This is a genomic window from Anaerococcus sp. AGMB09787, assembly GCF_022808955.1.
Lineage (GTDB): Bacteria > Bacillota > Clostridia > Tissierellales > Peptoniphilaceae > Anaerococcus.
This window is the reverse complement of sequence record NZ_JAKZEY010000052.1, coordinates 1-57,671: the sequence shown is the minus strand read 5'-3', so window position 1 is coordinate 57,671 and position 57,671 is coordinate 1. Positions and strand designations below refer to the sequence as shown.

Annotated in this window: 60 protein-coding genes, 1 riboswitch and 1 other annotated feature (1 of these 62 running past the window's edge); of the genes, 43 read left to right on the top strand and 17 right to left on the bottom strand. The window is 34.2% G+C overall.

Translation table 11 applies throughout. The features are described from left to right. The 7 genes from nagA to MUN42_RS09205 form a co-directional block, all read left to right on the top strand. On the top strand, nt 1-268 hold the end of the coding sequence (nagA, locus tag MUN42_RS09235) for an N-acetylglucosamine-6-phosphate deacetylase (RefSeq protein WP_243344561.1). It extends 860 nt beyond the left edge of the window; the window shows 268 of its 1,128 coding nt (coding positions 861-1,128); its start codon lies off the left edge, out of view; the stop codon is at nt 266-268. Further along, on the top strand, nt 265-1,191 hold the full coding sequence (locus MUN42_RS09230) for a hexose kinase (protein WP_243344560.1): 927 nt from the start codon (nt 265-267) through the stop codon (nt 1,189-1,191). The genes nagA and MUN42_RS09230 overlap by 4 nt, the downstream gene beginning before the upstream one ends. A 1-nt stretch (nt 1,192) precedes the next feature. Next, nucleotides 1,193-2,176, top strand: a complete 984-nt coding sequence (locus MUN42_RS09225) for a tagatose 1,6-diphosphate aldolase (RefSeq protein WP_243344559.1) — start codon at nt 1,193-1,195, stop codon at nt 2,174-2,176. 466 nt (nt 2,177-2,642) lie between these two features. Continuing rightward, on the top strand, nt 2,643-2,831 hold the full coding sequence (locus MUN42_RS09220) for a hypothetical protein (protein ID WP_243344558.1): 189 nt from the start codon (nt 2,643-2,645) through the stop codon (nt 2,829-2,831). Between the two features lie 117 nt (nt 2,832-2,948). Continuing rightward, nucleotides 2,949-3,206, top strand: coding sequence for a hypothetical protein (locus MUN42_RS09215; RefSeq protein WP_243344557.1), 258 nt, complete (start codon nt 2,949-2,951; stop codon nt 3,204-3,206). Nucleotides 3,207-3,252: 46 nt separating this feature from the next. After that, complete coding sequence (locus tag MUN42_RS09210) at nt 3,253-3,720, top strand: poly(R)-hydroxyalkanoic acid synthase subunit PhaE (RefSeq protein ID WP_243344556.1); 468 nt, start codon at nt 3,253-3,255, stop codon at nt 3,718-3,720. Nucleotides 3,721-3,858: 138 nt separating this feature from the next. After that, nucleotides 3,859-5,400 carry an ABC transporter ATP-binding protein gene (locus MUN42_RS09205; RefSeq protein WP_243344555.1) on the top strand — a complete coding sequence of 514 codons (1,542 nt, stop codon included), beginning with the start codon at nt 3,859-3,861 and terminating at the stop codon, nt 5,398-5,400. Between the two features lie 195 nt (nt 5,401-5,595). On the opposite strand, the gene MUN42_RS09200 is transcribed toward MUN42_RS09205, so the two are convergent. Continuing rightward, complete coding sequence (locus MUN42_RS09200) at nt 5,596-6,144, bottom strand: folate family ECF transporter S component (protein WP_243344554.1); 549 nt, start codon at nt 6,142-6,144, stop codon at nt 5,596-5,598. A 45-nt stretch (nt 6,145-6,189) separates the two neighbouring features. After that, a riboswitch (THF riboswitch) is annotated at nt 6,190-6,269 on the bottom strand. A 333-nt stretch (nt 6,270-6,602) separates the two neighbouring features. On the opposite strand from MUN42_RS09200, the gene MUN42_RS09195 reads away from it, so the two are divergent. The 3 genes from MUN42_RS09195 (at nt 6,603) to MUN42_RS09185 (ending at nt 10,741) form a co-directional block, all read left to right on the top strand. Then, on the top strand, nt 6,603-8,528 hold the full coding sequence (locus MUN42_RS09195) for an acyl-CoA dehydrogenase family protein (protein WP_243344553.1): 1,926 nt from the start codon (nt 6,603-6,605) through the stop codon (nt 8,526-8,528). 9 nt (nt 8,529-8,537) lie between these two features. Then, on the top strand, nt 8,538-9,794 hold the full coding sequence (locus MUN42_RS09190; RefSeq protein ID WP_243344551.1) for an FprA family A-type flavoprotein: 1,257 nt from the start codon (nt 8,538-8,540) through the stop codon (nt 9,792-9,794). Between the two features lie 320 nt (nt 9,795-10,114). Next, nucleotides 10,115-10,741, top strand: coding sequence for an MBL fold metallo-hydrolase (locus MUN42_RS09185; protein ID WP_243344550.1), 627 nt, complete (start codon nt 10,115-10,117; stop codon nt 10,739-10,741). Between the two features lie 114 nt (nt 10,742-10,855). On the opposite strand, the gene brnQ is transcribed toward MUN42_RS09185, so the two are convergent. After that, complete coding sequence (gene brnQ, locus MUN42_RS09180) at nt 10,856-12,202, bottom strand: branched-chain amino acid transport system II carrier protein (protein ID WP_243344549.1); 1,347 nt, start codon at nt 12,200-12,202, stop codon at nt 10,856-10,858. Nucleotides 12,203-12,262: 60 nt separating this feature from the next. Then, nucleotides 12,263-12,494, bottom strand: a binding site (T-box leader). 129 nt (nt 12,495-12,623) lie between these two features. On the opposite strand from brnQ, the gene MUN42_RS09175 reads away from it, so the two are divergent. From MUN42_RS09175 to MUN42_RS09155, 5 genes are all read left to right on the top strand, one after another. After that, nucleotides 12,624-13,061, top strand: a complete 438-nt coding sequence (locus MUN42_RS09175; protein ID WP_243344548.1) for a MaoC/PaaZ C-terminal domain-containing protein — start codon at nt 12,624-12,626, stop codon at nt 13,059-13,061. 235 nt (nt 13,062-13,296) lie between these two features. Further along, complete coding sequence (locus MUN42_RS09170; protein ID WP_243344547.1) at nt 13,297-14,523, top strand: dicarboxylate/amino acid:cation symporter; 1,227 nt, start codon at nt 13,297-13,299, stop codon at nt 14,521-14,523. A 21-nt stretch (nt 14,524-14,544) separates the two neighbouring features. Next, complete coding sequence (gene sdaAB, locus MUN42_RS09165; protein WP_243344546.1) at nt 14,545-15,207, top strand: L-serine ammonia-lyase, iron-sulfur-dependent subunit beta; 663 nt, start codon at nt 14,545-14,547, stop codon at nt 15,205-15,207. Nucleotide 15,208: 1 nt separating this feature from the next. After that, entirely contained in the window at nt 15,209-16,087 is an 879-nt protein-coding gene (gene sdaAA / locus MUN42_RS09160; protein WP_243344545.1) for an L-serine ammonia-lyase, iron-sulfur-dependent, subunit alpha, read from the top strand. Nucleotides 16,088-16,157: 70 nt separating this feature from the next. Continuing rightward, on the top strand, nt 16,158-16,703 hold the full coding sequence (locus MUN42_RS09155; RefSeq protein ID WP_243344544.1) for an isochorismatase family cysteine hydrolase: 546 nt from the start codon (nt 16,158-16,160) through the stop codon (nt 16,701-16,703). 46 nt (nt 16,704-16,749) lie between these two features. Here the strand turns inward: MUN42_RS09155 and MUN42_RS09150 are convergent, their stop codons facing one another. The 5 genes from MUN42_RS09150 to MUN42_RS09130 form a co-directional block, all read right to left on the bottom strand. Next, nucleotides 16,750-17,067, bottom strand: a complete 318-nt coding sequence (locus tag MUN42_RS09150; RefSeq protein ID WP_243344543.1) for a hypothetical protein — start codon at nt 17,065-17,067, stop codon at nt 16,750-16,752. Nucleotides 17,068-17,123: 56 nt separating this feature from the next. Beyond that, entirely contained in the window at nt 17,124-17,381 is a 258-nt protein-coding gene (locus MUN42_RS09145; protein ID WP_243344542.1) for a hypothetical protein, read from the bottom strand. A 128-nt stretch (nt 17,382-17,509) separates the two neighbouring features. Beyond that, a complete protein-coding gene (locus MUN42_RS09140) occupies nt 17,510-17,779 on the bottom strand; it encodes a hypothetical protein (protein WP_243344540.1) in 270 nt (89 codons plus the stop codon). A gap of 247 nt (nt 17,780-18,026) precedes the next feature. Further along, a complete protein-coding gene (locus MUN42_RS09135; RefSeq protein ID WP_243344538.1) occupies nt 18,027-18,368 on the bottom strand; it encodes a hypothetical protein in 342 nt (113 codons plus the stop codon). 2 nt (nt 18,369-18,370) lie between these two features. Then, nucleotides 18,371-18,928 carry a hypothetical protein gene (locus MUN42_RS09130; RefSeq protein ID WP_243344537.1) on the bottom strand — a complete coding sequence of 186 codons (558 nt, stop codon included), beginning with the start codon at nt 18,926-18,928 and terminating at the stop codon, nt 18,371-18,373. A 162-nt stretch (nt 18,929-19,090) separates the two neighbouring features. Here MUN42_RS09130 and MUN42_RS09125 point away from each other — a divergent pair, with 162 nt between their 5' ends. Continuing rightward, nucleotides 19,091-20,431: an MATE family efflux transporter gene (locus MUN42_RS09125; RefSeq protein WP_243344536.1), complete on the top strand. Its 1,341-nt coding sequence runs from the start codon at nt 19,091-19,093 to the stop codon at nt 20,429-20,431. Nucleotides 20,432-20,553: 122 nt separating this feature from the next. Beyond that, the gene (locus MUN42_RS09120; RefSeq protein ID WP_243344535.1) at nt 20,554-21,189 is read left to right on the top strand and encodes a hypothetical protein; all 636 of its coding nucleotides are present in this window, start codon (nt 20,554-20,556) and stop codon (nt 21,187-21,189) included. A 495-nt stretch (nt 21,190-21,684) separates the two neighbouring features. On the opposite strand, the gene folK is transcribed toward MUN42_RS09120, so the two are convergent. The 5 genes from folK to MUN42_RS09095 are packed head-to-tail and all read right to left on the bottom strand — an operon-like array spanning nt 21,685 to nt 24,485. Continuing rightward, on the bottom strand, nt 21,685-22,500 hold the full coding sequence (gene folK / locus MUN42_RS09115) for a 2-amino-4-hydroxy-6-hydroxymethyldihydropteridine diphosphokinase (RefSeq protein WP_243344534.1): 816 nt from the start codon (nt 22,498-22,500) through the stop codon (nt 21,685-21,687). Beyond that, nucleotides 22,493-23,329 (bottom strand): dihydropteroate synthase, encoded by an 837-nt coding sequence (folP, locus tag MUN42_RS09110; RefSeq protein WP_243344533.1) that lies wholly within the window; start codon nt 23,327-23,329, stop codon nt 22,493-22,495. Before folP ends, folK begins: the two co-directional genes overlap by 8 nt. Nucleotides 23,330-23,338: 9 nt before the next feature. Further along, the gene (locus tag MUN42_RS09105) at nt 23,339-23,815 is read right to left on the bottom strand and encodes an HD domain-containing protein (RefSeq protein WP_243344532.1); all 477 of its coding nucleotides are present in this window, start codon (nt 23,813-23,815) and stop codon (nt 23,339-23,341) included. Next, entirely contained in the window at nt 23,812-24,351 is a 540-nt protein-coding gene (gene folE, locus MUN42_RS09100; RefSeq protein ID WP_243344531.1) for a GTP cyclohydrolase I FolE, read from the bottom strand. The genes MUN42_RS09105 and folE overlap by 4 nt, the downstream gene beginning before the upstream one ends. After that, nucleotides 24,321-24,485 (bottom strand): hypothetical protein, encoded by a 165-nt coding sequence (locus MUN42_RS09095; protein WP_243344529.1) that lies wholly within the window; start codon nt 24,483-24,485, stop codon nt 24,321-24,323. The genes folE and MUN42_RS09095 overlap by 31 nt, the downstream gene beginning before the upstream one ends. 311 nt (nt 24,486-24,796) lie before the next feature. On the opposite strand from MUN42_RS09095, the gene MUN42_RS09090 reads away from it, so the two are divergent. The 12 genes from MUN42_RS09090 to MUN42_RS09035 all read left to right on the top strand — a co-directional run bounded on the left by MUN42_RS09090 (nt 24,797) and on the right by MUN42_RS09035 (nt 36,612). Then, nucleotides 24,797-25,609, top strand: a complete 813-nt coding sequence (locus MUN42_RS09090; RefSeq protein WP_243344526.1) for an amino acid ABC transporter substrate-binding protein — start codon at nt 24,797-24,799, stop codon at nt 25,607-25,609. 2 nt (nt 25,610-25,611) lie between these two features. Beyond that, nucleotides 25,612-26,256 (top strand): amino acid ABC transporter permease, encoded by a 645-nt coding sequence (locus MUN42_RS09085; RefSeq protein ID WP_243344525.1) that lies wholly within the window; start codon nt 25,612-25,614, stop codon nt 26,254-26,256. 8 nt (nt 26,257-26,264) lie between these two features. Beyond that, a complete protein-coding gene (locus tag MUN42_RS09080) occupies nt 26,265-26,921 on the top strand; it encodes an ATP-binding cassette domain-containing protein (protein ID WP_243344524.1) in 657 nt (218 codons plus the stop codon). Between the two features lie 115 nt (nt 26,922-27,036). Beyond that, the gene (locus MUN42_RS09075) at nt 27,037-27,306 is read left to right on the top strand and encodes a hypothetical protein (RefSeq protein WP_243344521.1); all 270 of its coding nucleotides are present in this window, start codon (nt 27,037-27,039) and stop codon (nt 27,304-27,306) included. A 13-nt stretch (nt 27,307-27,319) separates the two neighbouring features. Further along, on the top strand, nt 27,320-27,529 hold the full coding sequence (locus MUN42_RS09070) for a hypothetical protein (RefSeq protein ID WP_243344520.1): 210 nt from the start codon (nt 27,320-27,322) through the stop codon (nt 27,527-27,529). A gap of 6 nt (nt 27,530-27,535) precedes the next feature. Next, nucleotides 27,536-29,371, top strand: coding sequence for a radical SAM protein (locus tag MUN42_RS09065; RefSeq protein ID WP_243344518.1), 1,836 nt, complete (start codon nt 27,536-27,538; stop codon nt 29,369-29,371). Then, nucleotides 29,361-30,284, top strand: coding sequence for a radical SAM protein (locus MUN42_RS09060; RefSeq protein ID WP_243344516.1), 924 nt, complete (start codon nt 29,361-29,363; stop codon nt 30,282-30,284). The genes MUN42_RS09065 and MUN42_RS09060 overlap by 11 nt, the downstream gene beginning before the upstream one ends. After that, the gene (locus MUN42_RS09055) at nt 30,284-31,798 is read left to right on the top strand and encodes an ABC transporter ATP-binding protein (protein ID WP_243344514.1); all 1,515 of its coding nucleotides are present in this window, start codon (nt 30,284-30,286) and stop codon (nt 31,796-31,798) included. The genes MUN42_RS09060 and MUN42_RS09055 overlap by 1 nt, the downstream gene beginning before the upstream one ends. A gap of 36 nt (nt 31,799-31,834) precedes the next feature. Then, nucleotides 31,835-32,320 (top strand): hypothetical protein, encoded by a 486-nt coding sequence (locus MUN42_RS09050; RefSeq protein WP_243344513.1) that lies wholly within the window; start codon nt 31,835-31,837, stop codon nt 32,318-32,320. A 1,769-nt stretch (nt 32,321-34,089) separates the two neighbouring features. Continuing rightward, nucleotides 34,090-34,848: a site-specific DNA-methyltransferase gene (locus MUN42_RS09045; RefSeq protein ID WP_243344512.1), complete on the top strand. Its 759-nt coding sequence runs from the start codon at nt 34,090-34,092 to the stop codon at nt 34,846-34,848. A gap of 11 nt (nt 34,849-34,859) precedes the next feature. Beyond that, nucleotides 34,860-35,765, top strand: a complete 906-nt coding sequence (locus MUN42_RS09040; RefSeq protein WP_243344511.1) for a type II restriction endonuclease — start codon at nt 34,860-34,862, stop codon at nt 35,763-35,765. 7 nt (nt 35,766-35,772) lie between these two features. Beyond that, entirely contained in the window at nt 35,773-36,612 is an 840-nt protein-coding gene (locus tag MUN42_RS09035) for a DNA adenine methylase (protein ID WP_243344510.1), read from the top strand. Nucleotides 36,613-36,667: 55 nt separating this feature from the next. On the opposite strand, the gene MUN42_RS09030 is transcribed toward MUN42_RS09035, so the two are convergent. Beyond that, nucleotides 36,668-37,324 (bottom strand): HAD family phosphatase, encoded by a 657-nt coding sequence (locus MUN42_RS09030; protein ID WP_243344509.1) that lies wholly within the window; start codon nt 37,322-37,324, stop codon nt 36,668-36,670. 103 nt (nt 37,325-37,427) lie between these two features. On the opposite strand from MUN42_RS09030, the gene MUN42_RS09025 reads away from it, so the two are divergent. Continuing rightward, the gene (locus tag MUN42_RS09025; RefSeq protein WP_243344508.1) at nt 37,428-37,967 is read left to right on the top strand and encodes a chromate transporter; all 540 of its coding nucleotides are present in this window, start codon (nt 37,428-37,430) and stop codon (nt 37,965-37,967) included. Further along, nucleotides 37,960-38,520, top strand: coding sequence for a chromate transporter (locus MUN42_RS09020; RefSeq protein ID WP_243344507.1), 561 nt, complete (start codon nt 37,960-37,962; stop codon nt 38,518-38,520). Before MUN42_RS09025 ends, MUN42_RS09020 begins: the two co-directional genes overlap by 8 nt. Nucleotides 38,521-38,580: 60 nt before the next feature. On the opposite strand, the gene MUN42_RS09015 is transcribed toward MUN42_RS09020, so the two are convergent. From MUN42_RS09015 to MUN42_RS09005, 3 genes are all read right to left on the bottom strand, one after another. Continuing rightward, complete coding sequence (locus tag MUN42_RS09015; protein ID WP_243344506.1) at nt 38,581-41,262, bottom strand: cation-translocating P-type ATPase; 2,682 nt, start codon at nt 41,260-41,262, stop codon at nt 38,581-38,583. Between the two features lie 175 nt (nt 41,263-41,437). Further along, nucleotides 41,438-42,460 carry a M42 family metallopeptidase gene (locus MUN42_RS09010; protein ID WP_243344505.1) on the bottom strand — a complete coding sequence of 341 codons (1,023 nt, stop codon included), beginning with the start codon at nt 42,458-42,460 and terminating at the stop codon, nt 41,438-41,440. Nucleotides 42,461-42,469: 9 nt separating this feature from the next. Then, complete coding sequence (locus MUN42_RS09005; RefSeq protein ID WP_243344504.1) at nt 42,470-42,967, bottom strand: LURP-one-related family protein; 498 nt, start codon at nt 42,965-42,967, stop codon at nt 42,470-42,472. Between the two features lie 145 nt (nt 42,968-43,112). Here MUN42_RS09005 and MUN42_RS09000 point away from each other — a divergent pair, with 145 nt between their 5' ends. From MUN42_RS09000 to MUN42_RS08970, 7 genes are all read left to right on the top strand, one after another. Then, complete coding sequence (locus tag MUN42_RS09000) at nt 43,113-44,462, top strand: TrkH family potassium uptake protein (RefSeq protein WP_243344503.1); 1,350 nt, start codon at nt 43,113-43,115, stop codon at nt 44,460-44,462. A gap of 11 nt (nt 44,463-44,473) precedes the next feature. Next, nucleotides 44,474-45,121, top strand: coding sequence for a TrkA family potassium uptake protein (locus MUN42_RS08995; RefSeq protein WP_243344502.1), 648 nt, complete (start codon nt 44,474-44,476; stop codon nt 45,119-45,121). Between the two features lie 269 nt (nt 45,122-45,390). Continuing rightward, complete coding sequence (locus MUN42_RS08990) at nt 45,391-46,101, top strand: zinc metallopeptidase (RefSeq protein WP_243344501.1); 711 nt, start codon at nt 45,391-45,393, stop codon at nt 46,099-46,101. A 159-nt stretch (nt 46,102-46,260) separates the two neighbouring features. Continuing rightward, on the top strand, nt 46,261-46,734 hold the full coding sequence (locus tag MUN42_RS08985) for a CtsR family transcriptional regulator (RefSeq protein WP_243344500.1): 474 nt from the start codon (nt 46,261-46,263) through the stop codon (nt 46,732-46,734). Nucleotides 46,735-46,736: 2 nt separating this feature from the next. Then, nucleotides 46,737-47,318 carry a UvrB/UvrC motif-containing protein gene (locus tag MUN42_RS08980; RefSeq protein WP_243344499.1) on the top strand — a complete coding sequence of 194 codons (582 nt, stop codon included), beginning with the start codon at nt 46,737-46,739 and terminating at the stop codon, nt 47,316-47,318. Further along, complete coding sequence (locus MUN42_RS08975; RefSeq protein WP_243344498.1) at nt 47,315-48,283, top strand: ATP--guanido phosphotransferase; 969 nt, start codon at nt 47,315-47,317, stop codon at nt 48,281-48,283. The genes MUN42_RS08980 and MUN42_RS08975 overlap by 4 nt, the downstream gene beginning before the upstream one ends. Further along, complete coding sequence (locus MUN42_RS08970) at nt 48,283-50,727, top strand: ATP-dependent Clp protease ATP-binding subunit (protein WP_243344495.1); 2,445 nt, start codon at nt 48,283-48,285, stop codon at nt 50,725-50,727. Before MUN42_RS08975 ends, MUN42_RS08970 begins: the two co-directional genes overlap by 1 nt. Nucleotides 50,728-50,799: 72 nt before the next feature. On the opposite strand, the gene MUN42_RS08965 is transcribed toward MUN42_RS08970, so the two are convergent. Then, complete coding sequence (locus tag MUN42_RS08965; protein ID WP_243344494.1) at nt 50,800-51,060, bottom strand: hypothetical protein; 261 nt, start codon at nt 51,058-51,060, stop codon at nt 50,800-50,802. A 623-nt stretch (nt 51,061-51,683) separates the two neighbouring features. Between MUN42_RS08965 and MUN42_RS08960 the strand changes: the two genes are divergently transcribed. Genes MUN42_RS08960 through ugpC form a run of 5 tightly spaced genes read left to right on the top strand, consistent with a single transcriptional unit; the run spans nt 51,684 to nt 56,988 of the window. Then, nucleotides 51,684-52,946 (top strand): sugar ABC transporter substrate-binding protein, encoded by a 1,263-nt coding sequence (locus MUN42_RS08960; protein WP_243344492.1) that lies wholly within the window; start codon nt 51,684-51,686, stop codon nt 52,944-52,946. A 1-nt stretch (nt 52,947) separates the two neighbouring features. Beyond that, nucleotides 52,948-53,838, top strand: coding sequence for a sugar ABC transporter permease (locus tag MUN42_RS08955; RefSeq protein ID WP_243344490.1), 891 nt, complete (start codon nt 52,948-52,950; stop codon nt 53,836-53,838). Next, nucleotides 53,831-54,661: a carbohydrate ABC transporter permease gene (locus MUN42_RS08950; protein WP_243344487.1), complete on the top strand. Its 831-nt coding sequence runs from the start codon at nt 53,831-53,833 to the stop codon at nt 54,659-54,661. The genes MUN42_RS08955 and MUN42_RS08950 overlap by 8 nt, the downstream gene beginning before the upstream one ends. A gap of 4 nt (nt 54,662-54,665) precedes the next feature. Next, nucleotides 54,666-55,901: a Gfo/Idh/MocA family oxidoreductase gene (locus MUN42_RS08945; RefSeq protein ID WP_243344485.1), complete on the top strand. Its 1,236-nt coding sequence runs from the start codon at nt 54,666-54,668 to the stop codon at nt 55,899-55,901. 1 nt (nt 55,902) lies between these two features. Further along, nucleotides 55,903-56,988 carry a sn-glycerol-3-phosphate ABC transporter ATP-binding protein UgpC gene (gene ugpC, locus MUN42_RS08940; RefSeq protein WP_243344483.1) on the top strand — a complete coding sequence of 362 codons (1,086 nt, stop codon included), beginning with the start codon at nt 55,903-55,905 and terminating at the stop codon, nt 56,986-56,988. Nucleotides 56,989-57,671: the final 683 nt, after the last annotated feature.

The following is a 57,671-nucleotide window of genomic DNA, read 5'->3' as shown; positions in this document are numbered from 1 at the left end:
AAAAGATGGAACAGCTAGACTTAAAGATGGTGGCTCATTAGCAGGCTCAATCCTAAGACTAAAGGAAGCTGTAAAGAACGTAGTAGACTGGCAAATAGCAGATGTATTTGAAGCTATCCAAATGGCAAGCCTAGTACCTGCCAAATCAGTCGATATAGACGATGTATGTGGTAAACTACACGTAGGTTATGATGCAGACTTTATAATCCTAGATGAAAATCTAGACCTACAAGCAACCTACCTAAATGGTGAAAGGGTATATGGATGATTTTAACAATAACAGCCAATCCTTCAGTTGATATTTCCTATAGACTAGACAAATTCAACATAGACGATGTAACAAGGACTGAGCATGCATCAAAGGATGCAGGTGGTAAGGGAATCCACGTAGGCTTTGTCCTAAAAGAACTAGGAGCTGATGTAATCCACTCAGGTTTTGTCGGAGGAAAACTTGGAGAATATATAGAAGAAGAACTTGGCAAAAAAGGTCAAGATTCAAGATTTGTAAAAATATCCTCCCCTACCCGTAACTGTATAGCAATCCTCCACGAAGGAAACCAAACAGAAATCCTAGAACAAGGTCCAAGCATAAGCGAAGAGGAAGCCAAAAACTTCCTCGACAACATCGGAAAAATTGCTGAAGGATGCCAAGTAATAAATATGTCTGGCTCCCTACCAAAGGGACTAACAAGTGATTTTTATAAGGAAATTATAAAATATGCCAAGGCAAATAACATTTTTGTATCAGTTGATACATCAGGACAAACCCTAAAAGATATCATAGGTGCAGAAGTAAAACCTGACCTAATCAAGCCAAACGAAACAGAGATTGCCCAAGTCTTGGGTAGGGTAATAGGTAAAGAAGAGCTAAAAGATGTCCTAGTCCAAGAACCATTTAAAGATATAAAATATATAATAGTATCTATGGGCAAGGATGGAGCCTTGGTAAAGGCTGGAGATAAGATCTATAACGCAAGCGTTCCAAAGGTCTTGGCAATAAACCCTGTCGGCAGTGGGGACTCATCCCTCGCAGGAGCCCTATACGCAATAGAGCAAGGCAAAGACGACCAAGACATAATAAAAACATCTATGACATGTGGCCTACTCAATGTACTAACAGAAGAAATAGCCCATATAGAAATAGAAAAATTCGATGAATACTACCAACAAATACAAGTAAAGGAGCTATAATATGAAAATCTCACAAGAAAAACTAGAAAACCTAAAGAAGCTAATTAACGAAGACGGAGCAATCGCAGCACTAGCCATTGACCAAAGAGGGTCAATGGAAAAAATGATGACCAAGGCTAATCCTGACCTAAGTAACGTTGAAGGAATCTCAAGATACAAAGAACTAGTATCTAAAGAACTAACACCATTCGCATCATCTATCCTCCTTGACCCAATATACGGAAAAGAAGGAATAGGAGCAAGAGATGAGGGAGCTGGACTTATCCTATCATATGAACAAACAGGTTATGATGAATATGATGAAGGAAGACTACCTAGACTAATCAACTTTATGAGTGGACTTAAAGCTAAAGAAATGGGAGCTAATGCAATCAAGACCCTACTTTATTACGACTGCGATGATGAAGAAGAAATCAACGACATCAAAAAAAGCTGGGTAGAAAGAGTAAGCTACGAATGTGAAGCCCTAGGCCTACCACACTTCCTAGAACTTGTAACCTACGATAGAAACATCGATAGCGAAAAAGGTGCTGAATATGCAAAAGTTAGACCAAGAAAGGTAAACGAAGCAATTAGAGTATTCTCAGATCCAAGATACAAGGTAGACGTACTAAAGGTAGAAACACCAACCAACATGAACTTTGTAGAAGGAATTGGAACAGAAGAACCAGTTTACTCAAGAGAAGAAGCTAAAAAATACTTCAAAGAACAAGCAGAAGCAACCAACCTACCATTCATCTTCTTATCAGGTGGAGTAACAGCAGAAATCTTCCAAGAAACCCTAAAACTTGCCAAAGAAGCAGGATCAAACTTCAACGGCGTTCTATGTGGTAGAGCAACATGGAAAGATAGCGTAGATATCTACGGTAAGAGCGAAGAAGAAGCTATTGAATGGCTAAAGACACAAGGAAAAGAGAATATCGAAAACCTAAACGCTGTACTAAAAGAAACAGCTTGCTCAGTATTTGATAAAATCGAAGAATAATAAAAAAATGTTGCCGGGGAAAGATAAATCCCCGGTTTTTTTGTCCCCAAAAATTTATGGCACTTGAATAAATATAATAAAATCTTGTATGAGTTCTGAAAATTCAACTTTCCCAAAAGACTCCAATTACCTAAAAAAACCTTAAGCCAAAATAATTTAATATCAAGACACCATAGCAAAGAGACAAGGGATAAGTAGGTAAGGGAGCCTTAAGTTTAAAAAAATAAGACCTAGTTTGCCTTCGTAATCAAAATCGTTTTTATATCTTAAAAACTTATACACAGATAAGTGAATTTTTAAAGTCCGATACCAAACCTTAGCCAACAAAATACAACACATAAAAGGAAATGTTTGTAAAAATATCTATATAGAACTATCGACATAATCGTTTTCTTAAGTGTTATGAATATAAGAGGATACTCTAATATCTGGGCAATTATATTATGATTCTCAATTAGGAGGAAATATGAATATGAATTTTAAACCATTCGAAAATATGTTTAAGGCTAATCGAGAAATGATGGAGGCTTGGAAGAGTTTTATTCCAAATCCTGATAAGGGAAGTGATGCTAAGAAAGAAAATTCATACTCTGAAGATTTCGTAAATTATCAAAAGACTTTTTTTGAAAATTGGAATGAAATGGCCATTAAGTGAATGAATTTTGAAGGAAGTAAGAAGGGCACCTTTAATGGAGGAGATTATTTTGATACAATGAAGAACTCTTACGGTATCTGGACAAATTACTTTAATAATTTTAACCCTTACTAAGCTATGAACTTTATGGATCCAAGTAACTATCAGTTTTTTATGAAGATGTTTAATGGAGGTAATCTCTATAATTCCTTGTATCAGAACTGGGAGGCTTTTAATAAAAATATAGCTAAACCATTTACCGAGAATTATGAAGTAGAATTAAATAAGCATGTAGATTTTTATAATAAGATGTTCATGGAGAACTATATTCCTCTAATGACAGTAGAAGTTCAAGGATTCCTAAGATTACCAATTCTTGTTTTAATACTTACCTAAATACTATAAGCGACTTATTAGGTCTATGAGGCAAGGTTATCGTGATATGGAGGCTATACTAACTGACTCTATGAAGTTCTCTTATTCTATTAGGATCTGGAAGGATACCTATAACAAGACCTTCGCTCTCTTGGTAAAGAGTCCTGTAGTGGAAGCTTCTAAGGAGATTGTAGAGCAAAATAATAGGGCAGTAGATGCCATGGTCGATATGATGATAGCCATGTCAGATTTCTTGGCTGATAGTATGGGAGTTGCCTTCTCAAGGTCTCAAGAGATTTTTGAAGACTACTTTGAAAAGCTTAAAAATGGCGAAGTAGAGTCCATGTCCTTTAATGATTTCTACAAGATGTGGTCAAGCAATATAGAAGGAGCTATGGAAAAATATTTCTTTAGTGATGAGTTATCTGAACTAATAGCTAGGGCTACAGACAGCACTATGGTATTTAAGGTTGAGTTTGACAAAGTGGTAGAAAAGGTCTTGGAAGAATCACCAATTGTTACCAAAAATGATTAAATTGTATGATTGATGGGAGTATTGTTTTTTTAGAGTTTAGCTTATATTTCCCTTAAAGGTTGACATTGTTTGTAACTAATGTACGATAATAATAATTTATATTATTGCATAATATAAAAATGAATATGAGGAGTATTTATGGAAAATGAGAAAAAAGGACCTGGTAAGAGCAAAGTTATTATGAGCAATGCCGTCATTGTTCTCATGCTTATGGTTCACGCTTTTATTATGTCCATCATAAGTCTTTTGATGGGGATGGCAATTGATTCAGCTGAAAAGGGCTTGATTGATAAATTTTTTATGTTTATCCTTATAAGTCTTATTTTGGTTGTTGTTCGTTTTTTGGCCCAGACTTTAGCTTATAGGTTAATTTTTAGAATTTGTTGTGATAAGTTATTGGAAGTTAAGGATAAGTTATTTAGGAAAGACCTTATTAAAGACGGATGGAAGAATGTAGACTATAGTACTAATTTGGAAATAATTTATGCTAACCGTTATTTTACAATCTATACTTCTATTGATAATGTAATTACCTTATTTTTTGCAATATTTACTTTATTTAGTATTGATTGGAGAGCTGTTATTATCGGTGTTTTGGGAGCCTTAATCCCTATCTTATCACCTATCTTAACCCAAGGTAAGATCCGTAAGAATTCCTTGGACTATGCTGCTAAGTCCCAAATCTTCCAAAGATTTTCTTTTGATCATTTGAATATAAAGGATGAGATAAACCGTTATAATGTAGAAGATGAGGTGTATGATAAATACCGCAAGCACAGTGCAGTTCAAGAAGATGCTCGTTTTAAATTCGAGAATATCCTCTACTTTGCTACAATTTTAAGTTCTGGCTTGGGGACCTTGTCTATATTAATAGTGCTTTTATTTGCAGGCATCTTGGTATCACGTGGTATCTTGACAGTTGGTATGATAGTATCTGTTATGCAGTTAACATCAAGCCTAGTAGCGCCAATTGTTCAATTATCAAATATCAAGTCTACCTATGAGTCATCAAGACCTATCTTTAATTCCTTTAAGTTTGGTGAAGAGTATGAATTTAAGGACCCTGTTAAACTAGAAGATGGAGACTTGGAACTAAAGGATATTCATTTCTCATATCCTGATGGAGAAGAATTGTTTGATGGTTTCTCCAAGAAGTTTGAAAAGGGCAAGAAGTACCTAATCCAAGGTCAATCAGGTCGTGGTAAGTCAACCCTTGCATCTATCATAGCTGGAGAATTGAAGCCAAGCGAGGGTGCTATCTACTTTAATGGCCAAGATATTTATAATAAAGATATCAAGTCTTCAAACATAGGTTATCAAAACCAAGTAAATAAGATTTTTACTGGAAGCTTATTTGACAATATAGACTTCTACCGTAGCTATGACCCAGAAGCTGTTAAAAATATGCATGATAATGTTAATTTGAAGCCAGCCTTGGATAAGATAGTTGAGCCAAACTTAGGTCTATCTGGTGGAGAAAAAACCCTAGTAGCCTTATCAAGAGCCTTGCTGGAAGTTAGGGATGTCATGATATTCGATGAGCCAACAACTGGTCTTAATGATGAATTATCAGAAGCTATAACTGAGAAAATTTTGAGCCTACCATCAACTGTTATAGTTATATCTCATATTAGCGATATCAACTTCTCTAATAAGTTTGATGAGGTTATCACCCTATAAAATTAAATAAAATAGTTAATATCAAATATAAATGGAGCCTAGGCGAAAGTGCTAGTAGGCTCCGTTTTTTTCTTTGTTTGCAATTGTTAGCAAAATCCCCGTTACTTATAGCTTATTTATGGGATTCTTAAATAAGATATGAGTGGGTCTAATAAATATACCCTCCGATACTTAGAAGGGAGGACATACTTTTGATTAATATGGTGCATTTATTGGCTCTGCACCGAGTTTTTTGACTTGTTTTCTTAGTAGATCACTTAGCTTAGGAAGGATTATTACCAAGACTATGGTATGGAAAACTAAGTTAAAGGCCATAGTTGGTATCCTGAGTACAAATTGTGCCATAAAGGGATTGCCTGTAAGTTGGCTTGTCCACAAGGTGTTCAAAAATAGGCTCGTTATTAGCGAGTTGGATATAGTAGCCATAATTATATTTGGTCTGGTTATATCCTTCCTATACAAGAAGAATGTGTATATAAGGGCTGCTGATATCTTGGTTGTTACAAAGGGTAGGTAAAAACCTCCTGCTGTTGGGAATAGGCCGTTTGATACAAAGTCGATAATTATTGATGCAATAACCGATAATGATGGGCTAAAGATTGAGCACATAGCGGCTGTTACGATAAAGCCCAGGCCAATCTTTCTCGAAACTGTAGTGATAGAAAAAAATTTGGATACTACAATTGACAATGCTATAAAAAATGATAGCAAAATTAGGGTACGGGTGTTCTTTAAACTTTTCATATTATTTCCTCCTTATCCGGGTAGATGGCCATCAAAGGAAATTATGATAGCGGATGCGGGCTAAGATCTTCGTCTAGAAACAACATCCCATTTTCTAGCACTTAACGCCTTAGTCCTACTCTACCTGATAGTATTTATTATATTTCTAATTCTAAAATTATAAAGGGGAAAATTGATGGATTAAATATTTTCAAATTATTTGAGGTTTGGGTCTTTTATTTGTAAATTTAGCCTTTGACTAGGGTTAAATTCGGGTAAGATAGAATTAAGAAAAGCTTTTTTTCTGAGAAGATAATATTTGGTTTACGTAAATAAATTTTATTTCTGCTGAAAGCTATTTCATAAAAATTTTAGAAATACTTAGAAATTTTAATTATATTTACAAAATAAAATATTGTTGACAAAAATCTTTTTTTAATTTATAATTTAGTTAGTAGATAAGAATGAAGGAGGATTATATGCTTTTCAAAACTACAGAAGAACATGAAGCCTTACGTAAAAGAGTAAGAGCATTCGCAGAAGAAAAAGTTAAACCAAGAGCCTTTGATTTAGATCAAAATAATGAATTCCCTGATGATTTAGTTAAAGAAATGGGTGAACTAGGCTTTATGGGAATACCTTATCCTAAAGAATATGGTGGAGCAGGTCTAGACGTTATCTCTTATGCAATCGTTGTTGAAGAACTTTCAAGAGTTGATGGCGGTGTCGGAGTTATTTGTTCAGCCCACACTTCACTTGGTTCATGGCCAATATTTGCTTTTGGTACAGAAGAACAAAAACAAAAATACCTTGTTCCATTAGCAAAGGGAGAAAAGATTGGTGCATTTGGTCTTACAGAAGAAAATGCAGGATCTGATGCAGGTGGAACTGAAACAACAGCTGTCCTTGATGGCGACCACTACATCCTAAACGGCAAGAAGATATTTATAACAAACGCTCCTAAGGCTGATACATACGTTGTAATGGCAGTTACAACACCAGGTATTGGTACTCATGGTATATCAGCATTTATAGTTGAGAAGGATTTTGAGGGCTTTAGTTTTTCAGATCATTATGACAAATTAGGTATTAGGTCTTCATCAACAGCGGAACTTCATTTTGACAATGTTAAGGTTCCAAAGGAAAACCTACTTGGCAAGGAAGGTCAAGGATTTAAGATAGCTATGGCTACCCTTGATGGTGGTAGAATTGGTATAGCATCTCAAGCCCTAGGTATAGGTCAAGGTGCCTATGAATCAGCCCTCGCTTATGCAAAGGAGCGTGAGCAATTCGGTATGCCTATTGCCCATCTTCAAAGAAATACTTTCAAACTTGCAGATATGGCAACATATCTAAGAGGTGCTAGACTTATGATTTATTCAGCAGCAGAACTTAAAGAACACCACGAAAGATACAGTGCAGAGGCTGCTATGGCTAAGCAAGTTGCATCTGACCTTGCAATGAAGATCACCACAGAAGCTATCCAATTATACGGTGGTTCTGGTTATATCAAGGGTGTTGATGTTGAGAGATTCTTCAGAGATGCTAAGATTACACAAATATATGAAGGTACCAATGAAATCATGAGAGTTGTAGTTGGATCTAATACAGTAGGTAAGGCACCAAAGATGAAGGCTGTTGGATCAAAAAAGCAAGCAGGTCCTATAGCTGGAGTTCGTAAGGGAGAAATCTATACAGGAGATCCTAAAGAAGCTGTAAAAAAGTTGGTAGAAAACTTAAAAAAGGACGGATACGACTTCACAGTAGGTGTCGATCCAAACACTCCAATTCCTGATGCTCAAAGGGTAGTAGTAGCAGGTCGTGGTATTGGTGAAAAAGAAAATATGAAATATATCGAAGAGCTTGCTTATCAAGCAGGAGCTGCTATTTCATCATCAAGGCCAGTAGCTGAAACCCTAAAATACATTCCACTAGATAGGTATATTGGAATGAGTGGACAAAGCTTTAAGGGTAACCTCTACATCGGAGTCGGCGTATCAGGAGCAGGCCAACACTTAAAGGGCATGAAGGATGCATCAACTATAGTTGCCATCAACAACAATGCCAACGCTCCAATCTTTAACAATGCAGACTATGGTATAGTTGGAGACTTCAAGGAAGTCCTACCTCTACTAATAGAAGAACTTGACAATGGAGAGGAGAAAAAACCTGCTCCACCTATGAAAAAAATCAAAAGATCAAAACCAAGAAAAATGGCACCTAAAGAAGATGTTTATTTGGATTTGGGATCAGGTTATGAATATGACCCAGAAGTAGGAGATCCAAGCCAAGGAATCGAACCTGGAACACCATTTGATAAACTACCAGATGCTTGGGTAAGCCCTGTTTCAGGTGAAGCTAAAGAAGAATTCATCAAATTAGAATTCCCTGAAGATAGAAAGTAGGAGGATTATATGTATACAGTTAGAAATATAACAGAAGATTTATATTATGTAGGTGGGGACGACAGAAGACTTGCCCTATTTGAAAATATTTTTCCTATTCCTCAAGGGGTATCCTACAACTCATACCTATTGATGGATGAAAAAACAGTACTAATCGATACAGTTGACTGGTCTATAGCTAGAGAATATATGAGCAATGTAGAGTATGTCCTTGATGGAAGAGATCTAGACTACTTGCTTATTAACCACATGGAACCTGACCACTGTGCAGCTATAGGACTTATGCTAAGCAAGTATCCAAATGCTACCCTAATCGCATCAGAAAAGGCTATTCTCTTCATGAGACAATTTGGCTTTGATGTTGATGATAGGTATATAGAAGTCAAAGAAGGCGATACAATGAACTTTGGTAAACATACACTAGCCTTCGTTGAAGCACCTATGGTTCACTGGCCAGAAGTTCTTATGACCTATGATACAAAAGATAAGGTACTCTTCTCAGCTGATGCCTTCGGATCCTTTATAGCAAATAACGGAAGACTCTTTGCTGATGAAGTAAATTGGGACAGGGACTACCTAGACGAAGCTCGTAGATACTATACAAACATAGTTGGTAAGTATGGAACCTTTGTTCAAAAGGCCCTAGAAAAAGCTGGTGGACTTGATATTGCCTATATTTGCCCACTTCACGGACTTGTATGGAGAGAAGACATTGGTTATTTATTAGATAAATATATCCACTGGGCAACCTACGAACCTGAAGAAGAAGGGGTACTAATTGCCTATGCATCAATGTATGGTAATACAGAATATGCAGCTCAAACCCTAGCCAATAAACTATGCCAAGCTGGAATAACAAACATATCCCTTAGAGATGTATCTAGTACAGATGTATCAGTTCTAATTGCAGAAACTTTTAAATATTCAAATCTTGTGCTTGCATCAGTCACCTACAACCTAAACATCTATCCAAAGATGAAGGACTTCCTAAACGATATGGCTGCCCTAAATGTTCAAAATAGGGGAGTATCTATCATAGGAAATGGTACCTGGGCTCCACAAGCTGCAGAAAAAATGGAAAAATTCCTAGACGAAGAAATGAGACTTATGGATGTCCTTCCAGAAGGTCTTGACATAGTATCAAGCTTAAAACCAAGCAAGGAAGCAGATGTTGATGCTATAGTTGAAGGAATCAAAGACAATATGAAGAAACGTAGAGAAGAAAAAGCAAAAGCTAAATCTCAAAAATCTGGAACTAAAAAATAGAAGATATAGTTTTAAATATTAAAATAAAACTAATGGTTTACCAATAGAGTTTGAAATACAACCAGAGTTAGACTAAAACTAACTTTGGTGGTATTTTTTTAAAAATATCAGAGCTAATAAATTTTAATAATCACTGTAGTATAGGTATTTGGGTATAAGATTAATGAATATATTTGTTGGTGTTAAAAGCTTAGCGACTTAGGTGATAAATAGTATCGATAATGCCCTTTAGATTTCTATAGGAAAATATAGAGGAAAATTTTTCAGATAGAAATAATTTATCATCTTACTCTTGTTATTTTTTATTAGAAGGTGATTTTATGAAATTAATTCGTCATGTTCATGCTTGTGTAGAATTTGTAAAGGATGGAAAGCATATTTTTATAGATCCTGGAGAGTTTGGACTACCAGATAACTTACAAGAAGCATCTGCAATACTTATAACACATGATCATTTTGACCATGTAAGTATTTCAGATGTTAAGAAGTGTTATGAAAATAATAAAAATCTTAAAATATATGGGACTAAATCCTTTGCTAATAAGGTAGATTTCCCAGTAATAAGTCCTCAAAGTGGAGATATATTTGATCTAGATGGATTTAAAATACAGGCTATTAAAAATTATCAAGATATAGCAAATTTAAATGATCCTCCTATTGAAAATATAGGATATATTATAGACGATAAAGTGCTTCATCCAGGGGATTGTCTCCCAAAGATAAAAAATATTGACACGATCCTATTACCTTTGGCAGCTCCTTGGGCAAAAACTATCGATATTCAGAAATATTTAAGAGAATATAGGCCGAAAGTAGTTTTGCCAATACATGATTTAATATTAAATGAGCTTGGTGTAAATTTTAAATTAAAAAATATGGAAGAATTATCAAAAGAAGTTGAGGCTAGTTTCTATCCCTTAAAAGTTGGCGATAGTATTGATATCTAGATGATCTAAATAAAAGTTAATAAAGATTTAGTTATAATATCAAACTTAAATTAAACTTACCCCTAAGTTAGTTTTATCTAGCTTTGGGGTAAGTTTATGATTAATTAAATTTAATTATAGGGCTTTTTGCTTTGACTCTAGATTCTCACTTTCTTTTGTAGTATCTAAGATCTTTACACAAAGGATTGCTATAATTACAACTATTAGGCTTGGTAATAGCCAGTATAGACCTTCTTCATAAAGAGGAAGGGCTGATATAACTTTACTTATAAATCCTAAGTTAAAGCTTTTAGATAAAACTTGTAATATAGGTAGGACAACCGAAACAAATCCTGCTAATTTGTAGGCTAGAGGTGGATATTTAACATAATCATGACTTATACCCATCACTATTAAAACCAAGGCTACAGGATAGATTATACCTAATAATGGTACAGAAAATTCTAATAACTTATTTAGTCCGAAGTTTGCCATTAAAAATGAAAATAAAGTCCAAATAGATACCCAAGCCTCATAAGATAGTCTATGGTTAAATAAACTTTCAAAGTATTCTCCACCGCTAGTTATAAGGCCTACACAAGTTGTAAGACAAGCTAGAGTAAATATAGCCGCAAGTAATATTATTCCAAAATTACCAAAAACTGCATAGACTGACTTTGTTAAGATTTCTGCTCCATTTACTGCTCTAACAAATTTGCTAGACCCTATAGCACCTATACTTGTAAGCATAGCATATACTAAAAATAAGACAGAACCTGCGAGAGCACCTGCTTTTATACTGTATTTGGTAAGCTCGTTTTTATCTTTTATGCCAAATCTTTTTAATGCTTGAGCTATTACAAAACCAAAGTTTAAGGCTGCTACAGCATCCATAGTATCATATCCAGCTAAAAATCCCTTAAGTAGAGTATTTTGTTCATAGCCTTGGGTAGGTGCGGCTATATTTTTATCCATATTCATAACCTTTATAAACATTATAAGTATCATAACTAACAAGGTAGGTGTTAGATATTTTCCTACTCTCTTTACCAATTTATTAGGTTTAAAACATATAAGCAAGGCTAGGCTAAAAAATATAAGGGTATAAATAAATCTTGCCAAATTAATATTAAATCCTTCTGGCACATAAGGGGCAATAGCCATTTCAAAAGGCACTGAACCTGCTCTAGGTATTCCAAGTCCAGGGCCTATGGATAGGTAGATTGCTGTAGTAAATACTACAGAAAATATAGCTCCAACCCTATTAGATAAGTTGGTTAAACCTTCTGTTTTTCCTACAACTATAGATCCTAAAACAGGAAATATTACCGCTGTAATAGAAAAACCTAAAAGAGCGACTAAACTAGCAGATCCTGCTTGATTTCCCAAAAGTGGAGGGAAAATTAAATTTCCAGCTCCAAAAAACAATCCAAATAACATAACTGATATTTGCAAAAACTCACTTCTACTTAATTTTTTCATACTTCCTCCTAATAAATTTTCATAATTTTATATATAAAAAAGTCCCTTGCCTAAAAATAGACAAAGGACGAAAATTCCGCGGTACCACCTTTTATTCTTATTATAAAAATAAGCTCTCTAGCATCTAGCAATGCTGGGTTTTGATAACGCCAACCACGGCGACAGACCCTACTATAATTCAGGTTTGCAAAAGAAAAATGATCTTCAGTTTTATCCTAAAGATTGGCTCTCACCTACTCCCAACTCTCTGTGCTTATCAGATAAACCTACTGTTTTTTCATAAATTTTTATAAATAAAACTATTGTTAGCATAAGCATACATTAATTGTTATAATATGTCAAGTAATAATTTAAAATTAGTAAAAAGATTTTTAATAATTTTTATAAGCTGATAAGGGGTATCAATTAGTAAGGAGGATATATGTTTTATCAAGATTATAAAATAGGTCAAGTTTTTGATAAGGAAATAGAAGATGTAGTTTTAAGTGAAGAGGAAATTATAGCTAATGCAAGAGTATTTGATCCAAGACCAATTCATATTGATAGGAAAGCTGCAAAAAATAGCCGCTTTGGATCGATAATATCATCTGGCTTATATTCAGCCATGGCCTTTTGGGGATCTTGGGTTAGGACAGGTATAGATATGGATGGAATTATAGCAGGAGTTGAGGTTAAATCTTGTAAGTGGCTTAGTCCAGTTCTTCCAGATGTAAGCTATAAGATAAGTGTAGAAATAGTAGATAAAAAGTTAAGATCTTCTGGCAAAGATGGAATAGTTACTTTTAATATGAAGGCAAAGGATAAAGAGGGAAATCTTGTACTAGATTTTATAGTTGATGGACTGGTAGCCAAAAGCTAAGCAAATCTTTATTTAAATTTTGCAAATATATAAAAATTTGCACAAGTATTTACATTTTTAAAAACTAATAAATTTAAAGGCTTTAAATAATTCGGTACTCGTTGACAAAAAACTTTTTACATTATATAATAAAAGTCCCGAGAGATAGGATATGCTAGATAAAAAATCATTTGCTAGCTTATAAATCTGACCTACTCTCACGCCTTGAAAAAGGTTTACATGAAAAGGAGTACATATGAAAAGTATTAAGAAAATTGGTTTAATACCAAGAATGATTTTAGGTATTGTTGTAGGTATCTTAGTTGGCTTATATTTGCCAGAAGGTATAGTTAGGATACCTATAACATTTTCAGAGATTTTTGGTTCTTTCCTAAATTTCATAATTCCACTTATGATTTTAGCTTTTGTAACAAAGGGTATAGCAGATTTAGGAGAAGGAGCTGGTAGACTTTTAGCTATAACAGTATTTTTAGCCTACTTATCAACTTTAATAGGTGGATCCTTGTCTTATTTTATGGCAAGTGCTATATTCCCAAACTTTATTTCACCTGATCAAGTTGAAGCTATCAAAACCTCAGATGCTAATAAGTTAAGTGCGTATTTTGAAGTTCCAATAGAACCATTCTTTGATGTAACAAGTGCGATTATCTTTGCCTTTATGATGGGTATATGTATATCATGGCTTAGAAAAACAAGCCAAGGAGATATCCTTTATAAGGCTGTTACAGAATTTAATACAATTATAACTAAGGTTTTAGCCACAGCTATCGTACCTTTCCTTCCATTTTTTATTTTAGGAAACTTTGCTAATATGGCTTACCAAGGATCAGTATTTGCAGTTCTTTCAATATTCTGGAAGATTTTCATTTGCATTATCGGTCTACATTTATTGTATACATCAGCTTTATTTATAATAGCAGGTTCATATACTGGAAAAAATCCTTTAGCTATGCTTAAAAATCAAGTAAGAGGATATTTTACAGCGGTAGGAACTCAATCTTCTGCGGCTACAATTCCTGTAAATTTAGAGTGTGCAAAAAGTAATGGTGTAAGTAGAGAAATATCAGAATTTGTTATACCTTTGGGAGCAACAGTTCATATGCCTGGCTCTATGATTACAATTACAGCTTGTACATTTACAATCCTAACTATGTATAATATGGATCACTCTTTTAGTCTTATCCTAAGACTTATAATGATTTTAGGGGTAGCAATGGTTGCAGCACCAGGAGCTCCAGGAGGAGCTGTTATGTCTGCCCTACCTTTCTTACCAGTAGTAGGAATTTCTCCAGAATCAACTATGGCATCACTTTTGATAAGCCTATATCTAACCCAAGATTCATTTGGTACAGCTGCCAATATATCAGGAGATACAGCTCTTGCAGTTGCCGTTGATAAGATCTATAATAAAATAATCCTAGGCAAAAAAGACTGGACACCTGGCGAGGTTGTAAAGAAATAAGAGAATTAAAAAGGAGGAGTTATGACAGTAAATGTTTCTCTTTTTGACATAATAGGTCCTAATATGGTAGGACCATCGAGTTCCCATACAGCAGGAGCGTGTAAAATCGCCCATACAGCAAGAAGGATGGTCGATAGGAACTTTAATGAAGTAATATTCTACCTCCATGGCTCCTTTGCCAAGACCTACAAGGGTCATGGTACCAATAGGGCCTTGGTTGGAGGAGTCTTAGGATTTGATCCAGAAGACGAAAGAATAATAAATTCCTTTGACTACGCAGATGAAGCAGGAATAAAATATAGCTTTGTTGAAACAGACCTTGGAGATGTTCATCCAAATACTGTAAAAATTGTCTTCAAATATCCAAATAGGTCAGCCCTGTCCGTTCAAGGATCATCCATAGGTGGGGGATCCATAGTAATTACAAAGATAAATGGCAACTCTATAGAATTTAAGGCAAACAAACCAACCTTGTTTATGTCTTATGGAGAACAAAAGGGAGTTATAGCCTTTGTATCTGGAGTCCTACTAGACAATGGCTATAATATAAACACCATGAAAACCATCAAAGAAAATGACAATGTAATGCTAGTCTGTGAATTAGATGAACCATTGACAGATGAAGCCTTAGAAACAATTAGAAATGGTAAAGACTTTACCTTTATCAAATATATAGGAGTTTAATATGAAAACTACTATGAAACTACTAAAAGAAAGATGTCGAGAAGAGGGAATCGAACTTTGGGAGCTTGCCCTAAAAGACGAGCTTGCCATAGGCGATAGGAGTGAAGAAGAAATCTGGGATAGACTACAAAGAACCCTAGATGTAATGAGAAACTCAGCCAAGGCAGCACTCGAAACAGAAGTAAGATCGGTTACAGGCATGACTGGGGGCAATGCCAAGTCCATGCACGATTACTTCTTGAAGGGCGAATCAATACTTGGAGAAATTCCGTCAATAGCTATGGCTATGGCCCTATCAACATCAGAAATAAATGCTGCCATGGGAATAATAGCTGCAGCACCAACTGCAGGATCATCTGGTATCCTTCCAGCAAGCCTAATGACCATGGCCTACAAGTACCACTACAGCGACGAGGAACTCAAAAAAGCCCTCCTAGTAGCAAGTGCTATAGGTCAAGTAATCTTTGACAATGCGACCTTTGCAGGTGCTGAGGGAGGATGTCAGGCAGAAACAGGATCAGCAGCAGCTATGGCTGCGGCAGCAGTAGTCTACCTCAGGGGTTATGACATAGACATTCAAGAAAATGCTGCAACAGCAGCCATTCTCAACATCCTAGGACTTGTCTGTGACCCTATAGGGGGCATGGTAGAATTCCCTTGTAATATTAGAAATGCCAACGGAGTCATGAATGCCCTTGCCAGTGCCGATATGGCCATGGCCCATGTAAAAATGGTAGTAAGCTTTGATGAGGCGGTAGATGCTCTAAAGAGAGTAGGAGATTCTTTGCCGGAAAGACTTAGAGAAACAGGAGAAGGCGGCATAGCTGTTTGTCCTTCAGCCCTCAAACTAAAGGCAAAATATATAGACAAAGAAGACTAAAATATAGTCCATGGGTTTCCTGTGGACTATTTTTTAAATTCCCATATAATAAACAAAAAAGGGGAAAACAATGAAAGCACTAATAAACGTTGACTACACCTATGACTTTGTGGCAGAAGATGGGGCCTTGACAGCAGGAGAACCAGCCCAAGACATTGAAGAAGAAATCGTAAAAATCACAAAAGAAATGCACGATGAGGGAGACTATATAGTATTTGCCATAGACGATCACAAAGCGGGCGATGAGTTTCACCCAGAAACCAAACTATTTCCAGCTCACAACATCCACAAGACAGAGGGCCAAGACCTCTACGGAAGACTCCTTGACTACTACAAGGAAATAGAAAATGACGACAATGTCCACTATTACTACAAGACCAGATACTCAGCCTTTGCAGGGACTGACCTTGACCTAAGACTAAGGGAAAGAGATATAAAAGAAGTCCACCTAGTAGGAGTTTGCACAGATATATGCATCCTCCACACAGCAGTAGATGCCTACAACCTAGGCTATGACATAGTCATCCATGAGAAGGCCGTAGCATCCTTCAACCAGGCAGGCCATGATTTTGCCCTAGAGCATTTCAAAAACTCCCTAGGAGCAAGAATCGTATAAAAAATATACTCTCGCAAGCCACAAGGGATATTGCGAGAGTTTTTTCTTAGAAAGTAACTTCATCCAAGTTTTTATAAACATAAAAGGGTGCTACTAGCAAGCCAAGTATGTCATATGACCAAAACAAAAGCCAACTAGAGGAACTTTTCTTGTTATGGGCTATTATATAGGCTGGGTAGGAAAAAGGAATTGTTATTGTAGCCCAAATCCTTAAAAATAAAACTAGGTACTTGTTTATATTGAGTTCACCAACCACAATATTAAATCCTACTATTAGGAAAATAACAACTAGCCAAAGACCTATGATTACTATATAGTCAAGGACTGTTTTCGGCTTACCGAGTCCTTGGTATAATAAGGTCATAAGGAGTTTTTAAAATTTATTCATATATATTTCCTTTCTTTATATTATCCTATAATTTAATTTCCGAAAAGGTTTACAAAAAAGTCGGGTTTGGTTATTGTGATAATGTACAAAAAGCAAAATAACCATATAAGTACAACGGATATGCTAATCTTTTTATCTTTGTCAAGCCAAGTTACCAAAGCAAGGGCTAGCGTTGATACTATATTAAAAATATACGTTGCTGGTGATGGGCTATTGTAATGAAAATAGATTTCAAAAGGTATCAAAAGTACAAATAAAACCTGATAAACTTTTAAATCGGTATTTTTCATAAAACCCTCCTCAATACTTTATTTATTTCCCTGTTATTATTATATAATCATAGGAAAATGTTTTTGTCAGTGATTTTAACTGTAATAAAGGATTGTTTTGCTTATTAGATAAGCTGTAATTAAAATTCTTAGATTATAGGGTAATCTCTAAATAATAATATAATTGTCAAAATAATATTTAGAGAACAGATAATGCAGACTAAAGCAAAATCCAAATTTAATTTTTTGCCATCTTCCAGGTAGGCCATTACTATAAGTCCTAAGCTTGCAAGGATATTAAACACTTCTCCTACAAGGGACTGATGGTAGTGAAAGTAGATACCTAAAGGAAGCATTATTAGAAATATAATCTCATAAACCTTTAATTTTTTATATTTTTTTCTTCTATTATCATCCATAAGACCATCCCTCCATTAATTCTTCTTATTTTTATGCTTAGGGAAAATATTTAAATATAAATTTTCCCATCAAAACAAATTTTGTTTTCTATACTTTGACAAGTTGCACCTAGTGTTGTTAAATATCAAAGAGTAGAAAGTTCAACCCTACAGACCATGGATTCGCCATCGAGCATTTCAAAACTCCCTAGGAATTATATAAAAAGAAACTCTCGCAAGCCACAGGGAATATTGCGAGAGTTTTTTCTTAGAAAGTAACTTCATCCAAGTTTTTGTAAACATAAATAGGTGCTATAAACATACCTATTATACTTTTAAAACGAAATAAATACCATGTGCCAGGTAGTTTTTTATTTGTAGCTATACTCCAAGCTGGGAATACAAAAGGAATTGTTACTGTAGCCCAAATCCTTAAAAATAAAATTATATACTTGTTTATATTGAGTTCACCGAAGACAATATTAAATCCTACTATTAGGAAAATAACAACTGCCCAACCAATTAGGGTAGCGACATAACCAAAAGCATCATCAGGCTTTTCAGCTTTTTGATATATTAAGGTCATAAGTAGTTTTTTAAATTTATTCAAATCTAAAATTCACCTCTACAATTATATATACTAAGTGCGATAGATGCTCCCTTAACAATAAGATTTAAGTCATCAACGCTTTTTCCAAGAGCCTTTGCTGCAACAGATATTATCAAATCAGCAGCTTCTCCCCAAGCTTTGTCTGCTATAAAGTCTTGTAATGCTTGTAGTAAATCTCCGGTAAATAAGTCCGCAATCCAACCATATTGATCACTAACTACACAAACTATGCCGTCTTTTACACTTCTATCTTGTCTTGATAAGTATATTTCATAGATTTGCTCAGCGTCTTTATCGCCTTTGGCAATTTGCTCTTTAAGTAAGTCAACGTTTTTTATTATGTAATAGCCATTTTCATCCAAATAACCTATTTTATCGAAGTATAATTCTAATTCATCAGCTAATCTCTTTGTAGCTTTTTCTAATTCTTGCTCACTTATTGTTTCGTTATTCACATTTTCTTTTGATGCTAATACAGGTTGAGCCACAAAAGGGAAAACCATAGCAAAAGTCATCATCACTGCAAAAATTTTAATTTTAAATTGTTTTAAATTCTTCATAAAATCCTCCTAAATTATTTGATTTATTCCCTGTTAATAGTTATATACCCGTATGAAAATGTTTTAAACAATTGTTTGTGGTATAACCAAGATTCAAATATACTTTGACAAGTTGGCTTTTGTATTGTTAAATATTAAGGCGAATATAAATAGGAGATGTGTATGGATAAGAATATAGATTTAACTAAGGGACCTATATTTAAAACCCTTGTCAGACTTTCTATTCCCCTTGCTCTAACGGCATTTATTCAAATAGCCTATGGTTTTGTTGATACTATTTGGATAGCAAGGATTGGAACTGATGCTGTGGCAGGGGTCGGCATAGCAGGCTTTGTCTTTTGGATAGCAAATTCCCTAGGCCTTATCCCCAAGGTCGGTACAGGTGTCTTTGCTTCTCAGGCTTATGGTGAGGGTAATGAAGATGAAACGGTCAGGGTTATTAATAATGGAATGATCCAGGCAGTCTTTATAGGCCTTGTCTTTTCAGTCTTTGTCTTGCTAATCAGAAATAAGTTTATAGAGCTTTATAGCTTGGGAGGGCCAGCAGAGAGGGCAGCCAAGGAATATCTTTTTATAATAGGGCTTGGACTTATATTCTTTTTTATAAATCCGATGTTTTCTCAAGTTTATACAGCCCTAGGAGATAGTTTGACCCCCTTTAAGATTAATGCCCTGGGCCTTGTGGCAAATATGATCCTTGATCCCTTGATGATTTTTGGCTATGGACCCTTTGCCTACCTTGGAGTGAGGGGAGCGGCCCTTGCTACTGTTTTAAGTCAGGTCCTTGTAAGCCTTGCCTTTATAATTTCTATTATAAAAGATAAGGGACTTATAAGAAAGGCCTTAACTAGGGTTGATTTTAGGGACAATTGGCAGGTGGAGATTTTTAAACTAGGCCTTCCTGCAGGACTATTAAGTGGCTTCCATGCTTCTATTTCTATGATATTAAATAGGTTTATGGCAAACTTTGGGCCGACACCTGTGGCAGTTGCATCTATCGGCTCACAGATAGAGTCTATCTCATGGAATACAACCGAGGGTATCCAGGTCGGTATCCAGGCTCTGGTAGGGCAGAATTATGGCGCCGAGAACCTTGCTAGGGTAAGGGATTCTGTTAAGGTAAGCTTTAGCCTAGTAGCAGGGATTGGACTTGTGGGATCTCTCGTCCTATTTATCTTTAGGTACAGGCTCTTTGCCTTATTTACTCCAGGAGACTTGGAAGCTATAAGACTAGGGGCTGACTACCTCTTTATCTTATCATTTAGCCAGTTCTTTATGGCAGTTGAGATAGGTCTTGCAGGATGCTTCAATGGTCTATCCGACACTATGACCCCTGCCCTTATAGGCATAAGCATGAACCTCTTGAGGATACCTATGGCCCTTATCTTAATGAATTTTATAGGAGTCCATGGAGTATGGGCATCAATGTCCATAAGCTCAATCTTCAAGGGAAGCCTCGCCATGGCTCTTATAGTAAAAAAACTAAGAAAGATTGGAAGTTAAAAGCTAAGACTTGCTGGGAGATAAATAAAGCTCGGCAAGTCTTTCATTATAATAATTTGTTATAAATCAAAAAAATGGGTAAGAAAGTAAGGAAAAGGTTTCAAATAATTTAAGGAGGGTTTATGAAAAAAGCAAAATTTAGAATACTTGCATTATTAACTTCACTTACAATAACGACTCCAACTTTATTAACACCATCTTTTGCTTCAGATATGGTTATTAACAATACTAAAGAAGATGTGGTACCAATCAAAAATGATAGATGTAAAGTAGTAAAGGATAATGAAGAAGTTAGGATCGTTACTTATGCAGAAAAAAATGTCGATTTTACATTGATTTACTATAAAAATGCGAAATTTTTAATAGTAAAGAAAATTTCTAATGGTAAAATAAGCACTAACATTTATAAAAATAGTGATCCTATTTTATACACTTACTTTTCTCCATGGGATTATAGTAAAGATGGGAAATCTTATACTTTAACCGCTGTCATTGATACGAAAACAGTAACAAAAACTGCCTCATATACAGGTGAAAATGTAGGAAATATTGATAGATTTATAGATGCTGTTGAAGATGTAAAAGGAGATGAGCTAGCATTAATTGGAACAATTGGATTTGGTGCTCTTAGTGCTATTTACACTGGTGGTCTTTCATTGCCAGCAGCTATTTCTGCAGTATTTGGTTTAACTAAAGAAGGTAGTACTATGTTAGAACATTACGATAGAGCCAGGGAAGCATTCTTAAAAGTAAAATAGAAGTTATGAGATATAACATGTCTAATCCTATTTTATTCCTACTAGCTTTATTTAATTTTATTATTTTTATTAAACTAGCTTTTAAGGAAAGAAGATATAAGAAAATAGATCATAAATTCAAGAAATTCGCCTATATATTAGGACTTGTTTTGGGAATAGTATGCACATTTTTAGTAATGTATTTAGAAATAAGGTCTTTAATAAAAGGATAATTTAATGATCTGATTTATTTTTAAGATAATAAGGAGAAAAAATATCGGTTTAATAAATATATGGATTTAATAAGAGAAAAATACCATTATCTAGTGATTATCCTAGGGCTAATAATATATCCGTGCCCTATCTCTTGAGGGAAAAGTTAGCAAAAAGAGGAAGATAGCTTACCAGATCCTAGGATTTATAATCCTTGCCATAGGGTGTATAATAGGCAATTTAAAAGCAATCTAAAATAAGAGCCTTTACCAATTAAGGTAGAGACTCTATTTGTATTGGGGCTTAATTTGAGTTTAGGTCCCTTAGTAGCTGTTCTATGGTTTTGTGGCTTATGGGATCTACATATTTGGGTGCTATTTCCTTTAGGGGTTCTAGGACGAAAGCCCTTTCTCTCATATAGGGATGGGGGAGACTTAGTCTTTGTGTGTTTATGACAAGGTCATCTATAAGGATTATGTCGATGTCTATGTTTCTAGGCCCCCGAGCTTCTTTTCTTACCCTACCCATAGTATTTTCTATACCTTGTAGGTGAGCAAGGAGGTTGTGGGGAGTGTAAAATGTGGATATTTCTACTCCTGCATTTAGGAAGTCATCCTGGTCTTCCTTGCCCCAGGCCTTGGTTTCGTAGTAGGAAGATTTTTTCTTTATCTTGGTGTAGTCATCTTCTATAAGGGAGATAGCCTTATCGAGGTTGGATTTTTTATCTCCCATATTTGATCCTAGGGAGATGAGGGCCCTATGTCGTTTTCTCTTTATTTCTATATAGACAGTATCTAGATCTAGACCTACTGGTGCCCAGGGTTTTTTGACCCTTAGCCTTACTTCATTTACAAGGGGGTAGGTCCTTAGGATATATTGGGCGACTTCTTCGCTAGCACTTTCTATGAGGTCATGGGACTTGTCGGTAAAGACTTTTTTTACTCCATGGGCTAGATCCCCGTAGTGAACGCTCTTTGTGAGGTCTTCCTTTATAGCTGCCTCTTGGCAATCAAGTCCTAGGTCTATATCAATGAGAAACTTTTGACCCAGTGTCTTTTCCTCAGGGAAGACTCCGTGGTTGGCAAAGACTACCAAGTCCCTTGCAACTATCCTATCCATTGTAGGAACTCTTTTTCTTTCCCTCTGCCATAATTTCTGTAGTCATGGCTAAGGCTTCCTTGTTTGCTTTTACATCATGGACCCTAAAGATAGAAGCACCAAGAGTCGCTCCATAGACAGTGGTCGCGATAGTACCAGCTAATCTATCTAGGGGATTATCTACTCCGGTTGCAGCTCCTATAAATCTTTTCCTAGAAGTTGCTAGAAGGACTGGGTAGCCAAGTTTTACATAAGAGTCTAGGTATTTTATGGCTTGGAGGTCCCGCTTGTAGTTTTTGGCAAAGCCTACTCCAGGATCGAGGATTATCTTATCGTCCCCAATGCCTGCTTCCTTGGCAAGCTTTATGGACTCCTTGATATCTTCTACATAGTTAATTTTAAAGTCCTTATATTCTGCCACTTCCTTATTGTGCATAAGGATAACTGGGGAATCGTGTTTTTTGACAACATCTTTCATATCGGGATCCTTTTTGAAACCCCATATATCGTTGGCTATGTCTGCTCCAGCGCTTAGGGCAAGGTCCATAGACTCAGCTTTGTAGGTGTCTATTGATATAGGAATATCAGAAAACTCCCTTATTTTTTCTATAACAGGCAAGACCCTATCCATCTCTTCCTTGGAAGATAGGGGAGTGTGACCAGGTCTGGTAGATTCGCCACCTATATCTATTATATCAACCCCTTCTTCTATCATTTGCCTAGCGTGGCTCACTGCCTTCTCAACTGTATCAAAATGTCCTCCATCAGAAAAGGAATCAGGGGTAACGTTTAGTATGCCCATAATATATTTTTCGTTCTCAAAATCAAATTCTGTATTTCTAATCTTCATACTTCCTCCTTAGTAGCTTATCTCTAGGTTCATTTTTTTCTTAGGCCAATTACACTTTTGTTGGGCAGGGCATACTAGGCAGGGCCTTGAGAGCTTATCTGCCTTATAGAAAATAGCAGAGAAGTCATCCTCACCCTTATCCTGCCTATGACTTCTTATAGCTCCTAGGATCATATCCCTTTGGTCTTCATCAAAATCACTATCTTCCAAAAAATCCTTGGCTAAGTCAGAACTTGCTTGGTCGTGCTCCCTGCCAGTCTTATACTCGCTCACCCTCCCTATATCGTGGAGGAGGGCAGTGGTATAAATTAAATCCTTACTTATATCGAGCTCTGCTTCTAGGGTGAGGATATAGGAGATCCTTGCGACCGACAAGAAATGCTCTAGGTCGTGCCTGCAAAAAATCCTATCCCTTTCCAAAAAGACAAGCTCTTTTAGAAGCCTTTGGTATTTTTCTGAAAAGAAAATCTTGTTAGTGTTTTTCATAGACCCATCATCTTGAAGGCCTCGTCCTTGTCAATATCACCCAGACTCACCACAGACCTTGTATAGGTGCCAGGCTTTTTGACACCCCTCATATTCATACACATATGCTCAGCATCAGTAACAACCACAACACCCTTAGCGTCTAGGTCATCCATAATAGCCTTTGCTACTTGGAGTGTGATCCTCTCTTGGAGTTGGGGTCTCTTGGCAAAAACATCCACAGTCCTAGCAAGCTTAGATAGGCCTGCTACCCTGCCATTTGGGACATAGGCAATAGAACACTTGCCCCAGAAAGGAAGCAAGTGGTGCTCACACATAGAAAAAAAGGGAATATCATTTTCTGCTACCATAGTCTCAGATACCAGTTCAAAGGTTTTGGCTAGGTGCTCCTTTGGATCTTGGTTTAGCCCTTGGAAGATCTCCTCATACATCCTAGCAACCCTCTGAGGAGTTTCGATTAGCCCCTCTCTATTAGGATTTTCTCCAATCGCATCTATTATCATACTTACTGCTTTTTCAATTTTTTCTCTATCCATTTTTCTCCTAAAGGATGTGAAAAGGGGAAGCCTTTAGAAACTTCCCCTAGTAAATACATATTTACAAAGCGGAAGCGATAGACGCCTTTTAACCTTAATGCGAGTTTCCACATCCCATAAACTCCATCTAACATCGTCTATCTACTCTTTGTAAGTTCATTATAGTATTAGGATAAGAATTATTCAAATTATGTCTATAATATTACTTAATCATATAAGGATAAGACTAAGCATATTTTTATTAATGAAGCTAAGAGAATTTGGAAAATAAAAAATAAAAACCAAGATGAAAGTTTATATAAATATAGGGCATAAATGCTTTTTGAGCCATAAACTTTGGGTTAGGCAATATATTTTACAAAAAAATTTGAAATTATTTAAAAAGAAGTTATAATAATTTTATCAAATCATCTTGATAATACAATAATTAATTAAAGGAGATAAAATGAAAAAGATAATTAGAGAGATTTTTTGCCTGCTAGCTATATGTTCTTTTACAGCTTGTGGCAATAATAGTACTGAAAATCAAGCGAGTACTAGTTCGGATGAGACGGCTGATAATAAGGGGCTAGAAGATAAGACCTACATAATAGGACTTGATGATACCTTTGCTCCTATGGGATTTAGGGATGAAAAGGGAGAGCTTGTAGGTTTTGATATTGACCTTGCCAAGGACCTTGCAAATAAACTCGATATAGAAATAGAATTTCTACCTATTGATTGGTCAATGAAAGAGACCGAACTAAATCAAGGAAATATTGATATGATTTGGAATGGTTACTCTATAACAGAAGAAAGAAAGGAAAAAGTTGCCTTTTCTGACCCTTATATGAGCGATAGGCAATTTATAGTTACCCTAAAGGAGTCTAATATAAATAGCAAAAAGGATCTAGCTGGCAAAACAATAACAGTTCAAGAAAACTCTTCAGCCATAGATGCTATGAACAAGGACCAAGAATTTGTAGACTCTATTGGAAAACAAGTAGAATATCCTACTAATAACGAATGCTTTGCTGATGTAGAGAGTAAAAGATGCGATGCCATAGTAATAGATGAACTGTATGCACGCTATTATATAAAAACCAGCAACAAAGAAGATAAATTTAAAATACTTGATGAAACTTTTGACAAAGAAGACTTTGCTATTGGGATGAGAAAAGAAGATAAGGATTTGGTAGAAGCAGTAAATAAGGCTCTAAAAGAGCAAAGAGAAGATGGTAGCTACGACAAAATATATAAGAAATGGTTAGCTGAATAATTATGGAAATTATACAAAGGTTGTATCCCCTTCTAAAAGAAGGATTTTACAATTCATCGAAAGTATTTATAATAACCCTTGTGGTTTCAATTGTTATGGCCATACCTATCTCTTGTGCTAGGCTTTCTAAAAATAAGCTATTAAGCTCCGCAGTTAAAACATACATATATGTAATGAGGGCGACGCCCCTACTACTACAATTAATGTTTATATTTTTCGGTTTGCCTATGCTTCCAGGCGTAGCCATAAGCCTAGATAGGTTCCCGTCGATATATCTCGCATTTATACTAAATTATACGGCATACTTTGCAGAGATATATAGGGGAGGCATCCAATCAATAGATAGGGGACAATGGGAAGGTGCTAAGGTATTGGGACTTTCCAAAACTTATACCTTTGCTAGGGTAATATTTCCCCAAGCCCTTTACAGGGTATTTCCATCTATATCCAATGAAGTAATATCCTTGGTCAAGGATACATCATTAATATATATTTTAGGAGTTACCGATATACTAAAAGCAGCAAAATCAGTATCAAACACTATGGCATCAATCCTGCCCTACCTATATATCGGTATAATATACCTCTTGATAGTTGCAATCTTAACAAAAATATTAGAGAAAATAGAAGAAAAAGTATCAATTTAGGAAATACTATGGAAGTAAAAATAAGAAATCTAAAAAAATCATTTGATAAAAAAATAATTTGGGACAAGCTCTCTTGTAATCTTAGGTCAGGAGAAATTGTTTCAATCCTTGGGAGGAGTGGTGAAGGAAAGACTACCTTTTTGAGAGTTATAAACGGACTAGAAGACTTTGACTCAGGTCAAATACTCATAGATGATAAAATTTATAATCCTCAAAACCAAGAAAAAAGACAAATCGGCATGGTATTCCAATCATATAACCTATTTGCAAATATGAATGTCTGGCAAAATCTAACCTTAGGGCCTAAATACCATAAAATGGATATAAAGACTATGGAAGAAAAAGCAAATAAGTTATTAAATTTATTGGAGATTTCAGATTATAAAGATCAAAAAATTTCGACGCTTTCTGGTGGTCAAGCCCAAAGAGTAGCCATAGCTAGAGCTTGCATGCTAGATCCCAAAATCCTTTGTTTGGACGAGCCGACTAGTGCCCTTGATAAGGAAGCCATAGAAAATTTGATAAAAATAATAAAAATTCTTAAAGTACAAGACATACTTGTGATAATAGTAAGCCACGACCTTGATTTTGTAAAAAAAATATCGGATAGAATCTTGACAATAGTGGATGGTCTATTCAAGGAGGTTGAAAAGAAAAATCTTTAAGCTAACTTGATAATATTTTACATTATTTATAGTAATCCTTAGTATTTATATAAATTTCATAGTTATAAAAAATTAATTAATAAAAATACTTGACAAAGAAAATAATGCTGGTAAAATGGGAAAAAATATAGGAGGAAAACATTATATGGAAGTCACTTTGGATAAAAAAGAAGTTTTAATAAACAAAATGATGAGCTTAAGTATAAATCAGGATAAATCGTTATTGGATATATACGTTGATAATAATTTTGATGAATTAATTGATTTTGAAGACTTTTGTAATCTAATTCAATACAATACAAGTCCACTTGACAAATCGCTAATAAAAGATAATACGGATGTTCAATGTGGCATTAAAATTGGATCTTTGTATCTTAATGTATAATTGAGGTTTTTAAATGTTAGAAGAAAAATTGAAAAAGATATTGGAAGATTACATTGAAAGAGGGGATTTTAGAAAAAAATCTTATTTAGATCTATACATAGATAATGATTTGTTTATAGATATTACTTATGAAGAGTTTATGTGCTTTGTTAAGAATAATAAATTAGAATATAAGAATATAGACAATAATGCTAGCATTGGCTCTTTTTATATAGAGAAATGATGAGCAATGTTTGATATAATATTTGTTGGTGAGCTTGTTATATATAATAACGGGAATTCTCCTTATATAGGTCAGCTTATTTTAAATCAAATTTTAAAAGATAAAGGGTATAACTCTTTTGTCTTTAATACTTTTGATTTTTACAATGATAACGATATAGGAAATTATTATACTTTAGAGTCTATTGAAAAGGTAGGAAATCATATTCTTGAACTAGATCCTAAAATAATAAGCTTATATACTGTATGTGAGACATTTCCACTGACCTGTTTATTAGCTAAATATATTAAAAGTAAGAATGATAGTATTTTTATTATATTTGCTGGACCTCATGCTTCTTTGTTGGGAAATGAAATTTTGATTAATCTAGATTATGTCGATATTGTTGCTTATAGTGAGGGAGAATATGTTGTATCTGATATATTGAATTGTTTGATAAAGAAGAATGTCGATTTATCACAAATCAAAGGTATCTATTATAGAAAAGAAGATGAGATTATGAAAACCAGTTCACCTGAACTAGTAGCCAATATAAATTTACATAAGTATTATATTAAAGATTTGATGAAATTTTGTGATAACAATTCAAGTGTCAACTTGGAAGGTGGCAGGGGTTGCCCGTACAATTGTTCATTTTGTACAACATCTATATTTTGGAAAAGAAAAGCGAGATTGAAGCCTGTCGAAGATTTGATTTCTGAAATTGAATATTATATAGAGAGATACAGAATAAATAATTTTAACATAATTGATGATCTATTTACTTCTAATAGAATATATATAACCGATTTCTGTAATAAAATATTAGAGAAAAATATAAATATATTATGGTCGTGTTCGTCTAGAGCAGATACTTTAGATAATAAAATAATAGATTTAATGAAATCATCAGGATTAAAAAGCATTTACATGGGTATAGAATCGGCATCTGATGTTATACAAAATGATATAAATAAGAATTTAAATATAGGATATGCAAAAAAAATTATTAAATATTTAGCAAATATAGGAATTGATGTAACTGTTTCGTTGATATATGGCTTTGCCAATGAAACTTTAAATGAATTTAAGAAAACTATCAATTTTTATGAGGATTTTTTTGAATATAATAATATAAATTTACAATTACATATCTTTTCACCGTACCCTAAAACTGAAGAGACTAATAAAGTAGTAGATAAATTATTTTTGAATGAAGAATCTTTACATTTACCATTACATCAGTACAAAATATTAAAGAACAAAGATTGTAAAGTATTTGTAGAAAATAACAAAGAATTATCATCCTCTTTTTATGATTTTGATAGTGAAATAAGACAGGATTACGCTGTTATATCAACTTTGAATGAGATCCTAATGACTATGAAAATATATTTTCCAATTATTATAGAAAATTCAGTCAAAAAAATTGGTATGCTGAAATTATATAAAATGATGGAAAAGGATTTAAAGTCAATTAAGTCAGATATATCTAAAATTGAAGAAATAGATGATGACTTCGAATATAAATATATAAACAAAATAAAGAATTTAATTAATGAAGAGTATTTTAAGCCGATATTAATTGGAGATTTCAAATATATATATTTTTTAGAGTTAAAAATTCTGAATAAATTATTATTTGTAAATAAAAAATGCTTTTTTTCTCTATGCTCAAAAGTAAATATAAAGAAATTGTATTTAAATAAAGAAATTGAATTAAATTCCGGAATATATGTGATATATGGGGATTTATTTAACTTCGATTTTTCTTATTGCACTAATGAGAAAGACTATGAAATAAGGGAAAAAATACTTATTAAATCAGGCTATGAGCCTATTGGAGAGTTAAATGAATTATAATTCTTGTGCAATTGAAGTAAATAAAAAATGTATTTTATCATGTGCACATTGTTGTCAAGATTATAAGTATGGTTATGAGTATATTTCTTTTTCTTATTTCAAAAAAATGATAGATGAAATATGTAAATGTGATAGAATTAAAGCAATATGTCTAACTGGAGGAGAACCTTTTTCGAATACTGATATATTAATCAAGTATTTTGAAATATTGGCTAATACCGGTAGGTATCTAACGTTAGTAACGAGTGGGTTACGGGCTAATAACTATGAATTTACTTATTCACTTCTAATTAAATTAAATAAACTTGGCTTAAAAATGATAACAATTAGTGTAGATGAGTTTCATTATAAATTTGTCAAAAGTCAAAATTTAATAAATTTGTTGAAGGTTTGTAATAAATTAAATATTAAAAGTGAAGTGCAGATTGCAATTATTAATAGCAGTAACTTATCTGAAAATATAAACCCTATAAAAAAATATTTAGCAAGATCAAATATCAGAGTTTTCCCTGTTTATCCGATTGGCAGGGCTAGTATAATACAAAAAGAGGAAATAATTAATTATAATTTGTATGATAATTTAAAATGCGGAAAAGGATATTCTTTCGAAATAGAGTATGACGGATCAGTTAATCCTTGTTGTTCACCTTATGCTAAATATATAGATTTACATTTGGGAAATATTTATCATGACAGTATATTTAAGATTTTTAAAAATCTTGAGAATCATTTAATACTTTTATATCTTAGAAATAAAGGATTTAGACCTTTTATTAAAATAGCTGAATCAAAAGGTATAGCTTACCCTGATAGAGTAACCTCATCTTGTGAATTGTGTTATTACCTTTTTTCAGATAATAAGTATCTTGATTATATTTTATCACTTAATGATTACTTGACAAAGGAGAAATAATGAAAAAGAAAATATATTATATATTAATAAGTTTGCTGTTGCTTATTACAGCTTTAACCTTATCTATGATGGGAATATACACAGGAAAAATTGTAACAGCTATTTCAAATTTGGATTTAAACGCTTTTAATATAAGCTTATTTGTTATGCTTCTTCTTGTAATTATTAATTTTACATCTTCAAACATAGCTTTTAGAATGATATTTAATCTAGGTATGGAAGAGTTTACCTTTTTAAAGAATGAAATCTTTAAAAGGGACATAAGAAGTAAATCGGAGGCAAATATAGCCAATTATACCACTAATACGGAGGCACTTTATTCTAGCAGATTTATGGTTATCTTTAATATGATAAATTTATTTTTTACCATGATTTTTGCTGTACTTTCAATAATTTATGTAAATTTCAAATTGCTACCTATAGCTGTAATAGCTTCAGCTTTGCCTCTAGTAGGACCTATAATTTTCGGAAAAAATATCGAGAAAAAATCCAAGGCTTTTAACAGTTTTTATGATTTTTATCAAAAGTATATTGCAAAGAGAATAGGAAATAAAAATGAATTTATAAGGTATCAGATTGAAGAAGAAGTTGTAAAAGAAAAAAATCTAATTGAAACACAACATGAACAAAATAGAAGAGATTTAAAGTCTATAAATATCCTATCCAACATAAGTTCACAAAGTTTAGGTTCATTATCTTATTTACTTATATATTTGTCAGGTGGTTATTTGGCTTTTAAGGGAGAGATAGAAATAGGAGCAATACTGGCAGTTGTACAACTTATGAATTATTTAGTTGATCCTGTCATTTCTCTGGCATCACTTATGAATATGTACAAGGAAGCTAAGCCTATATACGATAAGGTAAAAGATTCTCTAGTTACTCCTATAGTAGAAAGAGAAAAAGTACAGTTATCAAAACCAATTGAATTAATAGCTAAAAATATTGATTTTTCTTATGACGATAAAGTTATATTAAAAGATTTTTCCTATAAATTTAACTATGGTAAAAAATATTTGATTAGGGGAGAAAGCGGAAAGGGAAAGTCTACCCTTGCCAAAATTCTAGCCGGTGAAATATCTCCTAAAAATGGTGAAGTTTTGTTAAATAATCAAGATATATCCAGTTTTGACTTTAGAGATTATATTTTGTATGTAGATCAAAAGCCTACTATATTGGATAAAAGTGTAGAAGAGAACATAAAATTCTATAGATCAAGTAATATGGATATAAAGGCCTTGATGGGAAAAGTTAATTTAAAGAAAAATCAAGATAACTTAGTTAGCTCCGAAGAAGGTCTATCTGGTGGAGAGATGATGAGGATAGCTATATTAAGATCTCTGGTCGATGTAAATCCTATAATGATATACGATGAACCGACTTCAGCTATAGATCAGGTAAATTCAAATACAATATTGAATGAGCTACTTTCCTTGGATTCAACAGTAATAATAATCTCCCACAAAATGGATGATAATATTATCAAGAAATTTGATGAAGTTATTGAGATATAGTAATAATGCTAGAATTTTCAATAGATATAAGGATTTATGAAAAAAGCACAAGATATATGTAGGCTTGCCGCTATTATAGCTATTTGTGTAATATTTAGAGTATATGTTAGAGTATTACCCAATGTTCAAATCTTAACACCTATGGTTGTTTATTATGCAATTAAAAGAAAGATGTGTGAGGCAAATATTATAAGTACATTGGTTTTGATAATAAGCGATTTTTTGATAAGTCCGGATTTTTGGATTATTTTACAGATACTGTCTTATTTTGTAGTGATAATATTTGCTTATACATTTAATAAATTTGCTAATAAGAATAGTTACTATATTTCTCTTATTATGTTTTTATCAGGCTTTGTTTACGGATTTTTTATTACGATTTTACAAAGTCTGTTATTAACAGGGTTGAATAATTTTTGTGTTTTATATTTAAGTTCTTTACCTTTTGATTTATACCATGGATTAGGTAATTTGTTCATATATTTTTTTATAATAAGAAATATAAAAAATTATATCATATAAATATAGGGTGTAATATATAAATTAAGGCTCTTTGTCAAATCGTCTTGGTAAAAAACAATTATCAAACTTAGCTAAAACCCTGGAAATAGTATAGGAGGAAACAAAATTATCAAAAGCCATATCATTTATAGAAACCTTCGTAGTAAGAGCGAATAAAATAGACCTCTTAACTTGATTGGAAATACAACAATACTCATCAACAATAATAGAAGAAACAAGAAAATAACGACCATAAGACTTGCAAAACATATTTTATTTCTTCAAGTAAATAATAAGAGTATAATAAAAGTCTTACAAGAGAAATTAGGACAAGAATGATTGGTTAGCATTAATAAGCGAATACTTAACTCTCCTAATAACCTTATGGTCAATAGCATTCTAAAATTCTATATTAGGGTCTTTGACATTTAGCAAATTTGTAAAAAAATAAGAAATAGACATATTTAATCTGATTTAATGTTTTGTTGTAGCTAATTCAATCATAAGGTAAATGATTAAATATGTCTTCTTTTTTTAAAAATCGAATTATAAAAAGTGACAAATCATCAATAACCATTACCAACACGATATGTTATAGACCCTAAATTAATAACAAAGGCAATATAATATTATTAAGTAAAGAGTAAGAAAATATTGGAAATAAAGTACAAATAATCCTTAAGTTGTTTTGTAATTTGTTGATATTATTATCAAATTTCAATCGAAAGTATTTAATCTTTATAAGTTTTATAACGTGTAAAATCAAATGCGACAGTATATGTAAGAAAAAACTCATACTAACTTCGTATAAAATGTAATAACGACAAAAACATTTACGGAGGTTTATATGAGTTATATACATCTTAGCCTAAATGATAGAAATAAGATAGAGGTATAAATAAGATAGAGGTATTAAAACAAGAGGGGGTATCATTACGAACAATAGCAAAAATTCTTGGATTTTATCACTCGACTATTTCTAGAGAGTTAAAAAGATGCAATAACACTTATTCGGCTATAGAAGCAAGCAAAGATAGAGATGCCAAATCTTCACATAAAGGAAGAAAAAGCAAAGTTACAGAAAAAATAAAAGATAAAATCATTGAGAAATTGAATTGTAAGTGGTCTCCAGAACAAATTGCTGCTACTGTATTAAAAGGTGTAGTTTCTTTTAAGACTATATACAATTGGCTTTATTCAGGACGAATTCAATTTGACATAAGTAAACTTAGAAGAAAAGGAAAATCAAGAAAAACTAAGGAAACTCGAGGCAGATTTAACCTTGGAACATCCATAAGAAACAGACCAATCAAAGTCAAGAAAAGAGTAGAGTTTGGACACTAGCAATTAGATACAGGAGTATCATCTAGAGGAAAAAGTAAAGGATGCTTAGCTACATTCGTTGATAGAAAAACAAGATTTTATATAGCATTACCAATGTAAGATAGAAGTAAGTCTTCTATCTTTGAAACAATAAAAAAACTATATCACTCACTTCCAAAAGAATCTTTGAAGAGTTTTACTTCAGATAGAGGTAAAGAATTTCTTGTTATGTTGAAGCTTAAAAGCTAGGAATTGACTTTTACTTTGCTGATCCATATTCAGCATGGCAAAGAGGAATTAACGAAAATTCGAATGGAGTACTAAGAAAATATTACCCAAAGAAAACAGATTTATCTAAAATTGAATTAGAAGAATTAATTTCATTTTTGACTATATTTTTTATTATTGTTATTATATAAATATCAAATCCAATTATTTAAGGTAGTTATAAGGTGGGGCATATTAGAATGGAAAAATTAGATAAAAAAACAGTCATATTTAATCAAGATGCTTTTACTGTATTGCCAAAAATAAAAAGCGATAGTATAGATCTTATAGTTACAGATCCTCCTTATTTTTTATCTAATGATGGCATAACTTGTAAATCTGGCAAAGTATCATCCGTAAATAAAGGCGATTGGGACAAAGCCAAAATTCCAGTAGAGACGTTTTATTTTGAATTTTTAAAAGAATCAAAGAGAATATTAAAACCAAATGGTAGTATATGGGTGTTTGGAACTATGCACAATATTTATTATATAGGATATCTTATGAACAAATTAAAATTCAAGATACTAAATAATATAACGTGGCAAAAAACAAATCCAGCACCTAATTTATCTTGTAGGATGTTTACCCATTCAACAGAAACTATTTTATGGGCAAAAAAAAGTTCTAAAAGTAAGCATTATTTTAATTATGAATTAATGAAAGAATTAAACAACGGAAAGCAAATGAAAGATGTACGGACAACATCTACAGTTTCAAAAAAAGAAAAAAGATTTGGCTACCATCCAACTCAAAAACCTATAAGTATAATTGAAAGAATAGTATTAGCATCATCTGCTGAAAATGATCTTGTACTTGATTGTTTTATGGGCTCTGGAACTACCCTAGAAGCTTGTATTAAATTAGATAGAAGAGCAATAGGAATTGAGAAAGAAAAAGAATTTTATGATATAGCTAAAAACAGACTGATTTTTACAATAAATAATAAGTATAATTGAGGAAATTAAATATGATTTTAAGCGAGTACCAAAATTTAAAAACTAATGAAAAGATAAAGTATTTTATTGATACTTTAAGTGTAACAAATAAAACACCTGATTTTTTTGTGAACTGGGAGAAGGTTGTTAATAATACAAGAAAATACGAGGTGGAACTAAATACATTAAATTATTTAATTGGAAAAGAGAACATAGTAGAAGAAGCTACTAATTTATTTACCTCTCAACCAAACTTACTAAAAGCGATCCCTTCATTAATAGCTTGTAGGGATAGTAAAATAGATATACTATTTCTAAAAGGGAAGAATATGGAAATAGAAAGTTTAAATTTTCATAATATAGATACAAATAATATTGAAAAATATGTTGACTTTTTAAAAAAATCGGGCTTGTTAGATTTTTTGAAGAAAGACGCTAAGAGAAGCTTGGTAGATTATGTTTATGGTGTTGAGACAGGATTAGACACCAATGCTAGAAAAAATAGGTCTGGTACTAATATGGAGAAAATCTTAACAAGAATACTTGAAGATATATCTGAAAAATTTAAATTTGAACACATGGAACAAGCTACTTCAGATAAAATTTTAAAAGAATGGAATATAAATGTCCCTGTCGATAAGTCAAAAAGAAGATTTGACGGAGTCTTATTTGATAAAGAAAAAAATAAACTTTATGTATTTGAAACAAACTATTATGGAGGAGGGGGTTCAAAACTCAAGTCTGTATCTGGAGAATTTCAAACCCTTAATAACCTAGTCAATACTTCAAATGATGATGTCGTATTTGTTTGGATAACTGATGGTCAAGGATGGAAAAGCTCAAAAATACCATTAGAAGAAGCTATGGAAAATATAGAAAATATTTTTAATCTTAAAATGATTGAGGATGATTTTCTTAATGATTTATTATTAAGGTAGGAATATATTGAATAGAAAAAAATTGATCCCTTTTACTAAATGGACTGGTGGAAAAAGACAGCTACTTAGAGAGTTAAATGACAATCTACCAGTGGATTATAATACTTATTATGAGCCGTTTGTAGGTGGTGGTGCACTTTTTTTTGATTTGATGCCCCAAAATGCAGTCATAAATGATTTGAATGAAGATTTAATGCTTTGTTATAAGGCTATTAAAAATGATGTAGACAATTTAATATACCTATTAAAAATACATGAAGAAAATAATAGCAAAGAATATTATCTAAAGGTTCGAGATATTGACAGAAATATTTCATATAAAAATTTATGCAGTACGGAGAAAGCTGCTAGACTAATGTACATGCTAAGAGTCGATTTTAACGGACTGTATAGGGTTAATAGAAAAGGGCAATTTAATGTACCTTATGGTAAATATAAAAATCCAAAAATTGTTAATGAAAGTTTGCTCAGAGAAATAAGTGAATATTTAAATAATACAAATATCAAAATATTAAGTACACAATTTTTTGAAGCAGTATCTGATGCCAAAAAAGGTGATTTCGTATATTTTGATCCTCCTTATATCCCGATATCAGAAAGTAGTTCTTTTACTTCATATACTAAAGATGGATTTTCTTTAGAAGATCAAAAGAAATTAAGAGATACTTTTATAGAGTTGGACAAAAAGGGTGTTTATGTAATGCTTTCCAATTCGTCTTCTCCTATAGTCTATGAATTGTATAAAAATTATAAAGATAATATTATAGTTGTCGGTGCTAACAGAATGATAAATTCTAACTCTAAAAAACGTGGTAAAATTAATGAAGTTATAATCAAAAATTACTAATCTATATAAAATACCTAAAGTTGGATTTGTGATCCAACTTTTCGGGAAAAGTATATTATATTGATTTTATATCTATATCACTTGCCTTATCTAGGACTGTATCGGCTTCTTTTTGTATATCGTCCCATTCTCTTTTGTTGTAGGGGAAGTCTTTTATGCCCACTGTCTTTATGCCTTCTTTTTTTGCTGCCTTTAAGGCGTAGAGGGCATCATCGAAGAGGGCGATTTCCTCTGGTTCGCATCCGAGTTTTGCTATGCAATAGGCCCAGAAGTCGCTTTTTGATTTTTGGGACTTAACTATATCAGGTGTGGCAAAGAAGTCGAAGTAGTCGAAGATTCCTAGTCTCTTAAAGGCTTTTTCTAGGTAGGTGTAGTCAGTTGAGGATGCGACTGCCATTTTTATTCCTAGGTTCTTGATATTTTTTAATAGGTCTTCTACCCCTTCTTTTGGTAAAACGTCATAGCTATATGACTTATCCAAAGAATTTCTATAATAATCTAAGATTTCTTCATGGGTCATATCTTTTGCTATGTCTTTTGCTATCAAGATGGCTGTATCTGTTATGGACAAGGCTTCTAGCTTGCCCTTTTCTTCCTTGCTTAGTTTAGGGACAGTGAAGTTATATTTGGCTAGGAAGTTTTTGTTTAGGTTTTTCCATACTCCCATACTATCAAGTAATGTTCCGTCTACGTCAAATAATATTGCTTTCATTATTCCTCCTAAGTCGTCTTTTTGTTTTCTTGCATACACTATACTCTTTTAATTTCCTTTATTGAACAAGGATTTTGTTATATAATTGACCTAAGGAGATGTTATGAATAAATTTGTAGAATTGTATTTAACTTTTGTAAAGCTTGGATTTTTTACCTTTGGAGGAGGCTATGCCATGCTGCCTCTCTTGGAAAGGGAAGTAGTTGATAAGAAGAAGTGGGCGACTTCTGATGAGATTTTGGATTATTATGCTATAGGTCAATCGACGCCAGGGATTATTGCCATTAATACTGCGACCTTCTGTGGCCATAGGGTTGGGGGAAACCTCGGAGGGGTCATAGCCTCCCTTGGTTTTATAACCCCATCTATTATAATCATTACCCTTATTGCTAAGTTTTTGGAGACCTTCTCGGAGTTTGCTTTAGTTCAACATGCCTTTGCTGGGATTAGGATTGCGGTGTGCGCCCTTGTCCTTTATTCTGTGATAAATATGCTAAGGAAGAATGCCGATACGAAGTTTAAGCTCTTGATTTTCTTCTTGACCTTTGTGGCCATAGGGATATTTTCGCTATCACCTATAGTAGTTGTACTTGTTGTTGGCTTTGTAGGTTTTGTTTTAGGAAGGATGGGTAAAAATGCTTAGGTTGATGTGGGAGTTTTTTAAGGCTGGTCTATTTGCAGTAGGTGGAGGGATGGCGACCATTCCTTTCTTATATGAGATCGGAGAGAGCTTTGGATTTTATAGCTCAAATGAGCTTTTGGATATGATAGCTGTATCTGAGTCCACTCCTGGAGCTATAGGGATAAATATGGCGACCTTTGCAGGAATCAAGGCCCATGGTTTTTGGGGTGGAATAGCTGCGACTCTTTCTCTTGTGGCAGGACCTGTTATTATTATTTTGATAATAGCCAAGATGATGGATAAGTTTAAGACTTCTAAATCTGTTAAGGATATTTTCTCTACCCTAAGACCTGCAACAGCTGGACTTATCCTTGGAGCTATGAGTGAGGTCCTTATTATAAGTTTGTTTGACTTTGATAGCTTTAGGGTGAGTCTAAATATTTTTGACTTGTTTAGGTTTCTTCCCTTGGTCCTCTTTGGGATATTCTTATTTGTCTTGTTTAAATTTAAGAAGCTAAGTCCTATTTATATAATAGGAGCTGGGGCCTTACTTGGGATTGTCTTGGGCCTATAAATGCAAAAGAAAAATGGATGCTTGCCGGATATAGCTTGCATCCATTTATTTTGTTAATTTTTAATTATCCTTTTTTTCTCTAATCGCCTTGGTAGCCTCACCTAGGGCTAGTGGAATTAGGGCAAGGATTATTACCGGTATCCATTGCCAGGTTAGGGATACTATTTCGAATAGGTCCCTTAGGAATGGTACATACATTACTATGATTAATAGGGCAAATGATAAAAGTACTGCCTTAATGAGGGACTTGTTTGATGTAAGTCCTAGTTCTTTAAGGGTATATCTTGTACTTCTAACTGAGAAGGCCCTTAGTAATTCACTTGTGATAAGTGTTGCGAATACCATTGTGTGAGCACCCTCGATTGATCCAGGGAAGATGAATTTGAGCCCTATTATATAAGCAAGTAGCACTGCTAGAGTTATATAGATAGATTGGCTAATTAGGGAGAACTTGGTAGGTCCTGATATGATGGACTCACTAGGATCTCTTGGTTCTTCTTCCATGATTCCTGGTTCTGCTGGCTCTACACCTAGGGCAAGTGCTGGGAAGGCATCTGTTATTAGGTTAAGCCATAAGAGTTGGATTGGGGTAAGTGGGCTTGGTAGACCAAATAGGATTGATAGGAATACTATAAGGACTTCGGCTATGTTACAAGAAAGGAGGAAGGATACGAATTTCTTGATGTTTGAGAAGATAACTCTTCCTTCTTCGACTGCGTTTACTATGGTTGCGAAGTTATCGTCAACTAGGATCATTCCTGCGGTATCCTTGGCAACATCAGTTCCTGTGATTCCCATTGATATACCTATATCGGCATTCTTTATTGCTGGAGCATCATTTACACCATCACCTGTCATGGCAACTATTTCTCCATTTTCTTGGAGGGCCTTTACAAGTTGAACCTTGTTTTGTGGTGATACCCTGGCAAAGATTCTCTTGGTTTTTACTATCTCACGAATTTCTTCATCAGACTTGTTGTTAAGCTCTTTTCCTTCGATGGCTTGGTCGCGAGAAGATGCTATTCCTAGGTCCTTGGCTATGGCAAGGGCTGTCTCGAAGTAGTCTCCTGTTATCATGAAGACATCTATTCCTGACTTGTGGCACTCTGCTACGGCTGCTTTGGCTTCTGGTCTTGGTGGGTCTATCATTCCTGCAAGCCCCACAAAGATCATATCATTTTCGATCTCTTCACTAGTTAAATCTCCCTCTACGCTATCTACTGGCTTAAAGGCAAAGGACATAACACGAAGGGCGTTTGATGCAAGAGCAGTATTTTCTTCTAGGACCTTGTTTTTAAGCTCTTCTGTGAAGTCTTGTACCTCTCCATTGAGGAGGATCTTGGTTGACCTTCCTATTACAACGTCAGGAGCACCCTTGGTTGCTGCATAGTATTTACCCTTTAGTTCGTGGAAGGTGGTCATCATCTTCCTGTCAGAATCAAATGGGATTTCGTTTAGTCTAGGATATTTTTCGTTTAGATCTTCTTGGTTTATATTCCATTTTTCAGAAAGGGTAAGCATAGCTCCTTCTGTAGGATCGCCTGTTATCTTGTATTGACCTTCTTCTCTAAGGAGGTTGGCATCATTACAAAGGGTAGATATGCTCATAAGGAGCTTGATGGTTTTATCATCATTTACAACTTCTCCACTGGAGTCTCTGATTTCTCCCTTTGGTTCATATCCTGATCCCTCTACTTCATATTCCTTGCCATCTGTAAAGACCTTTCTGATGGTCATTTCGTTTTGTGTAAGAGTTCCTGTTTTATCTGAGCAGATGGCAGTAGTTGAACCTAGGGTTTCTACGGAAAGTAGGTTCTTAACTATGGCCTTTCTCTCAGCCATACGGTTCATACCGATTGATAAAACTATGGTAACAACTGCTGTTAGACCTTCTGGTATGGCTGCAACTGCTAGGGAGACAGCTACCATGAAGTTATCTAATAGGTTCATCTCACTTCTAAAGTATCCAACGGCAAATACTAGGATGCAAACAATTACAACTAAGATTGCCAAGAGTTTGGATAGTCTCTTGAGTTGACTTTGTAGTGGTGTGTCCTTATCTTCTACCTCATCAAGGCTAGTTGCGATCTTTCCAATTTCACTATCTTCACCTGTTCCAGTTACAAGACCAACTCCATGACCGTAGGTTACTATTGATGAAGAGAAGGCAAAGTTGTCCCTATCACCTATACCTACATCTGAATCAAATTCTGCCCTATAGTCTTTTTCTACGGCTACTGATTCACCTGTTAGGGATGATTCGTCGATTTTTAAGTTTGATGATTGGATAAGTCTCATATCTGCAGGGATAATATCACCTGTTTCTATGATAACTATATCTCCAGGAACTATTTCTTCAGCTTTTATAATTTTTTTGGATCCATCACGGATAATAGTCGCTTCAGGCGAGCTCATCTTTTGTAGAGCTTCTACAGAATCTTCAGCCTTCCCTTCTTGAATGATAGACATGATTGCATTTATTACAACTATGGCCACTATGATAATACATTCTACAACATCTCCTGTAAAAGCAGATACTATTGCAGCTATTATTAATAGAATTACCATAGGATCGACTAACTGCTCAGCAATTTTAGCGAGCATTGATTTTTTGTTAGACGATTCAATCTTGTTTGGGCCATATTTTTCAAATCTCTTGGCTGCATCTTCTGAAGTAAGACCGCGTTTTGGATCGCTATCGAGTTTTTTGATTACTTCTTTTATACTTCCTTTATAGTCCATAAATCCTCCATAATAATTTTGCAAAAAAAGATATAAAAAAGACCTCTGGCACAAAGCCAAAAGTCTTGCCACCTCAGGGTTTATTTAACCGGGATTAATCCGTTCTGACGATTAAATAATTTGGCTACTCCCTTTTGCTACTTTTATTATATAATAAAATCACCTATTATCAAAATTATTTTTGAATAAAATTTACCAATAAATCAAAAAGGGAGATTAGTGCCTTTTCGTGAGTTCTTTCATAGCCATGGCTTGCTGCAATTCCTGCTCCAAGGAGGGCGTGACGGAAGTCGTTGGCTGAAGAGACTGCTGCAGAGGCATCTGATCCATAGAAAGGATAGACATCTACTCCGTAGTCTATGCCTAGGTCCTTGGCTATTCCTATTAACTCATTTGTTAGGTCATAATTGTAAGGGCCGGAGCTATCCTTTGCACAAATTGAAACCATAGTTTCATCAGCAGTTAAGTCATCATAGACAACTCCCATATCCACTGCTACCATATCCCTTATCCCTCCTGGATGGCCAGAAGCTGCCCCGTGACCTACTTCTTCGTAGATGGTAAATTCTAGGTAGAGGGGTCTGTTTATCTCGATATTTTTTTCTTTGACCTCCTTGGCAAGGGCTAACAAGACTCCTGCGCTTGCCTTATCATCAAGGTGTCTAGACTTTACAAAGCCATTGTCTATCCTAAATCTAGGATCGAGGGAGATGAAGTCTCCTGGGGATATACCAAGCTCCCTTGTTTCCTTATCTGACTTAGTGATAGCATCTATTACAACTTCCATAGTGGTATCATCACGTTTCTCATCATAGGGAGCCCTTGACCCATGGACTGCAGGCTCGTTTAGTCTAAAGACTCCACTATATTCCTTGCCATCCCTGGTGTGGATTTTTACATTTTCCCCTTCGGCATAGGCTAGGGGATAGCCGCCGAGGTTAGTAACCCTTAGTCTTCCGTTTTCTTTGATGCTTCTTACCATAAGGCCCAGGGTATCTATATGGGCAGATAGCAAGAGTCCATTAGCATCTCCTTCTACTATAGGAACTATAACATTACCCTTGTTATTTTGGTAAGGGTCATAGCCAAGTTTTGTCAATTCATCGATTAGGTATCCTTCGCAAAGTTTGGTAAATCCTGTTGGGCTTGGGGTTGTTACTAGGTTCTTGATGTAATTTGTTATTGTTGATACTTCCATACTTACTCCTTAATCATCTTCCTCTTTTTTTTCGTCTATATCTTGCATATTGTTTAGGCATAGGCAGAGGGCTATGAGGTGGAGGGTATATTTTTCATCATATACTTTTAGGGTATAGGAGTCCCTTAGGGAGAAGAATTTCTTTGAAACTTCACCTACTAGCTCATTGTCAAATTCTACCTTAAACTCATGGTCGAAGATACTACCCTTTACTTTTAGTTTGCCACCCTTGATGACTGCATCTACCGACCTTTTGATTAGGCTTAGGTTGGCCTTGACCATCATCTCTTCTCCATTGGCAAATTCGATATTGTAGGTTGGAAAGATTGATACAAGTTTTCTCTTGATAGTGATAATTTCAGTTTTATTTAAGTCGTAGACCCTTTCTTTGAATCCAACTAGCCTAAAATTTTGCTCGACATAAAAAACAGGATCTTTATCCTCATCCAAGATAGGATATTTATCAGTTATTTTAATAAGTTTTTCTCTAAAGTAATAAGTTCTCATCGTTTACCCTTTCTATTAGTCTTGATAAATAGTCTTAGTAAGTATTTACCCATTTTTGTAGAAATAAAATTTTGACAAAGTATTTTTTAGATGTAAAATTATCACTTGATAAGATACTCTTATATACTCTTATGAAGAAGGAATTATGGAAAAAAATATTATTGTAAAGAAAATAAATAAGGCTAAGGAAAATCCTACCTTTATCTTGGCTCTTGGATTTTTACTTTTGATTAGCCTAGGGGGACTAATATTAACGACTCCCTTTGTTACAAATACTGGAGAGAGGACGGGCCTAATTGATTCTTTCTTTGTGGCAGCAAGTGCCTCCTGTGTAACTGGTCTTACACCGGTAAATACTGCTGTCCATTGGAATTTTTGGGGCAAGCTTGTTATTTTGATTTTGATCCAAATAGGAGGTCTTGGGATAATGACCTTGGCATCAATCATTCCTCTTATTTTAGGAAAGAAGATTGGCATCAAGTCCAGGGCAATCCTAAAGGAGCAGCTAAATGTAAATAGTATGGAAGGGATGGTGAAGTTGTTTAAGTATGTCCTAGCTTTTACTATGATAACAGAAGGTCTTGGAGCCTTGGTGTTGAGCTTTAACTTTGTACCAACTTATGGGTTAGGCAAGGGAATTTGGTTTTCTATCTTCCACTCAATATCTGCCTTTTGTAATGCTGGTTTTGATATTATGGGAGATTCTATTTATCCTCTAAGGAATAATGGCCTTGTAAATATAACCCTTATGGCTCTTGTAATTGTCGGTGGTCTAGGCTTTATTGTTACTAGTGAAATATACTATAAGAGGACCTTCAAGAACTTGTCTACCCACTCTAAGCTTGTAATCCTTGTGAGCATAATTTTGGTACTCCTTGGGGCTTTTGGATTTTTTATGATAGAGTCTTTTGATGGGGGAGTACTTGAAGGAGAAGGACTAAAGGGGGCCATTTATCAGTCCCTCTTTCAATCTGTATCTGCTAGAACTGCTGGCTTTTATTCTGTAAACCTTGCGAGGATTAAGGATTCATCAGTATTATTACTCATGGTTTTGATGTTTATAGGAGGATCTCCTGGATCTACTGCCGGAGGTTTAAAGACAACGACCTTTGTAGTCCTAGTTCTTGCGACCATCTCAGTTATCAAAAAGGAGAAGGAGCCTGTAGTATTTAATAGGCACATAGGAGAAGAAACTATAAAGAATGCCCTTAGCATATTTATGATATCAATATCTATAGTGTTTTTGGTAAGCTTTATATTGACTCTTAGCGAGAGCTTTGATCTAGTAGATATCCTCTATGAAACTGTATCAGCACTCGCGACAGTTGGAGCTAGTAGAGGAATAACTGGTGGACTATCCAATCTAGGAAAGATTTTAATTGGCCTATGTATGTATCTTGGTAGAGTCGGCCCAATGACCATGGCCTTTGCCTTTGGAATAAAGAGTAAAAAAAGAATGATCAGGTATCCAGAAAGTTTTATTAGTATAGGTTAGGAGGTAAGGCTATGGAAAAGAATGTAATAGTCCTAGGACTAGGAAGGTTCGGTAGCCAAGTGGCTACAAAACTATTTGAAAGTGGTATTTATGTAACAGTAGTAGATAAGAATTATGACAAGGTAGAAAAGATAGCATCATATGTATCAAATGCAGTTCAAGCTGATATAAGGGAAGAGCAAGCTCTTAAGTCCCTCGGTATAAGCAACTATGATGTAGCTATTATAGCTACAGGTACAGACCTTGAGTCATCCATAGAGGCAACCCTTATATGTAAGGACAGTGGGGTAGAGAAGGTAATTGCCAAGGCCAAGAGCCTAGTCCACGCTAGGATTCTAAAGAAAATCGGGGTAGATCAAATAGTCTTTCCTGAGCTTGATACAGGGGAGAGGCTAGCAAGGTCCATAGCAGGATCCAATCTCCTAGAGTTAATCGAGATATCAAGCGACTATTCCCTTATAGAAGTAAAGGCCCACGAAGACTGGATAGGCAAATCTCTAGTAGAGCTTGACTTTAGAAACAAGTACAAGATGACAGTCATAGGGGCCAAGAGGGATAAGAAGATGGATATGGACCTAAGGCCTAATTTTGTAATCGAAGAGGGAGATGTCCTCTTTATAATAGGCGGCAGTGAAAACGCTAAAGCCTTTGAAGACTAGTAAGTAATTAATAATCCTTGTTTTTATTATGGGGATAAGAAAATCAGAAAAATATTTTTAAGAAAAAGTTTGCATAAATCAAAAAAAGGTGCTATAATATAATCAGCTATTAAATAGCTAGGTTTTTCATTATTAATTCCTTATAGTTTTCCCTTAGAAAACTAGGACTAACTTATTCTTTTCTATGAAAGAGGTCGCAGTTTATAGCGGCCTCTTACTTTTTAAATTATAAGTTATTAGTATAATATAAAAAAAGAAATGAGGTTAATATGTTCGGACCATATATGTATAGGGGTCTTTATTTTGATAAGACCTACCTTTTAGTCTTGCTGGGCTTAATTATAACCATGTTTGCTCAAGCCAAGGTAAAAAGTGCTTTTATTAAATATAGCAAAATCAAAAGCAAAAAATCAATAACAGGCCTAGATGCTGCTAAATATATTTTGGATGTCAATTCCTATAATGATATATCAATCAAGAAAGTGAGGGGATCTATGAGCGATTATTTTAACCCTGCTACCAAGCAAATCGCCTTGTCTGATCACACTTTGAAGGATACATCTATTGCCTCTATTGCCGTAGCCTGCCATGAGTGTGGCCACGTTATCCAATATAAGGAAGGATTTTTGCCACTTAAACTTAAGTCCCTTATAGTTCCTGTAGTTAACTTTGGATCATCCCTTTCCTTCCCTTTGATACTCTTGGGCTTGTTTATGGCTAACCAATTATTTATCAACATAGGACTTTTACTATTTTCCTTTATGCTTATCTTTCAGCTAATAACCCTACCGGTAGAGTTTGATGCTTCTAGGAGGGCTATAGCTGTTATGAGAGATAGTGGGATGCTAGTAGGAGAAGAAGTAGACCACGCAAGGGCTATGCTAAGGGCAGCTGCCTTAACCTATGTCGCTGCAACCCTATCAACAGCCCTACAATTCTTGAGGCTCTTCCTCTTATTTGGGGATAGGGACGATAGATAATATTGTCGATATATAGAGTGGCTTGCAAAAGCTGCTTTATATAGTACAATTTTACTAGGAATCATATTGATTCTTTATTTTATAAAACAAAGGTCAGAGATAGTCAATATATTGACTAAGCTTTTTATAGAAAATATTACTTAATAAGATAAGAGAAAGATGGGTGATAATATGGCTCTTACATCAGATATAGAAGACTTCCTTAAGGCCATGCTTGAAGCAACCAGCGATGGGATGGTCGAGATAGGAAGAAATGAGCTAGCGGTTCGTTTTGACTGCGCTCCAAGTCAAATAAATTATGTGCTTTCTACGAGGTTTACTCCCCTTAATGGGTATATCATAGAAAGTAAAAGGGGTGGCAATGGCTTTATTAAGATTATGACCATTGTCGATGAAGATTCTTATATCCCCTATTTAGTTAAAAACCTTAAGAAGGAAATGAGTCAGGCTAATGCTGAGAGCCTATTTAAGGACCTATATAAGAGAGAATATTTTAGTGAAAATGAGTACTTGATGGCCAAGTATGCCACAAGCGATAGGGCCCTTGCGAGTGTAGAAGATAAGATCAAGAGGAAGGCTCTAAGGTCTGACATTATAAAGTATATTTTGTTAAGCCTTATGGCAAGGAGTTAGTTATGAAATGCGATAAATGCGGCAAGAACGAAGCTGTAATGAATGTAAAGGCAATAATCAACGGAGTAGACCATGACTACCACTTGTGTGGAGATTGTGCCATGGAATTAAGAAAAACTTACTTCGATGAAGATGGTAATTTTAAGGGATCTAGGAAGGAACAAGGTGAACAAATCATGAACTTTATGAAAAAATTCGTCCCAAGCCTTGATGAGATTATAGATTCTTATTATGATTTTAAATATAGAGAAAACAACTATAATTATGATATGCTTAGCAAGCTTTCTGATAAGACTTGTCCATCCTGTGGCAATTCCCTATCAAATATAAGGGCAGGAATCTTTGGCTGTAGTGATTGTTACAAGCTTGATAAGAAGCTTACTAATAAGATCCTAAAGACCTATAACAATTATTCCACCTATGAGGGAAGCTATCCAAGAGCCTATAGGAAGTTTAAAGAAGTTGCTATCAAGGTCAAGGACTTGCAAGAAAAACTCAACCAATCAGTTGAAACTGAAGACTATGAGAGGGCAGCGGATATCAAGGAAAAGATAAATGAGCTTAATACGAAGGTGCAAAATTGATAGAGTACACAAAAGATATTATATTAAATTCTAACCTTACTCTTAGAAGAAATATAGAGGGCTTGGACTTTCCGGCAACCATGACACTAGAAGATAGTGAAAGGGTCATAGATATCTTTAGAAATATCTATGGGGAAAAGCTAGTCTTGCTAGAAGACTTGGACGAGACCTTCCTAAATAAGCTTATCTCTTCCTTTGCCCTAAGCGAAGACTATGATGATAGGTCCATCAAGATGGCAGTTGTTATAGAGGATGACTATGTCTTGACCATAAACGATAGGGACCATGTGGCAATAAATATCATGGACTTCAATATGGATATGAAGAAGGCCCTCGATAAGTCAAGGCAGGTCGAAGAGGACCTCGATAGGATAATTGACTTTGCCTTCTCCCCTGAGTATGGCTACCTAACTTCAGATGCTAGAAATACGGGAAGTGGCCTAGAGATTTTTGTAGAGACCTTCCTCTTTGGACTCGTTGGATCATATGAGGCTTACTTTGGCTTAAAACAAGCTCTAATAAACGATGGAATCTATATAGGTAGCGAAAGTCCCTTAGATATAAAAAATGATATAAAGGGTCTATATATTTTAAAAAATATTGGAAATTACAGGAAAGACTTTATTAAGTATGTTAGGAAGTTTGAAGAAGTCCTAGATACCCTAGTTAGAAATGAGAGAAGGTTTAGAAGAGATTATCAGGCCTTAAATGGCATAAAAGACGAAGAAATAGAAGATAGGATAGACCTTATAGTAAGTAACTTGTCTATGGGTCTACTAAAGAACTTGGATATAATCCTCAAGGCCTTGTATGAGCTAAAAAAATATAGGGCCCTTGATTATGAAACCAAGCTCAGCTCAAATGAAATTGACTACCTAATCTTTAACCTTAGCAAGAAGAAGTACAAGGACAATAGGGATGAAGAAAGGTATCAATTTCTAAGATCATATATGGAGGGAAGATAATGGAGAATAATAGATTAGGAAGACTTGCATCGCAAGCAAGACGAGAAAGCTATTCCCTAAACCACGACTATATAGGTAGCGAACACTTGCTTTTAGCCTTGATGAAAACAGGCTCTATAGCAAGCAAGGCCCTAGAGCAAAGTGGGGCCAACTACGACCTATTTAGATCAATTGTAATAAATAATATAGGAAGGGGCAATTCTACAGCTCCTGCCACAGAATACACTAAGAAAGCAAGGCAAATCTTTGACCTAGCTAAAAGACTTGCAAGTGATAGGAAGGGAACCCTAGTAAATGAAGAAGATATCCTTAAAGCTATCCTTATGGATGATGATTCCTTTACCAACCTAATGTTCCTCCTATCAGGAGTAGAAAAGGATGTGGTAGGCAAGAACCTTGAGGCAATGCTCAAGAGAGTCTACAAGGATTCCCCATCAAAGTCTGATTTTTCAGAAAATATTAGCAAGTTCTCAAAGAACCTCAACGAAGAAGCTAGGGCCAATAAGATAGACCCGGTTATAGGTAGGGATAGCGAGATCGAGAGAGTTATCCAAATCCTAATGAGGAGGACCAAGAACAACCCTATCCTCATAGGAGAACCTGGTGTTGGTAAAACTGCCATAGCAGAGGGACTCGCCCAAAGAATAGTCGACAATGAAGTGCCAAAAATCATATCTTCAAAGCAAATCCTAAGCCTAGACCTTGCATCAATGATAGCAGGCACCAAATACAGGGGAGACTTTGAAGATAGACTCAAGAAACTATTTGAAGAACTAGGCAAGAGAGATGATATTATCCTATTTATAGATGAATTCCACATGGTCCTAGGAGCTGGAGCTGCTGAGGGCAGTATGGATGCGGCCAATATCCTAAAGCCAATCCTTGCCAAGGGTGAGATTCAAATTATGGGAGCTACAACAGTAGAAGAATACAGAAAACACGTAGAAAAAGACCCAGCTCTAAGCCGTCGTATGCAACCAATCCTAGTTAAAGAGCCAAGCCTAGATGAGGCAAGGCAAATCATAGAAGGAATCAAATACAAATACGAAGATCACCATGGAGTAGATGTACCATATGAAGCAGTAGATGCAGCAGTAACCCTATCCGATAGGTATATAACAGATAGGTACTTACCAGATAAGGCCATAGACCTAATAGATGAAGCAGGATCAAAGATTAGAATCAAGGCCTACCAAGAGGAAAACCCAGAAGCATCGTCAGAAGCTTACTTAGAAGAGCTAAAGGAGAGGAAAGAGCAAGCAGTTAAGGACCAAGACTTCGAGAAGGCAGCAGAACTAAGGGATAAAATTAACCAAACCAAGTTTGATATGGAAATAGCCAAGGAAAAAGAAGAAAACAACCAAGAAAGACTATATATATCTTATGATGACATAGCATCCATAGTTGCAAGTTGGTCCAATGTTCCTGTAGAAAAACTTACAGAAGATGAAAAACAAAAATACGCAAGATTAGACCAAGACCTAAAAACAAGCGTCATAGGTCAAGACGAGGCCATAGATACTGTAGCAAAATCCATAAAAAGAGCAAGGGTCGGATTAAAAGACCCTAGAAAACCAATAGGCTCCTTTATCTTTGTAGGACCTACTGGAGTGGGTAAGACCTACCTAGCCAAGTCCCTAGCTAAGTCCCTCTTTGGATCAGTTGATAAACTCATAAGGATGGACATGAGTGAATACATGGAGAAATTTGCAGTATCAAGGCTAGTCGGATCACCTCCGGGATATGTAGGCTATGAAGAGGGAGGCCAACTAACAGAGGCTGTAAGAACCAATCCTTACTCAGTAATTCTCTTTGATGAAATAGAAAAGGCCCACCCAGACGTCTTTAACCTCCTCCTCCAAATCCTAGACGATGGAAGACTTACAGATGGGCAAGGTAGGACTGTGGACTTCAAAAACACCATCATAATAATGACCTCAAATGTCGGAGTAAGGAGTCTAAAAGAAAACAAGACCATAGGCTTTGAAACTCGTGACACCGATAAAATAAACGAAGAAAGAACAAGTGAAATCATAACTAAGGCCATAAAAGATAGCTTCGCCCCAGAATTCTTAAACAGACTAGACGAAGTCATTATGTTTAAGCCACTAGACCAAAAAGATATAGACCAAATATCAGCCCTAATGCTAGAGAAGACCAAGGCTAGACTAAATAACATTGACCTTGATATAATCTATGACGACAAGGTAGTCAAACTCCTCGCAGAAGGAGGCTTCGATAGCGAATATGGAGCAAGACCACTAGAACGTCATATAACAAAAATGATAGACGATAGACTGGCAGAAGAGATTCTAGATGGCAAACTAAATAGAGACGAAACCATCAGAATATCAGTAAGACAAAAGGGACTAGTTTTTAGAAACATAAGCAAAGAAAGGAAGAAAAAAGAAGAAAAAGAATTAGCAGCTAATACTTCCAAGTAAAAGATCCCGGGCAATAAGCTCGGGATTTTACTTTATGACTATAACAAATAATCCAAATATCTAAAAAAACTCTCAACTACCATAAGTAAACTTATGATTATCTCTAACCAAGTTAATTGCTAAAAAGGCATAGACTTGTATGCTTGATTCAAAATAATATGGAAATATCTCTATTATCGCTATTATGAACCCCTCGCGTGTCAAGAAGTAAGGGCGTTCTTCATAAGAGCGGTCAAAATAAACATTTGCACTTATAGGTATGGAATTTGCAGCTAGAATCTCATCGTTACTAGAAAGAGCTGGAAGACTTGCTACAAAAAATTCTTGATTCATAAGGTCTTGCTTTGATTAAAGAATTTCTTAATCGAATTTGTTTAAAAGCCCTTTGGAGGGCAATATTTTCTAGAGCCTTTGATAAAGATATAGAATTTACATATTCTTCCTTGCTAGTAATCCATTATCCCACAAGAAATCCCTTAAATTAGTGTCAGGATTTTCATCTAGACTGTAAGGAACATTCTTATTCCGCATCTCAGATCTATTCTTATTTAAATATTCTATGACCTCATTTTTATTATCTTAGTTTTGATTTATATAAACATTATGTTGAAAATTCCCTAAAGAATTTGTGTCTATCCATGTACCAAGGAGATGTAAGGCGAAAGCTTTGGTTTTCACTCGAAAAAGACCAATTCTACGACCGAAAACAACTTTTTAACATCGAAATTTTCATACTTCTGCCTATTTAATTTTCCGTCTGCTTTTCTTAATCACACCATAGGAATCGCTTTACTATAGTGATCGGTATTAGGAAATCAATCCCATTATAATTAACAAATGTCAAAAAATTTATATGGTATCGAAAAAAATACATGCAAAGATTTGACAAACGTTTTTTTTTTTTTTATAATTGTTCTAAGATAATTACCATATCATTTTATAATTAAGGAGGAGATATGAAATATTTTAAAGTACTGCTAGGTTTAGCCCTGTGTACTATGATTTGTTCTTGTTCTTCCAATGGAGGGCAATCAAAACAAGAGCAAAATAGTGATGAAGCTGTAAGGCTTTCTATGTGGGATACCAACCAAGAAAAGGTTATGAAAGAAATTGTAGCAGATTTTGAAAAAGAAAATCCTGATATTAAGGTTCAAATAGAAATGGCTTCATTTAAAGATCATTTCACTAAATTAGAAACACAATATTCAGGTTCTGTAATGCCGGATATATTCTTTATGAATGGTCCAAACTTTCAAAAATTTGCATCTAACAATGTATTAGAACCTTTAGATGATTTAGTTGAAAATAAAGAAATCGATTTATCCAACATACCAGATGCTTTAATAGACCTATATACTTACGAAGGAAAACTTTATGGACTTCCAAAAGATTGGGATTTAACAGCTCTTTGGTACAATAAGGAAATTTTTGATAATGCTGGAGTTCCATACCCTACTAATGACTGGACTTGGGATGATTTAAAAAATGCTGCTGAAAAATTAAATAATCCAGATGAAGGAATTTGGGCTATAGCTTCTCAAGCGGCTACTCAAGAAGGACTCTACGACACAATTCCTCAAAATGGTGGATATATAATTTCAGAAGATGCGAAAAAATGTGGATACAATAGTAAAGAAGCTATTGAAGCAACACAAATATGGATTGATTTATTAAAAGATGGTCTATCACCAGATATACAAACTCAAACTGATACAAGTGCTGTAGAGCTATTTAAAGCTGGAAAGCTTGCTATGATATATTCTGCAAGCTGGAATGTACCAGAATATATGAATAGTGAGAATATAAAAGATAAAGTAGACTTAGTTGTTATGCCTAAGCTAAAAGAAAGAGCAGCTACAATACATGGTCTTTCTTATGCATTATCATCACAAAGTAAGAATAAAGAAAATGCTAAGAAGTTTTTAGCATATCTATCAAGTAAGGAAGTTAATGATAAGTGGGCTAAGAGTGGTGCTGTTATACCAGCCAACGAAGCTTCTTTAGAAATTTGGACAAACGCTTACCCCGACATCAACCTTAAGGCATATATTGATGAATTAGAATATGCTAAGCCTTATCCGATAAGTAAGAATACTTCTAAATGGAATTACTTGGAAACAATGTATCTAAATGAGATATTTGCTCTACAAAAAGATGTAGATACAGGTCTTAATGAATTGGCTGAGGAAATTAATGTAAAACTTCAAGAGGAGAAATAAGATGAAAAAAGTAAGAAGCAACTTAAATAGAGAGGCCATAAAATGGGGTTTTATAATGATAAGTCCTGTTGTTATAGGTCTTACTATATTCTATATAATTCCGTTTTTTCAAAATGTTTTCTTTTCTTTTACTAATTTGAATTCCTTTGGAAATTACGAATTGGTAGGTCTTAGTAATTATAAGGATATTTTGAAAAATCCAGATATATACATAGCTTTAAAAAATACTTTTATATATACTATATTTACTGTTCCTTCAATCGTTATTATATCATTGGTGATTGCCAACTTATTAAATCAAAAGATAAAAGGAATAGGAATATATAGAACCTTGTATTTTTTACCAGCAGTAACTATGCCAGCAGCTACAGCTATGATTTGGAAATGGATATATAACGGTCAGTATGGTCTTTTGAATCAAATATTAGCTGTTTTCAATGTTGAGCCTAGAAGTTTTTTAGCGGACCCTGATACAGCCATGTTTGCACTGATTCTAGTAGGAGTGTGGATGGGAATAGGAATGAATGTAGTATATTTTTTGGCTGGATTACAATCTATACCAAAGACTTATTATGAGGCAGCAACACTAGATGGAGCAAGCCCAGTAAAACAATTTTTTACTATTACAATACCATCACTTGCACCTACTATAACATTTGTGCTTATTACATCATTCATTAGTTCTCTACAAATGTTTGATTTAGTATATCTTATGATAGGGAAAGATAATATAGCTATAAAAAACACTATGTCCATAGTTTATCTTTTCTATCAATATGCTATTGATTTTGGAGAAAAGGGATATGGAGCGGCTATAGCTTGTATTTTGTTTGTTATAATTCTCGTAATAACATTTGTACAACTAAAATTGCAAAAGAAATGGAATGAATAAAATGAATAAAAGTTTAAAAAAATTATTAATCCACACAATTTTAATAATAGGGGTTATATTTACAATTTTCCCTTTTATTTGGATGATTTTAACATCATTAAAGACCTTAACTGAGTCAACAATGATACCACCTAAAATTTTTCCAGAAAAACCTATGTTTGAAAATTATAGTGAAGCTATAGAGATAATGAATTTCCCAACTCTATACATTAATACAATCCTATATACTATAATTACAAGTATAGGTCAGGTTATAATGTGTACTATGGCTGGCTATGCATTTGCAAGGATAAATTTTCCAGGTAGAAATATAATATTTGTCATCATATTATCTGTTTTGATGGTCCCTTCACAAATTTTCTTGGTACCACAATTTCAAATAATGACAAAATTAGGACTATTAAATACTATAAGTGCTTTGGTTCTTCCAAGCTTGTTTTCAGCTTTTGGTACATTTTTAATGAGACAGTTTTTCTTAAAAATCCCGATTGAATTGGAAGAAGCGGCAAGGCTTGATGGTTCAGGTACTTTTAAAATTTTTAAAGACATATGTCTTCCGTTAGTAAAACCAGGTATCGTAGCCTTAGTTATAACAAGTATATTATTTACCTGGAACAATCTGATGTGGCCATTGATAGTTAATACTCTTCCACAAAAATATACTTTATCTGTTGGAATAGCAAATTTATCAGGTCAACATTTTACAAATTACCCAGTTTATATGGCAAGTGCTGTTTTGGCTGTATGGCCAATGATTTTGGCTTTTGCCTTATTCCAAAAACAATTTATTGAAGGTTTAGCAAATAGTGGAACGAAAGGATGAAAAAATGATTAAAGTAGCAGTAATAGGAGCAGGCAATAGGGGATATGAAGCATACTATCCTTATATAAGAGAAAACGAAGAAATGGAACTAGTCTCTGTATGCGATATAGATGAAGAAAGACTAGAAAAAATAAGAAAAGAAGTTGACCTTGATGAAGAATATATCTTCTCATCTACTGAAGACTTCTTCAAAAAAATGGACCAAGAAGTCTTCTGTGATGCAATAATAATTGCGACAAATGATAGAGACCACTACAAGACAACAATGAAAGTATTAGACTATCCTGTCCATGTCCTACTCGAAAAACCAATTAGTGGAAACAAAAAAGAAGTAGTAGATATAGCCAAAAAATCCGAAAACATGGATAGGGTCTTTATGATCTGCCATGTATTAAGATACGCTCCACTATACAAAAAAATAAAAGAGCTTCTTGATAAGGGAGAAATAGGAAAAATAATGAGCATAAACCATAACGAAAACATAGGCTACTACCACTTTGCCCATTCCTTCGTAAGAGGAAACTGGTCAAACGCAGAAAAAAGCTCACCACTAATCCTACAAAAATCATGCCATGACATGGACATCCTCCTCTACTTCATAGGAAAAAAACCATTAAGCCTATCAGCCTATGGCCACCTCTCCTACTTCACAAAAGAAAACCAACCAGAAGGAGCAAGCTCAAGGTGCCTCGATTGTAAATACCAAGACACCTGCGTATTCTCATCAAAAGACTTCTATAGCTCAAACAAAGGTAGGGGCTGGAGAAACGTAGTAACAGATGACCCAAGTCAAGAAGGTCTAGAAAAAGCCCTAAAAGAAGGACCTTATGGAATATGCGTATACGAAAGCAATAACACCGTATGCGATCACCAAGCCATAGCCATAGACTTTGAAGATGGAGTAAACGTAGTATTCAACCTATCAGCCTTCTCCAATGAAGTTCACAGAAACATCAAAATAATGGGAACCAAAGGAGAACTTATAGCAGATGACCACACAAATGAAATAACCATCAGAAGATTTAAGGAAGACACCTTCACAACCTACAAAGTCCAAGCAGAACATGGTCATGGTGGAGGAGACTATGGACTAATGGATGCCTTCTACAAGGCAATCAAAGGAGACAAGGCAGAAGTACTAAGTGGAGCAAGAGAATCCGTACTAAGCCACTTAATGTGCTTTGCAGCAGAAGATAGCAGACTCAATAAGAAGATGGTAGAGTTTAAGGAAGAAATTTAATATGAGTAACCTTTTATTTAAAAATTTATCCAAAGTTTATGAAAATGGCTATAAGGCTGTAACCGATTTTAACCTAGAAATTAAGGATAATGAATTTATAGTTTTTGTTGGTCCTTCGGGTTGTGGAAAATCTACAACCCTTAGGATGATAGCTGGACTAGAAGATATAACAGAGGGTGAAATATCGATAGATGGAAAAGTGATAAACGATATTTCTCCAAAAGATAGAGATATAGCTATGGTATTTCAAAATTATGCCCTATATCCTCATATGACAGTTTATAATAATATGGCTTATGCCCTAAAAAATGATAAAATTGATAAGGAAGAAATAAAGAAAAAAATTACCAATGCTGCAAAACTTCTTCAAATAGAAGAATATTTAGATAGAAAACCTAAGCAATTATCTGGAGGACAGAAGCAAAGGGTTGCTTTGGGTAGAGCACTCGTGAGAAATCCTAAAGTATTTTTGATGGATGAACCACTTTCAAACTTAGATGCTAAGTTGAGAGGCCAAATGAGAACAGAGATAAATAAGCTTCATAAGTCTCTAAATACAACATTTATATATGTTACTCATGATCAAACAGAAGCAATGACTCTAGGTGATAGAATTGTAATAATGAAGGATGGATTTATCCAACAAGTAGATACTCCATACAATCTATATCATAAACCAGTGAATACTTTTGTGGCTGGATTTATAGGATCACCTCAAATTAATTTTTTAGATATATCTTTAATAAATAAAAATAATAAGATTTATGGTATTTTAGATGATAAAGAATTTTCTTTGGGAAATCCTAACTTAGCTAAGTATAAAGAAGTAAAAATGGCGATAAGACCAGAAGAGATACATTTTACACCTTTTGAAGAATCAATTCCTTTAAATGTCAAAATCAATATAATTGAAAATTTAGGAGATCATCAAATAATATATGTACTCTTGGGAGATAGGGAAATTATAATAACAGATTATAAGAAAACCTTATTAAAGCAAAATGATTATATAGATATTTATATAAATAAGAAAAATTTGTTATTCTTTGATAAAGAATCTACTTGTAATGTAGACAATATAAATTAAAACTAGAGGATTTTTCAAAAAATAAAAACATAAATTTGTATTAACTAAATTTGTAGTTAATAATTATATGATACTAAAGACTAATTATAAACAATATTTTGCCAGTTTATGCAAAACGAATTAATGTATGAATATTTAAAATGGGGCTTGATGATTTAGACATTTATAAGATCTATAATCGAGCTCCATCATGTTCTAATTTAAATATTCATAAATTTCTGTACTTATAATAATATACGTTATAAAAGCTATTTAAAATTTTGTCGCACCTAATTAGCTTTATTGAAATATATCTAAAACTCAAAGGCTTTTTATAAATTAAATATCTTTATAAAACTCTAACATTATTGATATCTGATAATTCTTTAAATAAGTGTGCATTTTTATATTTTAAATTATTTATAAATACATAATATTAAAATCTTAAAATTTCATTGCTCTTCATAAAGTGAATATGGGTATTTATAATATTTCTATAGAAATTAACCGATCCAATCTGATTGTGATTCATATCTATTATATACAAAAAACATTCGCAAAAGTTATGTGTGGGGGTATAATCTATTACAAAAATAACAATTTAAATGGGTTTAATATCTTAATAAATTATTTACATATTTGCTATAACTTTAGATTGTTTAATCAATGGAGAAAAAATTATGTTAAAAAACTTTAGTAAGATT

Bases quoted from the DNA above. Each gene is read 5' to 3' on its own strand.
- MUN42_RS09230 (WP_243344560.1), top strand. From the start codon at position 265: ATGATTTTAACAATAACAGCCAATCCTTCAGTTGATATTTCCTATAGA.
- MUN42_RS09225 (WP_243344559.1), top strand. From the start codon at position 1,193: ATGAAAATCTCACAAGAAAAACTAGAAAACCTAAAGAAGCTAATTAAC.
- MUN42_RS09220 (WP_243344558.1), top strand. From the start codon at position 2,643: ATGAATATGAATTTTAAACCATTCGAAAATATGTTTAAGGCTAATCGA.
- MUN42_RS09215 (WP_243344557.1), top strand. From the start codon at position 2,949: ATGAACTTTATGGATCCAAGTAACTATCAGTTTTTTATGAAGATGTTT.
- MUN42_RS09210 (WP_243344556.1), top strand. From the start codon at position 3,253: ATGGAGGCTATACTAACTGACTCTATGAAGTTCTCTTATTCTATTAGG.
- MUN42_RS09205 (WP_243344555.1), top strand. From the start codon at position 3,859: ATGGAAAATGAGAAAAAAGGACCTGGTAAGAGCAAAGTTATTATGAGC.
- MUN42_RS09200 (WP_243344554.1), bottom strand. From the start codon at position 6,144: ATGAAAAGTTTAAAGAACACCCGTACCCTAATTTTGCTATCATTTTTT.
- MUN42_RS09195 (WP_243344553.1), top strand. From the start codon at position 6,603: ATGCTTTTCAAAACTACAGAAGAACATGAAGCCTTACGTAAAAGAGTA.
- MUN42_RS09190 (WP_243344551.1), top strand. From the start codon at position 8,538: ATGTATACAGTTAGAAATATAACAGAAGATTTATATTATGTAGGTGGG.
- MUN42_RS09185 (WP_243344550.1), top strand. From the start codon at position 10,115: ATGAAATTAATTCGTCATGTTCATGCTTGTGTAGAATTTGTAAAGGAT.
- brnQ (WP_243344549.1), bottom strand. From the start codon at position 12,202: ATGAAAAAATTAAGTAGAAGTGAGTTTTTGCAAATATCAGTTATGTTA.
- MUN42_RS09175 (WP_243344548.1), top strand. From the start codon at position 12,624: ATGTTTTATCAAGATTATAAAATAGGTCAAGTTTTTGATAAGGAAATA.
- MUN42_RS09170 (WP_243344547.1), top strand. From the start codon at position 13,297: ATGAAAAGTATTAAGAAAATTGGTTTAATACCAAGAATGATTTTAGGT.
- sdaAB (WP_243344546.1), top strand. From the start codon at position 14,545: ATGACAGTAAATGTTTCTCTTTTTGACATAATAGGTCCTAATATGGTA.
- sdaAA (WP_243344545.1), top strand. From the start codon at position 15,209: ATGAAAACTACTATGAAACTACTAAAAGAAAGATGTCGAGAAGAGGGA.
- MUN42_RS09155 (WP_243344544.1), top strand. From the start codon at position 16,158: ATGAAAGCACTAATAAACGTTGACTACACCTATGACTTTGTGGCAGAA.
- MUN42_RS09150 (WP_243344543.1), bottom strand. From the start codon at position 17,067: ATGACCTTATTATACCAAGGACTCGGTAAGCCGAAAACAGTCCTTGAC.
- MUN42_RS09145 (WP_243344542.1), bottom strand. From the start codon at position 17,381: ATGAAAAATACCGATTTAAAAGTTTATCAGGTTTTATTTGTACTTTTG.
- MUN42_RS09140 (WP_243344540.1), bottom strand. From the start codon at position 17,779: ATGGATGATAATAGAAGAAAAAAATATAAAAAATTAAAGGTTTATGAG.
- MUN42_RS09130 (WP_243344537.1), bottom strand. From the start codon at position 18,928: ATGAAGAATTTAAAACAATTTAAAATTAAAATTTTTGCAGTGATGATG.
- MUN42_RS09125 (WP_243344536.1), top strand. From the start codon at position 19,091: ATGGATAAGAATATAGATTTAACTAAGGGACCTATATTTAAAACCCTT.
- MUN42_RS09120 (WP_243344535.1), top strand. From the start codon at position 20,554: ATGAAAAAAGCAAAATTTAGAATACTTGCATTATTAACTTCACTTACA.
- folK (WP_243344534.1), bottom strand. From the start codon at position 22,500: ATGGATAGGATAGTTGCAAGGGACTTGGTAGTCTTTGCCAACCACGGA.
- folP (WP_243344533.1), bottom strand. From the start codon at position 23,329: ATGAAGATTAGAAATACAGAATTTGATTTTGAGAACGAAAAATATATT.
- MUN42_RS09105 (WP_243344532.1), bottom strand. From the start codon at position 23,815: ATGAAAAACACTAACAAGATTTTCTTTTCAGAAAAATACCAAAGGCTT.
- folE (WP_243344531.1), bottom strand. From the start codon at position 24,351: ATGGATAGAGAAAAAATTGAAAAAGCAGTAAGTATGATAATAGATGCG.
- MUN42_RS09095 (WP_243344529.1), bottom strand. From the start codon at position 24,485: ATGTTAGATGGAGTTTATGGGATGTGGAAACTCGCATTAAGGTTAAAA.
- MUN42_RS09090 (WP_243344526.1), top strand. From the start codon at position 24,797: ATGAAAAAGATAATTAGAGAGATTTTTTGCCTGCTAGCTATATGTTCT.
- MUN42_RS09085 (WP_243344525.1), top strand. From the start codon at position 25,612: ATGGAAATTATACAAAGGTTGTATCCCCTTCTAAAAGAAGGATTTTAC.
- MUN42_RS09080 (WP_243344524.1), top strand. From the start codon at position 26,265: ATGGAAGTAAAAATAAGAAATCTAAAAAAATCATTTGATAAAAAAATA.
- MUN42_RS09075 (WP_243344521.1), top strand. From the start codon at position 27,037: ATGGGAAAAAATATAGGAGGAAAACATTATATGGAAGTCACTTTGGAT.
- MUN42_RS09070 (WP_243344520.1), top strand. From the start codon at position 27,320: ATGTTAGAAGAAAAATTGAAAAAGATATTGGAAGATTACATTGAAAGA.
- MUN42_RS09065 (WP_243344518.1), top strand. From the start codon at position 27,536: ATGTTTGATATAATATTTGTTGGTGAGCTTGTTATATATAATAACGGG.
- MUN42_RS09060 (WP_243344516.1), top strand. From the start codon at position 29,361: ATGAATTATAATTCTTGTGCAATTGAAGTAAATAAAAAATGTATTTTA.
- MUN42_RS09055 (WP_243344514.1), top strand. From the start codon at position 30,284: ATGAAAAAGAAAATATATTATATATTAATAAGTTTGCTGTTGCTTATT.
- MUN42_RS09050 (WP_243344513.1), top strand. From the start codon at position 31,835: ATGAAAAAAGCACAAGATATATGTAGGCTTGCCGCTATTATAGCTATT.
- MUN42_RS09045 (WP_243344512.1), top strand. From the start codon at position 34,090: ATGGAAAAATTAGATAAAAAAACAGTCATATTTAATCAAGATGCTTTT.
- MUN42_RS09040 (WP_243344511.1), top strand. From the start codon at position 34,860: ATGATTTTAAGCGAGTACCAAAATTTAAAAACTAATGAAAAGATAAAG.
- MUN42_RS09030 (WP_243344509.1), bottom strand. From the start codon at position 37,324: ATGAAAGCAATATTATTTGACGTAGACGGAACATTACTTGATAGTATG.
- MUN42_RS09025 (WP_243344508.1), top strand. From the start codon at position 37,428: ATGAATAAATTTGTAGAATTGTATTTAACTTTTGTAAAGCTTGGATTT.
- MUN42_RS09020 (WP_243344507.1), top strand. From the start codon at position 37,960: ATGCTTAGGTTGATGTGGGAGTTTTTTAAGGCTGGTCTATTTGCAGTA.
- MUN42_RS09015 (WP_243344506.1), bottom strand. From the start codon at position 41,262: ATGGACTATAAAGGAAGTATAAAAGAAGTAATCAAAAAACTCGATAGC.
- MUN42_RS09010 (WP_243344505.1), bottom strand. From the start codon at position 42,460: ATGGAAGTATCAACAATAACAAATTACATCAAGAACCTAGTAACAACC.
- MUN42_RS09005 (WP_243344504.1), bottom strand. From the start codon at position 42,967: ATGAGAACTTATTACTTTAGAGAAAAACTTATTAAAATAACTGATAAA.
- MUN42_RS09000 (WP_243344503.1), top strand. From the start codon at position 43,113: ATGGAAAAAAATATTATTGTAAAGAAAATAAATAAGGCTAAGGAAAAT.
- MUN42_RS08995 (WP_243344502.1), top strand. From the start codon at position 44,474: ATGGAAAAGAATGTAATAGTCCTAGGACTAGGAAGGTTCGGTAGCCAA.
- MUN42_RS08990 (WP_243344501.1), top strand. From the start codon at position 45,391: ATGTTCGGACCATATATGTATAGGGGTCTTTATTTTGATAAGACCTAC.
- MUN42_RS08985 (WP_243344500.1), top strand. From the start codon at position 46,261: ATGGGTGATAATATGGCTCTTACATCAGATATAGAAGACTTCCTTAAG.
- MUN42_RS08980 (WP_243344499.1), top strand. From the start codon at position 46,737: ATGAAATGCGATAAATGCGGCAAGAACGAAGCTGTAATGAATGTAAAG.
- MUN42_RS08970 (WP_243344495.1), top strand. From the start codon at position 48,283: ATGGAGAATAATAGATTAGGAAGACTTGCATCGCAAGCAAGACGAGAA.
- MUN42_RS08965 (WP_243344494.1), bottom strand. From the start codon at position 51,060: ATGAATCAAGAATTTTTTGTAGCAAGTCTTCCAGCTCTTTCTAGTAAC.
- MUN42_RS08960 (WP_243344492.1), top strand. From the start codon at position 51,684: ATGAAATATTTTAAAGTACTGCTAGGTTTAGCCCTGTGTACTATGATT.
- MUN42_RS08955 (WP_243344490.1), top strand. From the start codon at position 52,948: ATGAAAAAAGTAAGAAGCAACTTAAATAGAGAGGCCATAAAATGGGGT.
- MUN42_RS08950 (WP_243344487.1), top strand. From the start codon at position 53,831: ATGAATAAAATGAATAAAAGTTTAAAAAAATTATTAATCCACACAATT.
- MUN42_RS08945 (WP_243344485.1), top strand. From the start codon at position 54,666: ATGATTAAAGTAGCAGTAATAGGAGCAGGCAATAGGGGATATGAAGCA.
- ugpC (WP_243344483.1), top strand. From the start codon at position 55,903: ATGAGTAACCTTTTATTTAAAAATTTATCCAAAGTTTATGAAAATGGC.